The sequence below is a fragment of the Streptomyces sp. NPDC005808 genome (assembly GCF_042871385.1).
Lineage (GTDB): Bacteria > Actinomycetota > Actinomycetes > Streptomycetales > Streptomycetaceae > Streptomyces.
In genome coordinates this window covers 451,804-507,528 of record NZ_JBIAIK010000003.1, presented here as the reverse complement: position 1 = coordinate 507,528, position 55,725 = coordinate 451,804, and the positions used below count along the sequence as shown (strand labels likewise).

The 55,725-nt window shown below is 71.0% G+C and carries 53 protein-coding genes, 2 pseudogenes and 1 riboswitch (2 of these 56 cut by a window edge); of the genes and pseudogenes, 30 read left to right on the top strand and 25 right to left on the bottom strand.

Going from position 1 to position 55,725, the window contains the following annotated elements; all coding sequences use genetic code 11:
- The 3 genes in view from ACFYPC_RS09430 to ACFYPC_RS09420 are tightly spaced (at most 28 nt apart) and all read right to left on the bottom strand, a layout consistent with a single transcriptional unit that may run on beyond the window.
- A protein-coding gene (locus tag ACFYPC_RS09430; protein ID WP_388673034.1) for a bifunctional RNase H/acid phosphatase crosses the window boundary here: on the bottom strand, positions 1-1,109 show its 5' portion. 304 nt of this gene lie to the left of the window's left edge; the window shows 1,109 of its 1,413 coding nt (coding positions 1-1,109); the start codon lies at positions 1,107-1,109; its stop codon lies beyond the left edge, outside the window.
- A 28-nt stretch (positions 1,110-1,137) separates the two neighbouring features.
- A complete protein-coding gene (locus tag ACFYPC_RS09425) occupies positions 1,138-1,881 on the bottom strand; it encodes a zinc ribbon domain-containing protein (protein WP_388673408.1) in 744 nt (247 codons plus the stop codon).
- The gene (locus ACFYPC_RS09420) at positions 1,878-2,729 is read right to left on the bottom strand and encodes a Nif3-like dinuclear metal center hexameric protein (RefSeq protein ID WP_388673032.1); all 852 of its coding nucleotides are present in this window, start codon (positions 2,727-2,729) and stop codon (positions 1,878-1,880) included. Before ACFYPC_RS09420 ends, ACFYPC_RS09425 begins: the two co-directional genes overlap by 4 nt.
- Positions 2,730-2,974: 245 nt before the next feature.
- Between ACFYPC_RS09420 and ACFYPC_RS09415 the strand changes: the two genes are divergently transcribed.
- Positions 2,975-4,321, top strand: coding sequence for a hypothetical protein (locus ACFYPC_RS09415; protein WP_388673030.1), 1,347 nt, complete (start codon positions 2,975-2,977; stop codon positions 4,319-4,321).
- Positions 4,322-4,366: 45 nt separating this feature from the next.
- Positions 4,367-4,516, top strand: coding sequence for a hypothetical protein (locus tag ACFYPC_RS09410; protein WP_388673028.1), 150 nt, complete (start codon positions 4,367-4,369; stop codon positions 4,514-4,516).
- A 253-nt stretch (positions 4,517-4,769) separates the two neighbouring features.
- On the opposite strand, the gene ACFYPC_RS09405 is transcribed toward ACFYPC_RS09410, so the two are convergent.
- From ACFYPC_RS09405 to ACFYPC_RS09395, 3 genes are all read right to left on the bottom strand, one after another.
- The gene (locus tag ACFYPC_RS09405) at positions 4,770-5,717 is read right to left on the bottom strand and encodes a 3-oxoacyl-ACP reductase (protein ID WP_388673026.1); all 948 of its coding nucleotides are present in this window, start codon (positions 5,715-5,717) and stop codon (positions 4,770-4,772) included.
- A 24-nt stretch (positions 5,718-5,741) separates the two neighbouring features.
- Entirely contained in the window at positions 5,742-6,818 is a 1,077-nt protein-coding gene (locus tag ACFYPC_RS09400; RefSeq protein WP_388673024.1) for a Zn-dependent alcohol dehydrogenase, read from the bottom strand.
- A 106-nt stretch (positions 6,819-6,924) separates the two neighbouring features.
- Complete coding sequence (locus tag ACFYPC_RS09395) at positions 6,925-7,800, bottom strand: MaoC/PaaZ C-terminal domain-containing protein (protein ID WP_388673022.1); 876 nt, start codon at positions 7,798-7,800, stop codon at positions 6,925-6,927.
- A gap of 17 nt (positions 7,801-7,817) precedes the next feature.
- On the opposite strand from ACFYPC_RS09395, the gene ACFYPC_RS09390 reads away from it, so the two are divergent.
- From ACFYPC_RS09390 to ACFYPC_RS09355, 8 genes are all read left to right on the top strand, one after another.
- Positions 7,818-7,994, top strand: a complete 177-nt coding sequence (locus ACFYPC_RS09390; protein WP_388673020.1) for a hypothetical protein — start codon at positions 7,818-7,820, stop codon at positions 7,992-7,994.
- A gap of 436 nt (positions 7,995-8,430) precedes the next feature.
- Positions 8,431-10,170, top strand: a complete 1,740-nt coding sequence (locus tag ACFYPC_RS09385; protein WP_388673018.1) for an MFS transporter — start codon at positions 8,431-8,433, stop codon at positions 10,168-10,170.
- A gap of 98 nt (positions 10,171-10,268) precedes the next feature.
- Positions 10,269-10,919 carry a class I SAM-dependent methyltransferase gene (locus tag ACFYPC_RS09380; protein WP_388673016.1) on the top strand — a complete coding sequence of 217 codons (651 nt, stop codon included), beginning with the start codon at positions 10,269-10,271 and terminating at the stop codon, positions 10,917-10,919.
- A gap of 82 nt (positions 10,920-11,001) precedes the next feature.
- Complete coding sequence (locus tag ACFYPC_RS09375; protein ID WP_388673014.1) at positions 11,002-11,649, top strand: LysE family translocator; 648 nt, start codon at positions 11,002-11,004, stop codon at positions 11,647-11,649.
- Positions 11,650-11,749: 100 nt separating this feature from the next.
- A complete protein-coding gene (locus ACFYPC_RS09370) occupies positions 11,750-12,679 on the top strand; it encodes an N-acetylmuramoyl-L-alanine amidase (protein ID WP_388673012.1) in 930 nt (309 codons plus the stop codon).
- A 163-nt stretch (positions 12,680-12,842) separates the two neighbouring features.
- Positions 12,843-13,676 carry a hypothetical protein gene (locus ACFYPC_RS09365; protein ID WP_388673010.1) on the top strand — a complete coding sequence of 278 codons (834 nt, stop codon included), beginning with the start codon at positions 12,843-12,845 and terminating at the stop codon, positions 13,674-13,676.
- A gap of 121 nt (positions 13,677-13,797) precedes the next feature.
- A complete protein-coding gene (locus tag ACFYPC_RS09360; protein ID WP_388673008.1) occupies positions 13,798-14,808 on the top strand; it encodes an LLM class F420-dependent oxidoreductase in 1,011 nt (336 codons plus the stop codon).
- A 67-nt stretch (positions 14,809-14,875) separates the two neighbouring features.
- The gene (locus ACFYPC_RS09355; protein ID WP_388673006.1) at positions 14,876-15,166 is read left to right on the top strand and encodes a hypothetical protein; all 291 of its coding nucleotides are present in this window, start codon (positions 14,876-14,878) and stop codon (positions 15,164-15,166) included.
- Positions 15,167-15,314: 148 nt separating this feature from the next.
- On the opposite strand, the gene ACFYPC_RS09350 is transcribed toward ACFYPC_RS09355, so the two are convergent.
- Genes ACFYPC_RS09350 through ACFYPC_RS09340 form a run of 3 tightly spaced genes read right to left on the bottom strand, consistent with a single transcriptional unit; the run spans position 15,315 to position 18,720 of the window.
- The gene (locus ACFYPC_RS09350) at positions 15,315-16,385 is read right to left on the bottom strand and encodes a prenyltransferase (protein ID WP_388673004.1); all 1,071 of its coding nucleotides are present in this window, start codon (positions 16,383-16,385) and stop codon (positions 15,315-15,317) included.
- Entirely contained in the window at positions 16,382-17,164 is a 783-nt protein-coding gene (locus ACFYPC_RS09345; RefSeq protein ID WP_388673002.1) for a class I SAM-dependent methyltransferase, read from the bottom strand. The genes ACFYPC_RS09350 and ACFYPC_RS09345 overlap by 4 nt, the downstream gene beginning before the upstream one ends.
- Entirely contained in the window at positions 17,158-18,720 is a 1,563-nt protein-coding gene (locus ACFYPC_RS09340; RefSeq protein ID WP_388673000.1) for a glycosyltransferase, read from the bottom strand. The genes ACFYPC_RS09345 and ACFYPC_RS09340 overlap by 7 nt, the downstream gene beginning before the upstream one ends.
- Before the next feature lie 481 nt (positions 18,721-19,201).
- On the opposite strand from ACFYPC_RS09340, the pseudogene ACFYPC_RS09335 reads away from it, so the two are divergent.
- Positions 19,202-19,795, top strand: a pseudogene (locus tag ACFYPC_RS09335) (TetR family transcriptional regulator); the annotation flags it as partial.
- Positions 19,796-19,824: 29 nt separating this feature from the next.
- On the opposite strand, the gene ACFYPC_RS09330 reads toward ACFYPC_RS09335, so the two are convergent.
- Both ACFYPC_RS09330 and ACFYPC_RS09325 read right to left on the bottom strand, forming a co-directional pair.
- Positions 19,825-20,058, bottom strand: a complete 234-nt coding sequence (locus ACFYPC_RS09330) for a ferredoxin (RefSeq protein WP_388672998.1) — start codon at positions 20,056-20,058, stop codon at positions 19,825-19,827.
- Between the two features lie 2 nt (positions 20,059-20,060).
- Positions 20,061-21,521, bottom strand: a complete 1,461-nt coding sequence (locus ACFYPC_RS09325; protein ID WP_388672996.1) for an aldehyde dehydrogenase — start codon at positions 21,519-21,521, stop codon at positions 20,061-20,063.
- Between the two features lie 308 nt (positions 21,522-21,829).
- Between ACFYPC_RS09325 and ACFYPC_RS09320 the strand changes: the two genes are divergently transcribed.
- Entirely contained in the window at positions 21,830-22,855 is a 1,026-nt protein-coding gene (locus tag ACFYPC_RS09320; RefSeq protein ID WP_388672994.1) for an MBL fold metallo-hydrolase, read from the top strand.
- Positions 22,856-22,883: 28 nt separating this feature from the next.
- Here the strand turns inward: ACFYPC_RS09320 and ACFYPC_RS09315 are convergent, their stop codons facing one another.
- Positions 22,884-25,319: an ATP-binding protein gene (locus ACFYPC_RS09315; RefSeq protein WP_388672992.1), complete on the bottom strand. Its 2,436-nt coding sequence runs from the start codon at positions 25,317-25,319 to the stop codon at positions 22,884-22,886.
- Between the two features lie 409 nt (positions 25,320-25,728).
- Here ACFYPC_RS09315 and ACFYPC_RS09310 point away from each other — a divergent pair, with 409 nt between their 5' ends.
- Complete coding sequence (locus tag ACFYPC_RS09310) at positions 25,729-26,808, top strand: PP2C family protein-serine/threonine phosphatase (RefSeq protein ID WP_388672990.1); 1,080 nt, start codon at positions 25,729-25,731, stop codon at positions 26,806-26,808.
- A 79-nt stretch (positions 26,809-26,887) separates the two neighbouring features.
- Here ACFYPC_RS09310 and ACFYPC_RS09305 read toward each other — a convergent pair whose 3' ends face one another.
- On the bottom strand, positions 26,888-27,577 hold the full coding sequence (locus ACFYPC_RS09305; protein WP_388672988.1) for a phosphotransferase: 690 nt from the start codon (positions 27,575-27,577) through the stop codon (positions 26,888-26,890).
- 61 nt (positions 27,578-27,638) lie between these two features.
- Positions 27,639-27,794, top strand: a riboswitch (cobalamin riboswitch).
- A gap of 221 nt (positions 27,795-28,015) precedes the next feature.
- Between ACFYPC_RS09305 and ACFYPC_RS09300 the strand changes: the two genes are divergently transcribed.
- The 6 genes from ACFYPC_RS09300 (at position 28,016) to ACFYPC_RS09275 (ending at position 34,545) form a co-directional block, all read left to right on the top strand.
- Positions 28,016-29,305 (top strand): prenyltransferase/squalene oxidase repeat-containing protein, encoded by a 1,290-nt coding sequence (locus ACFYPC_RS09300; RefSeq protein WP_388672986.1) that lies wholly within the window; start codon positions 28,016-28,018, stop codon positions 29,303-29,305.
- Entirely contained in the window at positions 29,302-29,934 is a 633-nt protein-coding gene (locus tag ACFYPC_RS09295) for an SCO2322 family protein (RefSeq protein WP_388672984.1), read from the top strand. The genes ACFYPC_RS09300 and ACFYPC_RS09295 overlap by 4 nt, the downstream gene beginning before the upstream one ends.
- Positions 29,935-29,956: 22 nt before the next feature.
- Positions 29,957-31,183, top strand: a complete 1,227-nt coding sequence (locus ACFYPC_RS09290; RefSeq protein ID WP_388672982.1) for a CbiQ family ECF transporter T component — start codon at positions 29,957-29,959, stop codon at positions 31,181-31,183.
- Positions 31,180-32,847 (top strand): ABC transporter ATP-binding protein, encoded by a 1,668-nt coding sequence (locus ACFYPC_RS09285; protein WP_388672980.1) that lies wholly within the window; start codon positions 31,180-31,182, stop codon positions 32,845-32,847. The genes ACFYPC_RS09290 and ACFYPC_RS09285 overlap by 4 nt, the downstream gene beginning before the upstream one ends.
- On the top strand, positions 32,844-33,755 hold the full coding sequence (locus tag ACFYPC_RS09280) for an ECF transporter S component (protein WP_388672978.1): 912 nt from the start codon (positions 32,844-32,846) through the stop codon (positions 33,753-33,755). The genes ACFYPC_RS09285 and ACFYPC_RS09280 overlap by 4 nt, the downstream gene beginning before the upstream one ends.
- Before the next feature lie 376 nt (positions 33,756-34,131).
- Complete coding sequence (locus ACFYPC_RS09275; RefSeq protein WP_388672976.1) at positions 34,132-34,545, top strand: transglycosylase SLT domain-containing protein; 414 nt, start codon at positions 34,132-34,134, stop codon at positions 34,543-34,545.
- Positions 34,546-34,663: 118 nt separating this feature from the next.
- Here ACFYPC_RS09275 and ACFYPC_RS09270 read toward each other — a convergent pair whose 3' ends face one another.
- Positions 34,664-35,599 carry an SMP-30/gluconolactonase/LRE family protein gene (locus tag ACFYPC_RS09270; protein WP_388672974.1) on the bottom strand — a complete coding sequence of 312 codons (936 nt, stop codon included), beginning with the start codon at positions 35,597-35,599 and terminating at the stop codon, positions 34,664-34,666.
- A 330-nt stretch (positions 35,600-35,929) separates the two neighbouring features.
- Between ACFYPC_RS09270 and ACFYPC_RS09265 the strand changes: the two genes are divergently transcribed.
- Positions 35,930-36,445, top strand: coding sequence for a TetR/AcrR family transcriptional regulator (locus ACFYPC_RS09265; RefSeq protein ID WP_388673406.1), 516 nt, complete (start codon positions 35,930-35,932; stop codon positions 36,443-36,445).
- 80 nt (positions 36,446-36,525) lie between these two features.
- Here ACFYPC_RS09265 and ACFYPC_RS09260 read toward each other — a convergent pair whose 3' ends face one another.
- The gene (locus ACFYPC_RS09260) at positions 36,526-37,695 is read right to left on the bottom strand and encodes a steroid 3-ketoacyl-CoA thiolase (protein WP_388672972.1); all 1,170 of its coding nucleotides are present in this window, start codon (positions 37,693-37,695) and stop codon (positions 36,526-36,528) included.
- A gap of 333 nt (positions 37,696-38,028) precedes the next feature.
- On the opposite strand from ACFYPC_RS09260, the gene ACFYPC_RS09255 reads away from it, so the two are divergent.
- Positions 38,029-39,273: a cytochrome P450 gene (locus ACFYPC_RS09255; RefSeq protein WP_388672970.1), complete on the top strand. Its 1,245-nt coding sequence runs from the start codon at positions 38,029-38,031 to the stop codon at positions 39,271-39,273.
- Here the strand turns inward: ACFYPC_RS09255 and ACFYPC_RS09250 are convergent.
- Positions 39,260-40,396: a GlxA family transcriptional regulator gene (locus ACFYPC_RS09250; RefSeq protein WP_388672968.1), complete on the bottom strand. Its 1,137-nt coding sequence runs from the start codon at positions 40,394-40,396 to the stop codon at positions 39,260-39,262. The genes ACFYPC_RS09255 and ACFYPC_RS09250 overlap by 14 nt on opposite strands.
- A 74-nt stretch (positions 40,397-40,470) precedes the next feature.
- Between ACFYPC_RS09250 and ACFYPC_RS09245 the strand changes: the two genes are divergently transcribed.
- The gene (locus ACFYPC_RS09245; protein ID WP_388672966.1) at positions 40,471-41,061 is read left to right on the top strand and encodes a cysteine hydrolase family protein; all 591 of its coding nucleotides are present in this window, start codon (positions 40,471-40,473) and stop codon (positions 41,059-41,061) included.
- A 38-nt stretch (positions 41,062-41,099) separates the two neighbouring features.
- Here ACFYPC_RS09245 and ACFYPC_RS09240 read toward each other — a convergent pair whose 3' ends face one another.
- Positions 41,100-41,519 (bottom strand): hypothetical protein, encoded by a 420-nt coding sequence (locus tag ACFYPC_RS09240; protein ID WP_388672964.1) that lies wholly within the window; start codon positions 41,517-41,519, stop codon positions 41,100-41,102.
- Between the two features lie 203 nt (positions 41,520-41,722).
- Between ACFYPC_RS09240 and ACFYPC_RS09235 the strand changes: the two genes are divergently transcribed.
- Positions 41,723-42,610 (top strand): SAM-dependent methyltransferase, encoded by an 888-nt coding sequence (locus ACFYPC_RS09235; protein ID WP_388672963.1) that lies wholly within the window; start codon positions 41,723-41,725, stop codon positions 42,608-42,610.
- A gap of 17 nt (positions 42,611-42,627) precedes the next feature.
- On the opposite strand, the gene ACFYPC_RS09230 is transcribed toward ACFYPC_RS09235, so the two are convergent.
- A complete protein-coding gene (locus ACFYPC_RS09230; protein ID WP_388672961.1) occupies positions 42,628-42,891 on the bottom strand; it encodes a DUF397 domain-containing protein in 264 nt (87 codons plus the stop codon).
- Positions 42,851-43,699, bottom strand: coding sequence for a helix-turn-helix domain-containing protein (locus ACFYPC_RS09225; protein WP_388672959.1), 849 nt, complete (start codon positions 43,697-43,699; stop codon positions 42,851-42,853). The genes ACFYPC_RS09230 and ACFYPC_RS09225 overlap by 41 nt, the downstream gene beginning before the upstream one ends.
- An 87-nt stretch (positions 43,700-43,786) precedes the next feature.
- On the opposite strand from ACFYPC_RS09225, the gene ACFYPC_RS09220 reads away from it, so the two are divergent.
- The 3 genes from ACFYPC_RS09220 to ACFYPC_RS09210 all read left to right on the top strand — a co-directional run bounded on the left by ACFYPC_RS09220 (position 43,787) and on the right by ACFYPC_RS09210 (position 46,558).
- The gene (locus tag ACFYPC_RS09220; protein ID WP_388672957.1) at positions 43,787-44,194 is read left to right on the top strand and encodes an ATP-binding protein; all 408 of its coding nucleotides are present in this window, start codon (positions 43,787-43,789) and stop codon (positions 44,192-44,194) included.
- A 124-nt stretch (positions 44,195-44,318) separates the two neighbouring features.
- On the top strand, positions 44,319-45,518 hold the full coding sequence (locus ACFYPC_RS09215) for an NAD(P)/FAD-dependent oxidoreductase (protein WP_388672955.1): 1,200 nt from the start codon (positions 44,319-44,321) through the stop codon (positions 45,516-45,518).
- A gap of 143 nt (positions 45,519-45,661) precedes the next feature.
- A complete protein-coding gene (locus ACFYPC_RS09210) occupies positions 45,662-46,558 on the top strand; it encodes an RNA polymerase sigma-70 factor (RefSeq protein WP_388672953.1) in 897 nt (298 codons plus the stop codon).
- Between the two features lie 111 nt (positions 46,559-46,669).
- Here the strand turns inward: ACFYPC_RS09210 and ACFYPC_RS09205 are convergent, their stop codons facing one another.
- A complete protein-coding gene (locus tag ACFYPC_RS09205) occupies positions 46,670-48,100 on the bottom strand; it encodes a glycosyltransferase family 39 protein (RefSeq protein WP_388672951.1) in 1,431 nt (476 codons plus the stop codon).
- A gap of 193 nt (positions 48,101-48,293) precedes the next feature.
- On the opposite strand from ACFYPC_RS09205, the pseudogene ACFYPC_RS09200 reads away from it, so the two are divergent.
- Positions 48,294-48,470 (top strand): annotated as a pseudogene (locus ACFYPC_RS09200) (ATP-binding protein); the annotation flags it as partial.
- A gap of 103 nt (positions 48,471-48,573) precedes the next feature.
- On the opposite strand, the gene ACFYPC_RS09195 reads toward ACFYPC_RS09200, so the two are convergent.
- Positions 48,574-50,625, bottom strand: coding sequence for a bifunctional glycosyltransferase 87/phosphatase PAP2 family protein (locus ACFYPC_RS09195; protein WP_388672949.1), 2,052 nt, complete (start codon positions 50,623-50,625; stop codon positions 48,574-48,576).
- 360 nt (positions 50,626-50,985) lie between these two features.
- On the opposite strand from ACFYPC_RS09195, the gene ACFYPC_RS09190 reads away from it, so the two are divergent.
- Positions 50,986-51,657 carry an O-methyltransferase gene (locus tag ACFYPC_RS09190; protein ID WP_388672947.1) on the top strand — a complete coding sequence of 224 codons (672 nt, stop codon included), beginning with the start codon at positions 50,986-50,988 and terminating at the stop codon, positions 51,655-51,657.
- 9 nt (positions 51,658-51,666) lie between these two features.
- On the opposite strand, the gene ACFYPC_RS09185 is transcribed toward ACFYPC_RS09190, so the two are convergent.
- Entirely contained in the window at positions 51,667-52,062 is a 396-nt protein-coding gene (locus ACFYPC_RS09185; RefSeq protein WP_388672945.1) for a hypothetical protein, read from the bottom strand.
- 119 nt (positions 52,063-52,181) lie between these two features.
- On the opposite strand from ACFYPC_RS09185, the gene ACFYPC_RS09180 reads away from it, so the two are divergent.
- The gene (locus tag ACFYPC_RS09180) at positions 52,182-52,604 is read left to right on the top strand and encodes a DUF1992 domain-containing protein (RefSeq protein ID WP_388672943.1); all 423 of its coding nucleotides are present in this window, start codon (positions 52,182-52,184) and stop codon (positions 52,602-52,604) included.
- Between the two features lie 213 nt (positions 52,605-52,817).
- Here ACFYPC_RS09180 and ACFYPC_RS09175 read toward each other — a convergent pair whose 3' ends face one another.
- On the bottom strand, positions 52,818-53,399 hold the full coding sequence (locus ACFYPC_RS09175; RefSeq protein WP_388672941.1) for a hypothetical protein: 582 nt from the start codon (positions 53,397-53,399) through the stop codon (positions 52,818-52,820).
- 167 nt (positions 53,400-53,566) lie between these two features.
- Positions 53,567-54,268 (bottom strand): hypothetical protein, encoded by a 702-nt coding sequence (locus ACFYPC_RS09170; RefSeq protein ID WP_388672939.1) that lies wholly within the window; start codon positions 54,266-54,268, stop codon positions 53,567-53,569.
- A gap of 149 nt (positions 54,269-54,417) precedes the next feature.
- On the opposite strand from ACFYPC_RS09170, the gene ACFYPC_RS09165 reads away from it, so the two are divergent.
- Entirely contained in the window at positions 54,418-54,948 is a 531-nt protein-coding gene (locus ACFYPC_RS09165; protein ID WP_388672937.1) for a GNAT family N-acetyltransferase, read from the top strand.
- Between the two features lie 3 nt (positions 54,949-54,951).
- Here ACFYPC_RS09165 and ACFYPC_RS09160 read toward each other — a convergent pair whose 3' ends face one another.
- On the bottom strand, positions 54,952-55,725 hold the end of the coding sequence (locus ACFYPC_RS09160) for a DHA2 family efflux MFS transporter permease subunit (RefSeq protein WP_388672935.1). It continues 1,428 nt past the right edge of the window; the window shows 774 of its 2,202 coding nt (coding positions 1,429-2,202); the start codon falls outside the window, past its right edge — the gene reads right to left on this strand; its stop codon occupies positions 54,952-54,954.

Below are 55,725 nucleotides of genomic sequence, written 5' to 3'. Positions count from 1 at the left end.
TCGGGGTAGCGCTCCCGTACCTCGCCGAACGTCATGCCCTCCCACGCCCCGAAGTCCGTCTCGCGCAGGCCTTCTTCGATGACGACGTCGAGCCCGAGACGGGTGGCTACCGCCGCCGCGGTCTCGCGGGTGCGGGTGAGGGGGGATGCCACGATGGCCTGGATCGTGCCGCGTGCGGCCAGCGCGGTGGCGGCTCGCTCGGCCTGCTCCCGGCCCACGTCCGACAGGGACGGGTCCGTGCCGCCGCTGCCGGAGAAGCGCTTCTGGGGGGTGAGGGGGGTCTCGCCGTGGCGAAGGAGGACGAAGGTGGCGGGGGCGCCGAGGTCCGGGGGTGCGCCCCAGCCGACGGAGGGGGTTGCGGCGGCCACGTTCCGTGCGGCCCGCGCGTCTGATTCCGCCTTGGCGGCTGCGCCGCCCGTTGACGGGGAGCCGCCGGGAGTCTTCACAGTGCGGGCCGTCGGGGGCTGGTCGCGCAGTTCCCCGCGCCCCTCAACAGGCGCTCCCGAACCCGGCATTTCACCGGCTTCGCCACCGGATGACGCGGAGCCCCCGGCAGTCTTCACAGTGCGGGCCGGCGGGGGCTGGTCGCGCAGTTCCCCGCGCCCCTGACGGGGCGCTCCCGAACCCGGCGCGTCAGAAGGCGCCGCGCCCAACCTCGCGTCCAGCTCCGCCGTCGAAGTCGACGGCGACCACCGTTCGCCCCGCTTCCCCGCGTCCATCGCCTCGTTGGCGAGCCGGTCGGCGTGCTTGTTCTGCTCGCGCGGGATCCACTCGTACGTCACCTGGGACGGCGGGAAGATCCGTGCCGCCTCCGCCGCGAGGGGCACCATGTCAGGGTGTTTGATCTTCCAGCGGCCCGACATCTGCTCGACGACGAGCTTGGAGTCCATGCGGACCCGGACCGAGGCGGCGGGGTCCAGTTCGCGGGCCGCCTTGAGGCCGGCGATCAACCCCCGGTACTCCGCGACGTTGTTGGTGGCGATGCCGAGGTACCCGGCGGTCTCCGCGAGCGTCTCCCCGGTGGTCGCGTCGAGGACTACGGAGCCGTAGCCCGCGGGTCCCGGGTTGCCCCGGGAACCGCCGTCGGCCTCGACGATGAACTCCCGCACCGCACAAGCTCCTTACAGACGTACGGAATTACAGTCCGGACTCGGACGTGCGCACCAGGATGCGGCGGCAGTTCTCGCAGCGGAGCACGGTGTCCGGGGAGGCGGCCTTCACTTCGTTGACCTCGGTGATGTTGAGCTCCAGGCGGCAGCCCTCGCAGCGGCGCTGGAAGAGGCGGGCCGCACCGACGCCGCCCTGCTGCTGGCGCAGCTTGTCGTAGAGCTTGAGGAGGTCGGCGGGGACGGAGCCCGCGATGACCTCGCGCTCCTTGGTCGCCGTGGCCGCCTCGCTGTCGATCGACTCGAACGCGGCGTCCCGGCGCGCGGTCGCGTCGTCGATCTTCGACTGGACGGAGGCGACCCGCTCGGTCAGCTCGGCGGACCTCTCCTGCGCGGACTCGCGGCGCTCCATGATCTCCAGGACGACGTCTTCCAGGTCGCCCTGCCGCTTGGCGAGGGAGGTGATCTCGCGCTGGAGGTTCTCCAGGTCCTTGGGCGAGGACACGGCGCCGGAGTCAAGGCGCTTCTGGTCGCGGACGGCGCGCTGGCGCACCTGGTCGACGTCCTGCTCCGCCTTGGTCTGCTCGCGGGCGCAGTCACTGTCCTCGGTCTGCGCGGCGACGAGCAGGTCGCGCAACTGGATGAGGTCCTTGTTCAGCGACTCGATCTCGGCGTGCTCGGGCAGTGACCTGCGCTTGTGCGCGAGTTGCTGAAGGCGGGCGTCGAGGGACTGGACGTCGAGGAGTCGGATCTGGTCGGCGGGCGCGGCGTTCAGTTGGGGGCTCCTGATGTATCGGTGGTCGAGGCCGCGTGGGCGGTCCAGGGGTCGGTGACCGTCTTGGAGACGTGGACTCGGAGTCCCCATCCCTTCCGGTCGGAGATCTCGTCGAGCTGGGCGGCGGCCAGCTCGCACCAGGGCCACTCGGTGGCCCAGTGCGCCGCGTCGAGCAGCGCGAGAGGACTGTGGGCGCGGGCCTCGCTCACCGGGTGGTGGCGCAGGTCCGCGGTGAGGAAGGCGTCGACACCTGCGGCGCGTACGTCGTCGAAGAGGCTGTCGCCGGAACCGCCGCTGACCGCGACGGTCCGCACCAGCGCCTCGGGGTCTCCCGCGACGCGGATGCCCTGCGCGGTGGCGGGCAGCCGCTCGGCGGCGCGCGCGGCGAACTCGCGGACGGTCAGCGGGTGGTCCAGCTCACAGACGCGGCCGAGGCCCCGCCGACCGTCCGGGTCGGTCGGGTCCGGCACGAGGGGGCGTACGACCCGGAGGTCGAGCGCGCCGGCGAGTGCGTCCGAGACTCCCGGATCGGCGCGGTCGGCGTTCGTGTGGGCGACGTGCAGCGCGATGTCGTGCTTGATCAGGGTGTGCACCACGCGGCCCTTGAAGGTGTCGGCCGCGACCGTCGTCGTACCGCGAAGGTAGAGCGGGTGGTGGGTGACCAGCAGGCCGGCGCCCAGCTTCAGCGCCTCGTCGACGACGTCCTGGACGGGGTCGACGGCGAACAGGACGCGCGTGACCTCCTGGTCGGGGTCGCCGCAGACGGTGCCGACCGCGTCCCATCCCTCGGCCCGCTCCGGAGGCCAGAGGGCGTCGAGCGCGGCGATGACTTCAGACAGACGGGGCACGAAGAAAGGCTACCTGGCTCAAGCCGGTCCCCCACCGGCCGCGGGCTCACTCCGCCGGGACCCCCGGCGACGGACGCGCCGCGGTCACCCCGCCCCCGCCACCCGACGCCCGTCCCGTTCAGCACATCCGCCCCCGTTTCCTCAGGCGAATCTCGACATAGCCACCCTTATGTGTGAAGCGTCCGCCCGCCGGTCCCACGCCCGTGCGTACGAAAACTAGCTTCGTGGCCGGAGGTGACCGAACGATGACGGCCTGTGCCACCGAACCCGGGAACGACGCGGCTGAGAACGAGCTAGCCGCCCGCCCCGCCTGCGTGATCACCGCGGACGGAACATACGCGGCACGCCTCGCCCTCGACGGCGAGTCCTGGTATCCGGAGCGCTGGACTCTGGACGGCCCCGAGCCGTACGCCGTACCGCTGCCGTCCCACCAGCCGGAGGAGCCCGGCACCGAGGTGCTGCCGCTGACCGACGGACGGGTGCTGATCCACCGCGAGACGGACCGGCGGCACGTGTTCTCGCTGCTCTATCCGACCGGACCCGGCACCGGTGAGCTGCCGCTGGGCGCGGTGGAGTGTCCGGACGAGGGGACCCGGCTGCGGCTGCTGCCGCCCGCGCCGGACGGGGCTCACGCGTACGCCCTCGCCGTGAGCCGGGGGTCAACGGCGGTGTGGCAGGTAGCGGGCGGCGCCTTCGGGCCCGAGCATCTGGCGGAGGTGCCGGGCCGCTGCTCGGGCGGGGTGTGGCTGGACGGCACGGGACGCCTGCTGGCCCTGGACCGTTTGCAGGACGGCCACACCAAGACGGTCGTCGTCGATCTGGAGCGCGGCGGCGAGGTGTCCCCGCTGCTGCAGATCGCCGAGAACAGCAATGACCGGCTGCTCCTCGCGGACCCCGACAGCGGACTGCTCCTCATCCGCTCCGACGCCCCGTCGCCGGGCCACGACCGGCTCGGCTGGGGTGTCCTCGGCAGCACCCTGCCGATCCGGTTCCCGGAGAGCCTCCATCTGACCGACTGCGCGCTGACTCCGTTCGCGATCCAGCCCGGCCAGGTGCTGATGCCGGAGAACTGCGCGGTCGCCCTGCGCATCGACGGCCCGACCGGCACCTGGGTGGGCCTGTGGCGCCCCTCGGAACGGCAGGTCCGCCATCTCCCGGCGCCCGCGGGGTGGTTGACGGGAGCGGGCCTGTGGAACAGCGAGGGGGTGCTCCAACTTCCGTACGCGACGGGGGCGGTGGCGTACGGGGTGACGAGGGTGAGGGCGCCGGCGGCGGAGCAGGAGGAGACCACGCCGGCTCCCCCGGAGCGGACCACGCCGGCTCCCCCGGAGCGGACCGCCGCCCCCCGCCCGATCCCGCTCCAACAAGCGCCTCTGAACGGACGGAAGGTGTCAGCCCGTCCGGCACTTGAGGACAAGACCGTCCGGGCCTCAGGGGAGGACAAGGCCGTCCGGGCCTCAGGGGCCGTCCGGGCCTCAGGGGGGTCTGGGGGCACAGCCCCGAGGGAAGGGAAGGGCAGGGGCGGAGGGGGCGAAAAAAGCACGCCCGCCGAAAGCGCACCCGCCGAAACCCCCGCCCTGACCGCCGGTTAGAATCCCCCGGCACAAGAAGGATCTTGTCTACGGGGTGAACACAAGATGAGCGACACCAGCACCATGGAAAACCCGAGCACTGACACCCGGACCGAGGGCCGCGGCAAGCACCGCGGCCCGGTCTCCGGCGGGGACGCGGACGCGACCCCGCAGGGCCGCCACCGCAAGCCGTCCGACCAGGGCAACCCGGCCTGACGACAGATCGCAGGCGCAGTTGCGGTCGCAGTCGCAGTCGCGGTCGCGGTCGCAGTTGCGGTCGCAGTCTCAGTCTCAGTCTCAGTCAGAACCGGCAACACCACGGCCCCGCCCGCTGCACAGCGAGCGGGGCCGTTCCGTGGGCGAGCGGCCTCCCGTAAGAGTGGACCAATGGCCGCCTGCGTCCGGGAGGGCTGGTGGACCAATGGCCGCCTGCGTCCGGGGAGGGCTGGTGGACCGATGGCCGCCTGCGTCAGGACGGCTGTCCGCGCCTGAGCCCCAGCACCTCCGCCGCCGCGAACGTCTCCCCCGTCGGCCGCTCGGCGTAGTGCGGACTGAGCAGTGCGTCCAGTTCGTCGTAGGTGAAGGTTTCCTGTCTGCTGTCGAACTTGGCGGACACCCGTGGGCGTTCGACGATCGCGACCATGCCGCCGTGCACGACGAGAAGCTGACCGTTGATGTGCGCGGCGGCGGGCGAGGCCAAGTAGCCGACGAGCGGCGCGACATGCTCGGGAGCGAGCGGATCCAGGCCGTCCACGGGCTCGGCGAATCCGGCGAAGACGTCCTGGGTCATACGGGTCCGCGCGCGCGGGCAGATCGCGTTCACCGTGACGCCGTACTTCGCGAGAGCCAGTGCCGTGGAGGTGGTCAGCCCGACGATTCCGCCTTTGGCCGACGCGTAGTTGGGCTGTCCCGCCGAGCCGGCGAGGAACGCCTCCGACGAGGTGTTCACGATCCGCCCGTACACCGGGCCGTCCGCCGCCTTGGACCGAGCCCGCCAGTGCGCGGAGGCGAAGTGGGTGGTGTTGAAGTGGCCTTTCAGGTGCACCCTGATGACCGAGTCCCACTCGTCCTCCGTCATCGAGAAGACCATCCGGTCGCGCAGGATGCCCGCATTGTTGACCAGGATGTCGAGCTTCCCGAACTCTGCGACCGTCAACTCGACCAGGGCGCGGGCCTGTTCATGGTCGGCGACATCACCGGTGTGGGCGACGGCCCGGCCGCCCTCGGCACGGATCTCGGCGGCGACCTCCTCGGCGGGGGCGGCCGACGCCTCACCGGAACCGTCCCGACCGGGCCGGCCGTAGTCGTTGACGACGACGGCCGCGCCGAGACGGCCGAGTTCGAGCGACTCCGCACGTCCGAGTCCTCGCCCCGCGCCGGTGACGATCGCGGCCAGCCCCTCAAGTGGCAGTGACATCAAGGTCCTCAACTGTGTTTGGGGTCAGATCTCGATGCACGTGCGCAGTGCCGTGCCCGTCCGCATCTGGTCCAGCGCCTCGTTGATCTCGGCGAGCGGTACCCGGTGGGTGATCAGGCCCGCCAGGTCGATGCGGCCGGCGCGCCACAGGGCGACGGTCCGCTCGTAGGAACGCAGGACGTCTCCGCCGCCGTACATCGAGGGCAGGATCCGCTTCTCGTCGAAGAACAGCTCGAACATGTTGAGCTGGAGGAAGTCGTCCATGGCGCCCGCGCCGACGATGACGAGGGTGCCGCCGCGCCGGGTGTTCTCATACGCGGTGCGGGCGGTGGCGGAGCGGCCGACGACCTCGAAGACGTAGTCGAAGCCCTCGCCGGCGGTGACCCGCTGCTTGGCGTCCGGGAGTTCGTCCGGGGAGACGGCCTGGGTGGCGCCGAACCTCAGCGCGGCCTCGCGGCGGGAGGCGACCGGATCGACGGCGACGATCTCGGCGGCGCCCTTGAGCCGCGCGCCCTGGATGGCGGAGATGCCGACGCCGCCGCAGCCGATGACGGCGACCGACGAACCCGCCTCCAGGTCAGCGGTGTTGAGGGCGGCCCCGAGTCCGGTGGTGACTCCGCAGCCGATGAGGGCGGCGATGTCGAAGGGCACGTCGTCGGGGATCGGCACGGCGCAACCGGCGTCGACGACGACCTCCTCGGCGAAGGTGCCGGTGCCGGCGAAGCCGAACACATCCCCGGCCGGGCGGCGGAAGTTGGGGGTGCCCGCGTTCATGAATCCGGCCAGACACAGTTCGGTCTGGCCGCGCTTGCAGGCGGAGCAGACACCGCAGGCCGGCAGCCAGCAGACGACGACCCGGTCGCCGGCTTTGACGTCGGTGACGCCCTCGCCGACCTCAACGACCTCACCGGCGCCCTCGTGCCCGGGCACGAACGGCGCGGGCTGCGGCAGTACGCCGCTCATCGCCGACAGGTCCGAGTGGCACAGCCCCGTGGCCCGTACCCGGATCCGCACCCTGCCGGGCCCGAAGCCCACCGCCTCGATGTCGTCGTGGACTTCCAGCTTGTCCTGGCCTATCTCGTGCTGTACGGCTGCGCGCATGGTGCGGCTCCCCTCAGGAAGGACGTCGGGACGGACATCGGGACGGACCTCGGAAAGGACGTCGGAAAGGACGTCGGAAAGGACGTCACGGAGGTACGTACGACATTCAGGCGTGCTCCACGATCGTGTCGGCGAGGACCGGAGCGTCGTGCCGCTCCGCCACGGTCACCGCCACCTGGATCCCGCCGGGGCGCCGCCACATCCGGATGCGCAGGGTCTCGCCGGGGTGGACGACACCGGCGAAGCGGGCGGTGTACGAGCGGACGCGGGCCACGTCTCCGCCGAGCACCGTGTCGACGACCGCCTTGAGCGTCATCCCGTACGTGCACAGCCCGTGCAGGATCGGCCGCTCGAACCCGGCGACCTTGGCGAACTCGGGGTCGGCATGCAGGGGGTTCCAGTCGCCGGAGAGCCGGTAGAGCAGTGCCTGGTCCTCGCGGACGGGGCGGTCGACTTCCTTGTCCGATGGGCCGGTCGGGGCTTCGAGGCGGGCGGAGGGGCCCCGGTCGCCGCCCCAGCCGCCTTCGCCGCGTACGAAGATCTGGGCGTCGTTCGTCCACAACGGTCCCTCGGCGTCGGTGACTTCGGTGCGCATGACGAGGATCGCGGCCTTGCCCTTGTCGTACACCGCGGCGATCCGCGAGGTGGCCGTCGCCCTGCCCTCGACCGGGATCGGGCGGTGTAGCGTCAGGCTCTGGCCGCCGTGCAGGACGCGGGCGAGGTCGACCTCGACGCCGGGCATGGAGAGGCCGCCGGTCACGCCCGGACGGCCCGCGCCCGCGACGGTGGCGAAGCTGGGCAGGACGTGCAACCTGGACTCCAGCGTGTAGCGCAACTCGTCCGGGTCGGTCGCGGGGCTCTCCTTGTCGGGGTTCGCGCCCGCGCCGAGGCCGAGGTGGTAGAGCTGGACGTCCTTGTGACCCCAGACGATCTCTCCGGACCGGGGCTCGGCGGCGAGGGCCTTGGCGGCGTCAATGGGCATGAGGCTCCTGGTCGCTCGTGATCGCGGCAATCGGTCGTCATCGTCGCCGTTTGCCGTCGCTCGTGATCGCCGGCAAACGCTCGTATTCATCGCTTGCCGTCGCTCGCGATCGCCGGCAAACGCTCGTGATCGGTCGTCGTTCCCGTGACCGGTCGGTTTTTCTGGTGATCGTCTCCGGTCGGTTTTTCTGGTGATCGTCTGTGGAAAACCTCGGTACGGCCGTCCGCACCGTCGGCCGTACCGAGGTCACTCCTGGGCCCTGGAACCCGCCTCTTCTAGAACGCGTTCCAGTCCGGCGACCCCTTGTATAGCCCAGCACCCGGAAGTTGTGAAGGCTCCTGACACCATGTCAGATAGGGCCGAGATCGACGAGCCGTGCCATTTGTCCCGCCCGATTCCGTACACCTTCCCGTCCGTCACGGTGAGCCCCGCCCGGGCAACCCGGCCTGCCACTGACTCCAGGTCAGATCTTCATGCGTAGGTCAAGAATCCGTTAGTGGGCCGAAGTATCGGAATAGTTGCCCGGGCACACTGGGTTCACCTTGCACGTATCCCGTACGTATCCCGTAGGTATCCCGCACGGATCGCCCACCCCCGTCGTTCCCTCTTCCGGCCTGGAGGCCTCACGTAATGACGCACACGACGACCGAACAGCCCATCCGGAGGCCTAGCGGCGCGATCGTGCCGGTGCTGGCCTTCGCGGGCATCGTGGTCGCGGTGATGCAGACCCTGCTGGTGCCGGTCATCAAGGACCTGCCGGAGCTGCTCGGCACCGCGCCCAGCAACGCCACCTGGGTGCTGACCTCGACCTTGCTCGCGGGCGCCGTCGCCACGCCGATCATGGGCCGGCTCGGTGACCTGTTCGGCAAGCGGCGCATGCTGCTCCTGAGCCTGTCCGTGATGGTCGTTGGCTCGCTGATCGCCGGTTTCACCAGCCAGCTCCTTGTGATGATCGTCGGCCGTTCCCTGCAGGGCTTCGCCATGGGTGCGATCCCGCTGGGCATCGGCCTGATGCGCGACATGCTGCCCCGCGAGAAGCTCGGCAAGGCGATGGCCCTGATGAGTTCCTCGATCGGTGTCGGCGGCGGGCTCGCGCTGCCGGTCGCGGCCCTGGTCGCGCAGCACGCCGACTGGCACGCCCTCTTCTTCCTGGCCGCAGGGCTGGGCGTCCTCTCCATCGTCCTCACCCTGGTCGCCGTACCGGAGTCCCCGATGCGCGCGAAGGGCACCTTCGACGTCCTCGGCGCGGCAGGCCTCTCCGCGGGCCTCATCCTCTTCCTGCTGCCGATCACCAAGGGCAGCGACTGGGGCTGGACCTCGGTCACCACGCTCGGTCTGTTCGCGGCGGCGGCCGTCGTCCTGCTCCTGTGGGGCGTGATGGAGCTGCGCGTGAAGGCCCCGCTGGTGGACCTGCGCACCACCGCCCGTCGCGCGGTGCTGTTCACCAACCTCGCCTCGATCATGGTCGGCGTCGCCTTCTACGCCGTCTCGCTCGTCCTGCCGCAGCTCCTCCAGCTGCCGAAGTCCACCGGCTACGGCCTCGGCCAGTCGATGGTCGTCGCGGGTCTGTGCGTGGCGCCGCTCGGCCTGACGATGATGTTCACGGCGCCGGTGTACGCCAGGATCTCCGCGAAGTACGGCCCCAAGGTCACCCTGATCCTCGGCATGCTGATCATCGCGATCGGCTACGGCGCGGGCCTCGGCCTCATGAGCGCCGCCTGGCAGACCATCATCATCGCGGTGGTCCTGGGCGCCGGCATCGGCCTCGCGTACTCCTCGCTCCCCGCGCTGATCGTCGGCGCCGTCCCCGCCTCGGAGACCGGCGCGGCGAACGGCCTCAACACCCTGATGCGTTCGATCGGCACCTCGGTGTCGAGCGCCGTCATCGGCATGGTGCTCGCGAACACCGCCGACAACGTCGGGGGCGTCGCCGTCCCCACCATGCACGGCTTCCGGGTCTCCTTCCTGATCGCCACGGGCGCGGTGGCCGTCGGCCTGCTGATGGCCCTCTTCCTGCCCCGCGGGCGCCCGGCGACCGCACCGCAGCTGCGCGCCAGCAGCGAGGAGGACGCCGCCCTCGATCGGGCGCAGGACCTGCTCGGCGGCTTCCGCGGCCGGGTCCTCGACGCCGGCGGCGACCCCGTGGCCCGCGCCAAGGTCACCCTCATCGACCGGCGCGGCCGCCAGGCGGGCGCCACACTCTCCGCCGAGGACGGCAGCTACGCGCTCGCCGTACCCGCCGAGGGCCCGTACGTCCTGGCCGCCAGGGCGACCGGCCACGGCCCGCTCGCCTCGTCGGCGACACACGCCGGGGACGACCGCACGGTCGACGTGGACCTGGCCCTGCCGGGGGAGACCGTCCGGGCCTGACCTGTCGTACACCGTCGTGCTCACCCCCGTAGCCCCAGGCGCCGGGGGTGTGGTGCACCATGGGGCGCCCACACCTACGTACAAGCTGGAGGAACCCCATGTCCGCGGCACCCAAGCCGGAGATTGTCGCCGCTTTCGAGGCCGCCAAGGGGTTCATGCCCACGGGTGAGGGACTCGCGCTGTACGAGGCCGCCGTCGAGGCGGGCCGGCTGGGGCTGCCGCTCCTGGAGGTCGGCACGTACTGCGGCCGCTCCACGATCCTGCTCGCCGACGCGGCGCGCCAGGCCGGAGTCACGGCGATCACGGTCGACCACCACCGGGGCAGCGAGGAGCAGCAGCCGGGCTGGGAGTACCACGACCCGTCGACGGTCGACCCGGAACTCGGCCTCATGGACACCCTCCCCACCTTCCGCCGCACCCTCCACAGGGCGGGCCTGGAAGACCACGTGGTCGCGATCGTCGGCCGCTCGCCGCAGATCGCCGCGTTCTGGAAGTCCCCCCTCGGCCTGGTCTTCATCGACGGCGGTCACACCGACGAACACGCCTCCGGCGACTACGAGGGCTGGGCGCCGCACGTCGCCGAGGGCGGCCTGCTGCTGATCCACGATGTGTTCCCGGACCCGGCGGACGAGTTCACGGGGCAGGCTCCGTACCGCGTCTACCTGCGGGCCCTGGAGTCCGGCGCGTTCACCGAGGTCTCGGTGACGGACTCGCTTCGGGTGCTGCGGCGTACGGGGCCCGGGATCTGAGGCAGGGCGCCGCCGCCGCGAACCCGCCGGCCACGCCGCCCGGCAGAAAATGCCTGGAGGGGGTCGCGGCCTCCGTGCTCCCATGGGCCGCATGATGTCTGCCGACCGACTGCTGGCCTTCGCCGCCATGTCGTTGCTGCTGATCGTGATACCCGGCCCCAGCGTGCTGTTCGTGATCGGGCGGGCGCTGGCGCAGGGGCGCCGTGCCGCGCTGACGACGGTCGTGGGGAACACGTTCGGCGCGTACACGCTCGTCGTGGCGGTGGCTCTCGGGGTCGGGGCCGTGGTGGAGCGCTCGGTCCTCGTGTTCACGGCGTTGAAGCTGGTGGGCGCCGCCTACCTGGTGTATCTCGGCGTGAAGGCGGTGCGCCGACGCCGTTCGCTGCAGGCCGCGTTCACCGGTGACGGAGCCGCGCACGGCGGACTGCGGACGCTGTGGGAAGGGTTCGCGGTCGGGGTGGCCAACCCGAAAACCATCGTGTTCTTCGCCGCCGTACTGCCTCAGTTCGTCGACCGGAGCCAGGGGCACGTCACGGCTCAGATGCTGCTGCTCGGTCTGGTCTTCAACCTCATCGCGGTGGTGTGCGACAGCGCCTGGGGGCTGGTCGCGGCCACCACGCGCGACTGGTTCGCCGGTTCGCCGCGGCGGCTCTCCCTGATCGGCGGAGTGGGCGGGCTCACGATGATCGGCCTCGGCGTGACGGTCGCGGCGACGGGCCGCAAGGAGTAGTTCCACCCAGCGCGGGAAAAGGAGTAGCTCCGCCGAGCGGACAGCGACGCTCCCGGCACCCTGCGGACTGCCTGGCGCGCCGCCCCGTAGGGTGACACCCGTGTCGTATTTGGGCCCTGACTTCGATCCTCCCCAGCCGCGCCGTTCCCGGCGCGGGCCGTTGACCGTGGCGGTCGCCGCGCTGGTGCCGGGTGCACTGGCCGGGTGGCTGGTGTGGCAGGCGGTGGGCGACGACTCCGGGGACGCGCGGCAGCAGGCGCGGGGTACCGCCCCCTCCGCGGCCGGGTCCGCCGAGGCGCCGAGCACCGACGACGGCAAGGAGACGAGCCCCTCGCCGTCCGCGCCCGCCGCCGCGACCCCCCTCAAGGGCAAGGTCGTCGTCATCGACCCGGGGCACAACCCCGGCAACTTCCAGCACACGGCCGAGATCAACCGCAAGGTGGACATCGGCACGAACTCGAAGGAATGCGATACGACGGGTACGGCGACCAACGCGGGTTACCCGGAGGCGCAGTTCACGCTCGACGTCGCGCGGCGGCTGCGTACGATCCTGCAACAGCAGGGCGCCACGGTGAAGTTCACCCAGGACGGGGACCGTTCCTGGGGTCCGTGCATCGACGAGCGGGCCGAGATCGGCAACGCGGCGCACGCCGACGCGGCCGTCTCGATCCACGCGGACGGCGCGGGCGCCGGCCGGCGCGGTTTCCACGTGATCCTTCCCGGACCGGTCCACGACGGTGCCGCCGACACCCGCCCGATCGTCGCCCCGTCCCGCGAACTCGGCGAGCGCATCGCGGGCGACTTCGCCCGTGAGACCGGCACCGCGCCCTCCAACTACATCGGCGACGGCACCGGTCTCGACGTCCGGACGGACCTCGGCGGTCTCAATCTGTCAACGGTTCCCAAGGTGTTCATCGAGTGCGGCAACATGCGTGACAGCAAGGACGCAGCACTGCTGACCAGCGGCGCCTGGCGGCAGCGGGCGGCACATGGGATCTCTGAGGGAATCGTGAGTTTCCTGCGCGGGTGACGATCAGTGCGCTCGACCCGGCGGACACCCTGGTGGGACGGGAGATAGTGTCGTCCCTACGATGAGGGGCCACCCCCGCGCTTCACACCACGGCCTTACGGGGACAAGGTGACAGCGACGCCTCCCGACCGACGACGAGACGACCTGCGAAGGACCGACTGAAGTGAATATCCGCTCCCTCACTCGAGGCGACGGCGTGGTGATCGGAGCAGCGGTGTTGCTGTTCATCGCCTCGTTCTTCGCCATCTACTCCGCTGATGGTGCCGAAGGCGTCGACCTCCCCAGTGCCTGGGGAAGCGCGCCCCTGCTCATGAGCGTCTTCCTGGCCGGCATCATCGGCGCCGCGCTGATCGTCGTCACCCACGGTCTGCCGCAGGTGCCCAAGGTCGCCGGCCTCGACCTCGGCCAGTTCGGCGTCGCCTTCACGGTCTTCGCCGCCTGGAGCGCGCTCGGGAACGTCTTCGACCCGGCGGGCGGTTACAACAACCTGGGCGGCCTCACCGGCAGTGGCCCCGACGCGGGTACCGGCGCCATTCTCGGCCTCGTCGCGACCCTGATCCTCGCCGGCGGCGCCATCGCCACGCCCCTCGTCCCGGCCCTGAAGGCACCTCTGCTCCCCGCCCCCAAGCCGGCCGCCCCCCAGCCCTACGGCGGCCAGCCCCAGGGCGGATACGGCTACCCGGGCGCCCAGCAGCCCGGCCAGCCCTACGGCGCGCAGCCGCAGACGGGTCAGCCGTTCGGCGTGCAGCCCAGCCAGCCGCAGCAGGCGCCGGCCCCGCAGGTGCAGCAGCCGGCCGGGGACTTCTCCCCGTTCTGGTTCGCCGTGCCGGTGCCGCGTCCGCTGTACGCGGAGGACGGTTCGCCGACGCCGATCGCCGAACTGGCGCCCGGTACCTGGTACCTGGCCGTCGAGCAGCGCGGCCCGAGCCTGGTGGCGCAGACGCAGGACGGCCGTCGTGGTGTTCTGCAGGACACGTCCGGGATCCAGCGCGGCTGACGCGCAGCACGGCCCCGCACGGCCCCGCACGGCCCCTCGCCCTTCCGGGCGGGGGGCCGTTGTCGTACGCTCACCCGGCCGACAGCTGACACATCGTCAGAACAACGCGCCTGGAGGGCACATGCGACTCGGTCTGGCACTCGGCTACTGGGGCCGAGGCCCCTCCGCCGACCACATACCGCTCGCGCAGGAGGCGGAACGCCTCGGCTACCACTCCGTGTGGACGGCCGAGTCCTGGGGGTCCGACGCCTTCACCCCGCTGACCTGGATCGCCGCGCAGACCTCCCGCATCCGGCTCGGCACGGCCGTGGCGCAGATGGCCGCCCGCTCCCCCACCACCACCGCGATGCACGCGCTCACGCTCGACCATCTCTCGGGCGGGCGCATGATGCTCGGCCTCGGGCTTTCGGGGCCGCAGGTCGTCGAGGGCTGGTACGGGCGCCCCTTCCCGAAGTCGCCGCTGACCGCGACCCGGGAGTACGTCGATGTCGTACGCCAAGTCCTCAGGCGCGAGGCGCCCGTCGAGCTGGACGGACGTTTCCACTCCCACCCGTACCGCGGCGCCGACGGCACCGGCCTCGGCAAGGCGCTCAAGTCCATCACGCATCCCCTGCGGGCCGAACTGCCCCTCCTGCTCGGCGCCGAGGGTCCGAGGAACATCGCGCAGACGACTCGCATCGCGGACGGCTGGCTGCCGCTGTACTGGTCGCCGACCCGCCCGCAGGCGTACGAGGCCTCGCTGACCGATCTCCGTGACGGCTTCCTCATCGCCCCGATGGCCCGCGCCCACGTCTGCGACGACCTCGCCGAAGGACTGCTGCCAGTCAAGGCCATGCTCGGCTTCTACATCGGCGGAATGGGACACATGGCACGCAACTTCCACGCCGATCTGATGGCACGGATGGGCTTCGAGGCGGAGGCCCGGCGCGTCCAGGAGCTGTTCCTCGCGGGGCGCCGCGAGGAGGCCGTACTCGCCGTACCCGATGCCTTCGCCGACGAGATCTCCCTGGTCGGCCCGCGTGAGCGCATCGCCGAACGCCTGGAGTTGTGGCGCAAGGGCCCGGTGACCGACCTGCTCGTCCTCTCCCCCGACCCGCACACACTCCGCGTACTCGCCGAGCTGAACTCCTAGCCAGGACCTGTGCGGCCGAGCGACCCCGATCGGGTTTCATGCACCGTTCTCGGGCAACACGGGGGTCATGTCCCCCTATCGCAACGGTTCCAACCAGGCGGGGAGGGTCATCGCGATCGTCGCGGACGTGATGGCGCTCATCCTCGGTCTCTGGATCCTGATGTACCTACTGGACGCGAACCGCGCCAACGACCTGGTGCAGTTCATCCACGACGTGGCCGCCTGGCTGGCGGGCTGGTCACGTGACCTGTTCACCTTCGACGAGGAGTGGGCGCGCGTCGTCGCGGGCTACGGCCTCGCAGCCGTCGTGTACCTGTTCATCGGCCACGCCATCGCCAACCGTATGCACCGGCACTGAGGACCTGCGCGTCTGCCAACCGAATGCTCCGGTACTGAGAAACTGCGCGTCTGCCAACCGAATGCGCCGGTACTGAGAAACTGCGCGCCCGCCAACCGTATGCGTCGGCAGTGAGAATCTGCGTGTCCTGAGACTCCGGCTGAGTCTGCTATCGGCAGCAGTCGGGGTCCAGGCCTGCCGGGAGGCGTTCGCCGCTGAAGACGGCGCAGGTGGGCTCGTCGCCGCCCAGTGCGGCGACGGCCAGCAGCAGCGACCCGGCTGTCCAGCTGGTGAGTTCCTCGGGCCAGACGGCCTGGTCCTCGTAGACGTAGCCGGTCCAGTACAGGCCGGTCTTCGGGTCGCGCAGGTGCTGGATCGACTGGAGGATCTCCAGGGCGCGGTCCGATTCACCCACGGCCCAGAGCGCCAGAGCCAGTTCGGCCGATTCACCGCCGGTCACCCACGGGTTGGGCACCACACAGCGGACGCCGACCCCGGGGACCACGAAGCGGTCCCAGCCCTCCTCGATACGGGACTTGGCCTCGGCCCCGGTCAAAGCACCGCCGAGCACCGGGTAGTACCAGTCCATCGAGTAGCGGTCCTTGTCCAGGAACCGCTCGGGGTGTGCGCTGATCGCGTGCCGCAGCGCGCCCACCGCCAACTCCCAGTCGGGCTGCGGCTCTTCACGCTGCTCGGCGATGGCGAGTGCGCAGCGCAACGCGTGGTGGATCGACGAACTCCCGGTCAGCAGCGCGTCGTCGACGGCCCGTCCGTCCTCCTCGCGCTTCCAGCCGATCTGCCCGCCGGGCTGCTGGAGCCGCAGTACGAACTCCATCGCCGCGTAGACGGTCGGCCACATCCGGTCCAGGAACGCGTCGTCGCCCGTCGCGAGATAGTGGTGCCAGACGCCCACCGCGATGTAGGCGCAGAAGTTGGTCTCCAGGCCGCGGTCGGTGACGTCCGCGAAGTCCCCGTCGGCGTAGGCCGCGTACCACGACCCGTCCTGGTTCTGATGGCGCGCGAGCCACTCGTAGGCGTGCTCCGCCGCCTCGTGCTCCCCCGCCGCGTCCAGCGCCATGGCCGCCTCGGTGTGGTCCCACGGGTCCAGGTGATGCCCGCGGAACCACGGGATGGCACCGTCCGGGCGCTGCACCGCGAGGATCCCGCGCACGGTGGCGGCAGCCTCCTCTGCGGTGAGGACCCCGGGCAGGACGAGGTGTTCTGTCCGGGGAGTCGTCACCGGCCGGCCACCTCGGCGGACTCGACCGACTCCGCGGACTCGACCGACTCGGCGGACTCGACGGGCAGGTGCGGCTTGGTCGCGTACGCCACGAAGCTCTTGCCGATCAGCGGGTTCAGCGCGTTCTCCGCGACCCGGGTGGCGAGCGGTTTCTTCATGATGTCCCAGACCAGGAGCTTGTGGTACGCCCGCACGGGCAGCGCCTTCTCGTTGTCGACGCCGAACGCGCACTTCAGCCACCAGTAGGGCGAGTGCAGGGCGTGCGCGTGGTGGGTGCCGTACGGCCTGAGCCCGGCTTCCCTGATCTTGGCAAGGAGTTCGTCCGCCTTGTAGATGCGGATGTGGCCGCCCTCGACCTCGTGGTAGGCGTCGGACAGCGTCCAGCAGACCTTCTCCGGCCCGTACCGCGGGACGGTGATCGCGATGCGGCCGCCCGGCCTGAGCACCCGGACCATCTCGGCGAGTACGCCCTTGTCGTCCGGGATGTGCTCCATGACCTCGGAGATGATCACGACGTCGAAGGACTCGTCGGGGAAGGGAAGCGCCAGGGCGTTGCCCTCCATGGCTGTCGCGGTGGCCCCGGCGGGCGCCTCGCCCGCCTCCTCCATCGCCGCGAACCACTTGGCGACCTCGCGGATCTCCTCGCCGTTCTGGTCCAGCGCGACCACCCGGGCACCGCGCCGGTAACACTCGAACGCGTGCCGGCCGGCACCGCATCCGAGGTCCAGTACGCGGTCGCCCGGGGCGAGCGGGAACCGGGAGAAGTCGACGGTCAGCACGTGGCCCTGCTTTCGCGGTCGGGGGTGGGGGGTGCGGGGGTGCCTGTCGCGGGGGCGGTGCCTGCCCCGGGGACGGGGTCGGTGCCCGCCGCGGGGGCGGGGTCGGTACCCGCCGCGGGCGCGGGGTCGGTACCCGCCGCGGGGGCGGGGTCGGTACCCGCCGCGGGCGCGGGGTCTGTTGCGGCCGCGGAGCGGCCGGGGGGCTCGGCCGCGGAGCGGTGAGGGCTTGGCGCGGAGCGGCTGGGGGAAGGGCCCGCGAGGCGGGTCATTGCCTCGCGGTAGTGGGTCACCGTGCCCTCGGCGGCGCGGGCCCAGGTGAAGCGGGCCAGCACGCGCGCGCGTCCGGCGGAGCCGAGTCTGGCCCGGAGTTCGGGGTTGCCAAGGACCCGGCTCAGTGCAGCGGCCAGCGCACCCGAGTCACCAGGGGGCACGGCGAGGCAGGTCTCCCCGTCGGGCCCCGCGACCTCCGGGATCGCACCGCCGGTGGTGGCCACGAGCGGTGTCCCCGTCGCCATCGCCTCGGCGGCGGGCAGCGAGAACCCCTCGTACAGGGAGGGGACGCAGGCGACCTCGGCCGACCGCACGAGGTCGACGAGTTCGGCGTCGGAGATCCCCTTGACGAACTCGACGGCGCCTTCGAGGCCGTACCGCTCGATGGCCTGGGCGACGGGCCCGTCCTCGGCACGCCTGCCCACGACGACGAGGTGCGCGCCGGGGTGCTCGGTGCGTACCTTCGCGAGCGCCTCGACGAGGAAGACGAGCCCCTTGAGCGGCACGTCCGCGCTGGACGTGGTGACGATCCGGCCCGGCACCTGCCGCACCGCGGGATCCGGCGAGAAGAGGTCGGTGTCCGCGCCGATGTGGACGACGTGGATGCGGTCGTCGCGTACGCCGAGGTGGTCGACGATCTCCTGGCGTGACGTACCGGAGACGGTGAGCACGGACGGCAGGCGGCGCGCGACCCGCTTCTGCATACGGGTGAAGGCGTACCAGCGGCGCACGGACATCCGTCGCTTCCAGCCCTCGGCGGCGTCGATCTCCAACTGCCGGTCGACGGTGATGGGGTGGTGGATGGTGGTGACCAGCGGGGCGCCGACATCCCCCAACAGCCCGTACCCCAGCGTCTGGTTGTCGTGGATGACGTCGAACTCACCGCGCCGGGCCCGCAGATGGTGGCGGGCGCGCAGCGAGAAGGTCAGCGGCTCGGGAAAGCCGCCGGTCCACATCGTGCCGACCTCCAGCGCGTCGACCCAGTCCCGGTACTCACCGCGCTTGGGGGTGCGAAAAGGGTCCGGCTGGCGGTAAAGATCGAGGCTGGGCAGCTCTGTGAGGCTCAGGGCGGGAAGGCCTTCGTCCAGCACCGGATAGGGCTGGGAGCCGATGACCTCGACATGGTGTCCGAGTCGGGCGAGCTCGCGCGAGAGGTGTCGTACGTACACACCCTGGCCGCCGCAGAACGGGTTCCCCTTGTAGGTGAGAAGCGCGATGCGCAACGGTCGTTCGCCGTCGGCGGCCGCGCCCTCGCCGGGGCCCGCCTCCATGGCCTCAGCGGTCACTCTCGGCCCCCTTCTCCCTGCACATTCCCGCGAGATTACGCCGGGACGCTAATCTAGAACAAGTTTCAGACTTGATCGTTCAAGGAGCCTTGAATCTACCGGCAGGTAGCCCCGCTGTGAGCGGCGGATCAGGTGATTCACGCCACGACCGCGTGGCGTGGTCGCCCGGTCCGCGCGATGGTCGTGAGCCTTGCCGCGCCGACTCGTCACTCCTCTCGCTGATGTCACGGAATGTCACGGAACGGGACCCATGCCTGCGGAAGCCAAGGCGGACACGAACAGCACGCGAACAGACTCGCGACCGGACTCGCGAACAGGCTCGCGAACAGGCTCACGACCGGACTCGCGAACCGAGTCGGGACCCGAGTCGCGAACCGAGTCGGGAACGGACTCGCGACCAGAGTCGCGACGGGAATCGCATCCGGAGTCGCACCCCGCCGCGCAGCACCCGCCTCGCCCCCTCTCGTACTCCACCGGGCTCCCCGCCTCTGCTCCGCTCACCGAGCGGCAGGAGGCGCGCCGCCGCCGGATCCTGCACGCGAGCGCGCAGCTGGCCAGCCGGGGCGGTTTCGACGCGGTGCAGATGCGCGAGGTCGCGGAGTCCTCGCAGGTCGCCCTGGGCACGCTCTACCGCTACTTCCCGTCGAAGGTCCATCTGCTGGTCGCCACGATGCAGGACCAGTTGGAGCACATGCACGGCACCCTGCGGAAGAAGCCGCCGGCCGGGGACACGGCGGCCGAGCGCGTCGCGGAGACCCTGATGCGGGCCTTCCGCGCCCTGCAGCGCGAGCCGCACCTCGCCGACGCCATGGTCCGCGCGCTCACCTTCGCCGACCGCAGCGTCAGCCCCGAGGTCGACCAGGTCTCCCGTATGACCACGGTGATCATCCTCGACGCGATAGGCCTCGACGACCCCACCCCCGCCCAGCTCTCCGCGGTCCGGGTCATCGAGCACACCTGGCACTCGGCCCTCATCACCTGGCTTTCCGGCCGCGCCTCGATCGCCCAGGTGAAGATCGACATCGAGACGGTCTGCCGGCTGATCGACCTGACGGACCCAGGTGAGCAACGCTGACGGACCCAGGTGAGCAACGCCGACGGGTGCTACTCCTCGGGCGGGAACACCGGCTCCCCGCTCCCCAGCAGCGTGATCGTGATCGCCTCCACCGGGCACCCCTCCGCCGCCTCCAGGATCTTCTCGTTGGCGTCGGGCTCCGGGTCGGCCGGGTGGGACTGCCTGCCGGTGTCGAGGCGGAAGGCGTCCGGGGCGAGGTGCACGCACTGGGCGGAGCCGATGCAGACGGAGCGGTCGACCCCGACCTGCCAGCGGTCGCCCATCCCTAGGCCTCCCAGCCGGCCGGCAGGTGGATCATCTTGTGCTCCAGGAACTCGCCGTAGCCCTCGGGGCCGAACTCCCGCCCCAGGCCCGAGTTCTTGTAACCGCCGAAGGGGCCGAGCATGTCGAGGCTGAAGGTGTTGACGGAGTAGGTGCCGGTGCGGACCTGGCGTGCGACGTCGATGCCGTGCGCGACGTCCGCCGTCCAGACGCTGCCGCTCAGCCCGTAGTCGGAGTCGTTGGCGATCTTCAGCGCCTCGGCCTCGTCGCCGTAGGGGAGCAGACAGATCACCGGGCCGAAGATCTCCTCGCGGGCGATCCGCATGGAGTTGTCGACGTCGCCGAAGAGGGTCGGCTCGACGTACCAGCCGTGGTCCCGGCCGGGCGGACGGCCGCCGCCGCCGGTGAGGATTTTGGCGCCCTCCTCCTGGCCGATGCGGATGTAGTCGAGGCTGCGCTGCTGCTGCCGCCTGGCGACCAGCGGGCCGACCTGGGTCGCCGGGTCCAGTGGGTCGCCGACGACCAGCGCACTCGCGGCCGTCGCGAAGGCGTCCGCGAACTCGTCGTAGCGCGAGCGCGGCACGAGGATGCGGGTCTGGGCGACGCACGCCTGGCCGTTGTTCATCCAGGCCGCCGAGACGATGCCGGGTACGGATGTTGCGATGTCCGCGTCCGGCAGGACCACCGCGGCCGACTTGCCGCCCAACTCCAGTGTCACGCGGGTGAGATTGCGGGCGGCGACCTCCATCACCCGCCGGCCCGCCTCGACGGACCCGGTGAAGGACACCTTGTCGATCCCGGGGTGGCCGACCAGGTACTCGCTCACCTCGCGGTCCGCGGGGAGGATCGACAGCACGCCCTCCGGCAGCCCGGCGTCCTTCGCGATCTCCCCCAACAGGTAGGCGTCCAGAGGCGATTCGGGCGACGGCTTCAGTACGACGGTGCAGCCGGTCAGCAGCGCGGGCGCGAGCTTGGCGGCGGCCACGAACTGCGGCACGTTCCACGGCACCACGGCCGCCACCACCCCCACCGGCTCGCGCCGGACGAGGATCTTCCCGAGGACTCCGTCGCGTGTCTCCTCGTACGTGAAGCCGCGGGCGACCGTGATGGCCGCGTCCCACACCATCATCGCGCCGAGGGCCTGCGCGAGGATGCTCCAGGAGTACGGGGAGCCGTTCTCGGAGGAGATGACGCGGGCGATCTCCTCGTGCCGTACGGCGATCCCGTCCTTGATCCGGTTCACCACCTCGATCCGCTCGTCGAGGCTCATCCGCGGCCAAGGCCCCTCGTCGAAGGCCTGCCGCGCGACGGCGACGGCCCGGTCGACGTCCGCCGTCGAGGCGTGCGGCACCCGCCCGATGACCTCCTCCGTGTGCGGCGAGATCACCTCGATGACGTCCCTGCCCAGGGGGTCCGTCAACTCCCCGCCTATGAACAGCTGTCCGTGTTCCGTGAGTTCGGTCATGGCCGACTGCCTCCCCGGGGACATTCTCTGACGATGCATCAGATGACTAGAACTGATACCAGTTCCGGAGAGTGGAGTCCACGGGTCGAGCTCTTCGCGCTCCGAGGGCTCTTCGCACTCCCGGGCTCTTCGGGCCGTCCGCACTCCCGGGCTCTTCGACTCGGTCCTCGACTCTTCGGGCTCTCCGGGCTCTCCGGGCTCTCCCGAGGGTCCGGAGGGTCCGGGCAGACAGTCGTCTCGGGCTCCCATTGGAACTGGTTCTAGTTATAGTTGGCCGGTACCCGGGACGCGGCGATTGGTGGAAGCCCATGACGCAGGTGACCGATCACAGCGGCGGCGTACGGTCGATCCGGGTCCCCATCCCGGACAACCCCCTCGGCCACACGCTTGTGTACGTCCTCGACACCGATCGCGGCGCCGTCCTGATCGACACCGGCTGGGACGACCCCACGTCCTGGGACGCCCTCGCCGAGGGGCTCACCGCCTGCGGCACCTCCGTCGCCGAGGTGCACGGCGTGGTCATCACCCACCATCACCCCGACCACCACGGCCTGTCGGGCAAGGTGCGGGAGGTGTCCGGGGCGTGGCTCGCCATGCACGCGGCGGACGCCTCGGTCGTACGGCGCACCCGGGAGAACCGGCCCGAGCGGTGGTACGCGTACATGACGGCGAAACTGACCGCCGCCGGCGCGCCCGAGGAGCACCTGGCACCCCTGCGCAGGGCGCGCGCCGACGCCCTGCCCGGCCTCTCCCCCGCGCTCCCCGACCGTGAGATCGTCCCCGGCGAACTCCTCGAACTGCCCGGCCGCCGCCTCCGCGCGATCTGGACCCCTGGCCACACTCCCGGTCACGTCTGCCTCCACCTGGAGGAGGCCCACCCCGCCCAACTCCCGGGCAACGGCCGCCTGTTCTCCGGCGATCACCTGCTGCCGGAGATCACTCCGCACATCGGCCTGTACGAGGATCCGGACGACGCCACCGTCGCCGATCCTCTCGGCGACTACCTCGACTCTTTGGAGCGCGTCGGACGCCTGGCTCCGGCGGAGGTCCTGCCTGCCCACCAGCATGCGTTCGCCGACGCCCCCGCCCGGGTACGGGAGTTGCTCGACCACCACGAGGACCGCCTGACCGGCCTCAGCAAGCTCCTCGCGACTCCGCTCACGCCCTGGCAGCTCGCCGAACGCATGGAATGGAACCGGCCCTGGGACCAAATCCCTTACGGTTCCCGGAACATCGCCGTCTCGGAGGCGGAGGCCCATGTGCGGCGGCTGGTGAAACTGGGGCGGGCGGAGGCGGTGACGGGGACCGATCCGGTGACGTACGTGGCTGTCTAGGGCAACCGGGACTCCGCAGTCGGCACCGTCAACGGCCGTGGACCGCGTAGTCGAGCCCCTCCTCGTACCGCATGGTGCGCCCCTCCTCGTACGCCTTCTTGTACGCCGTTTCGCCGATCTCGTCGCGGACCCGCAGTTCGTGCGAGCGGCGGGTGGCGATGAGGTCGGGTGAGTCCATCTGAGCGCGGCCGGTGAGATCCCAGACACGGGTGGCAATGCCGAGGAGTCGGGCGGCGCGGGGGCCGTCGCCGGCCGCGACGACGGCGGCGGCGAGGACGTCCAGGGCGACGGCGGCCCCGACGGTGTTGTGCATCAGGACGTGCCCGGCCAGCGCCGTGCGGGCGTTGCGGACCGCCGCGCGGACGTCGCCGGTCGCCAGGTCCGCGTGCGCGACGATTCCGTCGGCGAAGGCGCCGGCCCAGGACTCGCCGCATTCCGCACTGGCCTCGCGCGCCTCGTCGGCCACCGTGCGCGCGCGTTCGTAGTCGCCGGCCAGCAGGTGCGTGAAGGAGAGCGCGACGCGGACCTGGAGCTGCGCGGCCCCGAACGCGTCCGCCCCGATGGGCAGTCGGGGAGTCGAGGACAGGACCTCGACCGCTTCCGACAGGCGTCCGCTCAGGGCGCCTTGACCGCCCGTCAGATACGCGGCGGCGACCATCGCCACCGGGTCGCCCTGCTCCCGAGCCGCGTCCGCGCAGCGCACCGCCCAGCCGGCCGCGGCCTTCAGATCGCCCTGGAAGATGGCGACCGCGCCGCGCACCCACAGAGCGCGGGTGCGGTCCGGGCCGGGAGCCGGGTCGGTGGCGAGCGCCAGGTCCAGGCAGTGCTGGGCGTCGCGCAGATAGCCGCAGTGCCGCCAGAGGAAGCCGACGTCGGCCGCCATTTCGAGCGCGACGCGGCTGTCGGGTTCGGTGAGCGCGCAGTCCACGGCGGCGCGCAGGTTGGCGTGTTCGGTGAGGACGCGCTCGCACCAGGCAACCTGGCGTCCGGTGTTCCACTCGGCGCAGCCCTCGCGGGCCAGCCGCCGGTAGTAGTCACGGTGGCGCAGGCGTACGGCACGCTCCTCGCCCAGGGCGCGCAGCCAGTCGGCGCCGAACTCCCGCACCGTGTCGAGGAACTGGAAGCGGGCCGGGTCGGTGCGGTGGCGTCGCACGATGGACTGCTCGACGAGCCGGGCGAGCAGCGCCGCGATCCGCCGTGCGGGCAGCGGGCCGCCCGCACAGACCTCCTCGGCCGCGCCCAGACAGAAGCCGTCGGTGAACACCGAGAGGCGGGCCCACAGCAGCCGTTCCAGCGGTTCGCACAGCTCGTGGCTCCAGCCGATGGCCGTACGGAGGGTGTGGTGACGGAGTGGGGCTTCGGGGGACGGCCCTTCGCCGTTCCCGCCTCGCGGGCCCTCGCCCCGCGGCCCTTCACCGTTCCCGCCTCGCGGCCCTTCGCCCCGCGGCCCTTCGCCCCGCGGCCCTTCGCCTCGCAGCCCTTCGCCTCGCAGCCCTTCGCCTCGCGGCCCTTCGCCTCGCGGGACGAGCACGTCGAGGCGGGATGCCAGATGTTCACCGAGGCGGCCGTGCAGTTCGGCCAGGGAGAGTTCCGCGAGCCGGACGGCCGCGAGTTCGATGGCGAGCGGGATGCCGTCGAGGTGGCGGCAGACGGCTTCCACCGCGGGCCGGTTGGTGTCGTCGAGGGTGAATCCGGTGGCGGCCGCGCGTTCGGCGAACAGAGCCACCGCCTCGTCGGCGACCGGCAGCGGATCCACCTGGAGCACCCGTTCACCCGGCAGGCCGAGCTGCTCCCGGCTGGTGACGAGGATGCGCAGCCCCGGCAGGCCGGGCAGCAGGGTCTCGGCGAGCGCCACGCAGTCCGCGAGGACGTGTTCGCAGGAGTCGAGGATCAGCAACAGCCGCTTGCCCTTGGCCCATTCGGCCACTACCTCGACAACCGGGCCCGTCGACTGGTCCGCGAGCCGCAGCGCCTCCACGACGGCCAGGCCCACCAGCCCCGCGGTGTGCAGCGCGGAGAGCTCTGCCAGCCAGACGCCGTCGGGGTACGCGTCTCGCACCCGGGCAGCGGCCCGCGACGCGAGCCGCGTCTTGCCGACCCCGCCGACACCGACAAGGCTCACCAGCCGGCCGACACCGATCCCCGGGTTCAACTCCTCGTCCAGCCAGGCGAGTTCCTCGGTCCGCCCGACAAAGCTCCGTGTCTCCGGCGGCAGATTTCCGGGACGATGGGGATGGCCGGGACGCCCGAGCTGCGATGCGCCGGGACGCCCGGTCTGCGCTTCGCCGGTCTGCCCGGGATCGGAACCGCCGTGCCGCCCGGCGTCGGGACCGCCGAGCCGCCCGGCATCGGGACCGCCAGGACTACCGGCATCGAAACCGCCGTGCCGCCCGGCCCAGGCGGCCCGGTCGCCGCTCTTGCTCTCGCCCTTCTCGGGCTCATTACTCGCCGGGCTCGCGCTCATGGCTCATGCCGTCTCGTCTCGTCGGACACACCGATGTTCGTCTCGTCGGACACATCGACCAGTCTGACCCGATCACACCCACCCGTTACCGATGTCCGACAACTCGGACAGAAACACGACGGAACTCCATCACTTCCGGAGACCTTTCGACAAGATGCGATCAACTCCCCGTTGGTGGCGGTGGGAAGGCCGATATTCGGTGATTGTCGGGTGAGTGATGGACGGACGAGAGGGAGCTGGGGAACGGATGGCCGCCACAGGCGGAGGCGGTGGGGGCATCGAGAGGCGGCCCGGGGGCGCCGAGAGGCTGACGCGACGGCCGCCGGCCCAGCACATCGAGAGACCCGCGCGATTGTTGACGCCCCCGCCCGGCGTCGGAAAACGCCCTCGGCGACCAAGGCCGGCGCCGGTGCCGGTGCCGGTGCCGGTGCCGCTCAGGGCGGAGTGGCGGACCCGCCGTCAGCTGCTCACCCCGCTGGCCGCCTGTCTGCTGATCGCCCTGCCGGACCTGCTCGTCTCCCGGGTACCGCCGCTCACCACGCTGTTGCTGATCGGACCGCTGCTGGCGTGCGTCAGGCTCGGGGTGCGGCACACCGTGGTGGTCTGCTGCTGGTCGGCTGCGCTGGGCCTGGCGATGGGCATCGGCGACGGCGCGGTGCCGGGCTTCGAGTTCGGCCTGCGGTGGACCGGGCTGCTGCTCGGCTGCGCGCTCACCGTGTACGCGGCCCGGCAGCGCGAGCGCCTCGCCATGACACTGGCCGAGGCCCGCGAGGTGGCCCGGATCACCCAGGAGGCGATTCTGCGGCCCATCTCCCGCACTCTGGACGGCACTCAGGTCTGTACCCGCTACCACAGCGCCGCCCGCGAATCGACCGTCGGCGGCGATCTGTACGACGTCGCGGTGACGCCGTACGGGCTGCGTGTCCTCATCGGTGACGTACGCGGCCACGGCCTCGACGCCGTCCGGCTGACCGCCGACACGATCGCGGCCTTCCGTGAACTCGCCTACACCGCACCCACCTTGACCGTTCTGGCCGGTGCCCTCGACACGCGGCTCGCCCCGGAGCTGGCCCCCGAGGACTTCGTCACCGCCGTGTTCGCCGAGTTCGCGCCCGGCGAGGTGCGGATCGTCAACTGCGGCCATCCGCCGCCCCTGCGCGCCGGCCACCGGGTCGAGTTCCTCGAACCCGTCGTCCCCACACCGCCGTTGGGGCTGCGCCCGGAACCGCGCCAGTACCGCGTACGCCTCCAGCCCGGCGACCGCCTGCTGCTCTACACCGACGGCCTGACCGAGGCCCGCGACACGGAAGGCAACCCTTTCCCCCTTCTCGGCGAAGCGGCACTGGCCCTGCGCGACCCCCTCCCCGACGAGGCCCTCAACACCCTCTACACCCGCCTGACCGCCCACACCGGCACCGCCCCCACCGACGACCTGGCTCTGGTCCTGTTGCAGCCCACCGCAGCGACGATCCCGGCATGCGCGCTCTGAGGTTCAAGGTGAGCGCCAAGGCGCGCTCTGAGGTTCAAGGGTGAGCGTCAAGGCGCGCTCTGAGGCTCAAGGATGAGCGTCAAGGACGAGCGGATCCCGAAGAGGGCGGCAGCAGCGTACGGACCAGTTCCTCGGCCTCGCCCAGGATCTGGACCTCGGTCTCACTCATCGTCGGATTGACCGCCCGTCGCTGCCTCGCCTCCCGGAGGCCGGCCTCGGTCACGCCGGGTGGGCCGTCGCCGAGCATCGCGGCCAGCGTCTCGCGGGCCACCTGAGCGTGCGCTCCGCCGGCGACGGCGGCCTGGGCGAGGATCACGGCGGACATACCCCAGTCGAGTCCGGGCAGGCCCTCCTCGGCGTTGGCCCAGTCGATGACCTTGGGGCCTTCGGAGGTGAGCATCACGTTGTCGGGGTGCAGGTCCAGGTGCAGGACGCGGATGGCGGGGTCGGCGGAGAGTCTGGCGGGCACGGCGTGCAGGGCGCGGAGCAGCCGGGCGAGCGTGACACCGGCCTCCTGGGGGCCGAACTCCCCCGCGACGAACGCCTCCAGCATGGTCGGCCCGGACAGCCGCTCCATCACCAGGTCGCTGCGGGTCGCCAACCGCACGGCCGGCGCCGGAAAGCCGTGGCCTCGTACGTGTGCCATCACCGAGGCTTCGGCGGTGGCGTCTCCCCGTCCCCCGCGGATCCGGCGCAGTACCCACGCCTCGTCCAACTCGTAGACGTCCGCCGAACGCCCCGAGCCGAGCAGTCTCCCCGTTGTCCTCATGGGCCGAACCTACCGGGGGCTCACAGGCGGCCCTCAGCGGCCGGCCAATGGGCCGGTAGAGTGAACCAGTCGTCATCACGCCCGTACGGGGGGAAGCCGGTGCAAATCCGGCGCTGACCCGCAACCGTGAGCCACTTGAACAGCCTGAACTGCTTGAACTGCTTGAACTGCTTGAACAGGTGGTGAGCCGGATTGCCCCGTCCGGAGCGTGACCGGCTCGCGCCATCGGCGGTCCGCCGGTGGCCGGCACCGTCGAGGCATACGGGGCCGGAGCCGCCCGGATACCAGTGTGCCCGGTGCTGCCCGGCTCCCCCACAGGGGAGAGTCATGATCGTTCGCCGCAGCGCAGCCGTTCACGCAGCGGTACAAGGAGCGGTTCACGGAGCGGTTCAGGCAGCGGTACACGCAGCGGTTCACGTCACGAGGCCGGCCGCGCTGTTGGCCGCGATCGCCGTGGCCGGTACCGCCTTCGCGCCGACCGCCGCCGCCGCCGCTGCCGCTACCGCCGCCGCTTCAGACGCTTCCCCCTCTCCTTCCCCCGCACTTCCCTCGGGTCTGTACGGCTCCGCCGACCCCACCTACGACGGCGTCTGGCGCCAGTCGCTCGCGCTGCTCGCCCAGCACACGGTGGGCGTGACGCCCGCGGCCAAGGCCGTCGACTGGCTGGCGGGGCAGCAGTGCGCGGACGGGTCCTTCGCTCCGTACCGCGCCGACGCCACCGCGAAGTGCGACGCCAAGACGATGGTCGACACCAACAGCACCGCGGCCGCCGTGCAGGCCCTCGCGGCCCTCGGCCGGCACGACTCCGCGGCGGGCAAGGCCGTCGCATGGCTGAAGTCCGTACAGAACAAGGACGGCGGGTGGGGATACGTGGCAGGCGGGGCGAGCGACGCGAACTCCACGTCCGTGGTGGCCGGGGCGCTGGCCGCGACGGGCGAGAAGCCCGCGGACGTGACCTCCCAGGGTGGGAAGTCTCCGTACGACGCCCTTGCGGAGCTGGCGATCCCCTGCGACGCGGACGGCGGCGGCGCCTTCGCCTACCAGCCGGACAAGAAGGGGAAGCTCGTGGCGAACGCGGACGCCACCGCGGCGGCCGTGACCGGAGCGCTCGGCAGGGGCTTCGCCGGCGCCGAGGTGCAGCCGACGAGCGACGGCGTCTCCTGCGAGGCCGCCGACGACGCCGACGGCGCCGACCCCGAGCGTGCCGCGCAGAACGGCGCCGCATACCTCGTGGAGTCCCTCGCCAAGGACAAGTACCTCAAGTCGGCGCTGCCCGGAGCCGAGGACCAGCCCGACTACGGCAACACCGCGGACGCGGCCGTGGCGCTGGCCACCGCCGGCCACCGCGACGACGCGGCGGACACGGTGCGCTGGTTGGAGGCGCACGCCGCACAGTGGGCCGGGCAGAGCGGACCGGCCGCGTACGCGCAGCTGATCCTCGCCGCGCACGCGAACGCGTTCGACCCGCGCGACTTCGGCGGCCGGGACCTCGTCAAGGAGCTGGGCGCGACGGGCCCGCCGGCGCAGGCGGCGGCGTCCGACTCCGGTGCCGCCAAGCCGCAGTCGCAGTCGCAGTCGCAGTCGCAGTCGCAGTCGCAGTCGCAGTCGCAGTCGCAGGATGGTGACGACGGCGGCCTCGGCGTCTGGTGGATCGTCGGCGTCGGTCTCGTCGCCGGTATCGGTATCGGCTTCCTGATCAGCGGCCGCAACAAGAGGCAGAGGCTGTGAGCCGACGTCGTACGACTCCCCTGGTCCTGGCCGGGCTCCTGCTCGTCCTGGGGCTCGGTTCGGCGGGGCAGGCCCACGCGGTCGGCTACCGCTACTGGTCCTTCTGGGACCTGACCGGCGGCCAGTGGACGTACGCGACACAGGGCCCGTCGACCGCCCGCCCGTCCGACGGCGACGTCCAGGGTTTCCGCTTCGCGGTGAGCGAGGACTCCCAGCACGCGACGAAGCCCCGCGGCGCCACCGGCTTCGCGTCCATCTGCGCCAGGACACCCGCCCAGCAGGGCAAGAAGCGCGTGGCCCTCGTCATCGACTTCGGTACGTCCACGGACGCGCCGTCCGGCGAGACCCCACCGTCCCCGCGCACGGCCTGCGCCCGCGTCCCCTCCGACGCGACCTCCGCCGAAGCCCTGGCCTCGGTCGCCGAACCCCTCCGCTACGACACCAACGCCCTCCTCTGCGCCATAGCGGCCTACCCCCGGACGGGCTGCGGCGAGCCGGTCTCCACCGCCTCCCGCCCCCAGCCCGATGCAATCGGCTCCGGCCCGTCAGTAGGCCTGCTCGCCGGAGCAGCAGCCGTCGCCGCCCTGGCCGGCGCGGCGATCTGGCAAGCACGACGCCGCAGGAGCTGACGTGAGGAGGGGTGAGACTGCTGTGGGCGATCGTCCCGCGCGGCGGAACCGGCGGGCGCGGCCACCAGCACCGGGTGCCGGCCCACGCGAGGCCCGCTCCAGGCGCCGTACCCCCACGCCGGAGGCCACCCGCACCAACGCCACCCACCCCGCCGCCTGGTGGATCTGGGCCCTGGGCCTGGGAACAGCCGCCTCCCGCACCACGAACCCGCTCCTCCTCACCCTCCTCGTCGGCGTAGCCGGATACGTCGTGGCGGCACGGCGGAGCGATGCCCCCTGGGCCCGCTCGTACGGCGCGTTCCTCAAGCTCGGCATCGCCGTCCTCGGCATCCGCCTCGCGTTCGCCGTCGTCCTCGGCTCCCCCATCCCCGGCACGCATGTCGTCGTCACGCTCCCCGAACTCCCCCTCCCTCACTGGGCCCAGGGCATCCGCATCGGCGGCCGGGTCACCGCCGAGGGCCTGGTCTTCGCGCTGTACGACGGCCTGAAACTGGCCACGCTCCTCATCTGTGTAGGCGCGGCGAACGCCCTGGCGAACCCGGCACGTCTGCTGAAGTCGCTGCCGGGCGCCCTGTACGAGGCGGGCGTGGCCGTCGTCGTCGCGCTGACCTTCGCGCCGAACCTGATCGCGGACGCCCAGCGGCTGCGCGCCGCCCGCCGCCTGCGGGGCCGCGCGGACCGGGGCCTGCGCGGTCTGCTGCACGTCGGACTCCCTGTCCTGGAGGGCGCGTTGGAGCGCTCGGTCGCGCTGGCCGCGGCGATGGACGCGCGCGGGTACGGCCGTACCGCCGAGGTACCGCCCGCCGTCCGCCGCACCACGGCCGCACTCACGCTGGGCGGCCTGCTCGGCGTCTGCGCGGGAACGTACGGACTGCTGACCGCGGAAGGCGGCACCTACGGTCTGCCCGTGCTGCTCGCCGGGCTGGCCGCGGCGCTCGGCGGCCTGCGGCTGGGCGGCCGACGTTCGCTGCGGACGCGGTACCGGCCGGACGCGTGGGGTGTACGGGCGTGGCTGGTCGCGGGTTCCGGCGCCGCCGTCGCCGCCTCGCTGGTCGTCTCCGCCTCGCAGGACCCGCAGGCGCTGCGCCCGGGCGTCGTACCCCTGGTGGCCCCCGCTCTCCCGCTCTGGCCGGCGGCGGCGATCCTGCTGGGCCTCCTGCCCGCCTTCATCACCCCTGCCCCTACCCCCATCCCCACCCCGATTCCGACCCCGATTCCGACCCCGACGCGCAGGGAGCAGTCCTCATGATCCGCTTCGAGGATGTCTCCGTGACGTACGACGGGGCGGCCGAACCCACCGTCCAGGGCGTGGACTTCGAGGTCCCCGAGGGTGAACTCGTCCTGCTGGTCGGCCCTTCCGGGGTCGGCAAGTCGACGATCCTGGGTGCCGTCAGCGGGCTCGTCCCGCACTTCACAGGCGGCACCCTGCGCGGCCGGGTCACGGTCGCGGGCCGGGACACCCGCACGCACAAGCCCCGCGAACTCGCCGACGTGGTGGGCACGGTGGGCCAGGACCCGCTGTCCCACTTCGTCACGGACACGGTCGAGGACGAACTCGCGTACGGCATGGAGTCGTTGGGTCTTCCCCCGGACGTGATGCGCCGTCGCGTGGAGGAGACCCTCGACCTCCTGGGCCTCGCCGACCTCCGTGACCGTCCGATCGCGACGCTCTCCGGCGGCCAGCAGCAGCGCGTCGCCATCGGCTCGGTACTGACCCCGCACCCGAAGGTCCTGGTCCTCGACGAGCCCACGTCGGCCCTGGACCCCGCCGCCGCGGAGGAGGTCCTCGCCGTGCTGCAACGCCTCGTGCACGACCTCGGCACCACGGTTCTCCTGGCCGAGCACCGCCTCGAACGCGTCATCCAGTACGCCGACCAGGTCGTCCTCCTCCGCTCCCCGGGAGCCGCTCCGCTGCTCGGCCCGCCGTCCGAGGTGATGGCGGTCTCGCCGGTGTATCCACCGGTCGTCGGCCTGGGCCGGCTGGCCGGCTGGACCCCGCTGCCCCTGACGGTGCGCGACGCACGCCGAAGGGCGGGCGAACTGCGCGAACGGCTCACAGCACCGCCGCCCCCATCACCCCTACAGGCGTCCACTCCCATCGCCTCGCCACCGCGCCCCACCCGCTTCCTCCGCAAGCACACCTCGCCGACCCCAACGCCCCAGCAGCCGGCCGCAGTCGAGGCCCTCACCGTCCGGCGCGGTCGCGTCGAGGCGCTCCGCCGGGTCGATCTCAGCGCCGCCCCCGGCGAGACGATCGCACTGATGGGACGCAACGGCGCCGGGAAGTCCACGCTGCTCGCGGCGCTGGTCGGGCTGGTCGAACCGGCGGCCGGATCCGTGCGGGTCGGCGGAGCGGTCCCGCATCGCACCGCCCCGCGTGACCTCGTACGCCGCGTGGGCCTCGTACCGCAGGAACCACGGGATCTGCTGTACGCCGACACGGTGGCCGCCGAGTGTGCGGCGGCCGACTCGGACGCGGGCGCCGAGCCCGGTGGCTGCCGGGCGCTGGTGTCCGAGCTGCTGCCGGGCATCGGCGACGGCACCCACCCGCGTGATCTGTCGGAGGGCCAGCGGCTGGCGCTCGCGCTGGCCGTCGTCCTGACGGCCCGACCCCCGCTACTGCTCCTCGACGAGCCGACCCGCGGTCTCGACTACGCGGCGAAGGCCCGCCTGGTCACGCTGCTGCGCGCACTGGCCGCCGAGGGCCACACCATCATCCTGGCCACCCACGACGTGGAGCTCGCGGCCGAGCTGGCCCACCGTGTGGTCATCCTCGCGGACGGCGAGGTCGTCGCCGACGGCCCCACGGCCGAGGTGGTCGTCGCGTCCCCGTCCTTCGCCCCGCAGGTCACGAAGGTGCTGGCGCCGCAGCCGTGGCTGACCGTCGCCCAGGTGAGGGAGGCGCTCGGATGACCGCCCACCAGCCGGAGAAGCCCGGCACCCCGTGGGCCGAGCCGGGCCAGGTGCCCCAGCACCGAACCCAGGGCCGGAGCCAACACCCCCACCCACCCCAGCGGCAGGCGCGGGCCATCCACCTCGGCCCCCGCTCCGTCCTGGCCCTCACCCTCACGAGTGCCACCGGCGTCGCCGCCTTCGGCTGGCCCCTCTTCGCCGACCCGACCTCCCAGGCGAGCGCCCACGCGCAGGACGCGCCCTGGCTCTTCGCTGGCCTCCTGGTCCTGCTGGTCGGAGTCGTCGCCGCGACGATCTCGGAGTCCGGGCTCGGCCCCAAAGCCGTGGCGATGCTCGGGGTGCTGGCCGCGACCGGCGCCGCGCTGCGGCCGATCGGGGCCGGGACGGCCGGGATCGAGCCGATGTTCTTTCTGATGGTGCTGAGCGGGCGGGTGCTCGGGCCGGGGTTCGGGTTCGTGCTCGGGTCCGTGACGATGTTCGCGTCGGCGCTGCTCACGGGCGGGGTGGGGCCCTGGATGCCGTTCCAGATGCTGGCCATGGGCTGGTTCACGATGGGCGCCGGGCTGCTGCCGGGTCCTGACCGGCTGCGCGGGCGGGCCGAGCTTGCGCTGCTCGCCGCGTACGGGTTCCTCGCGGCCTTCGCGTACGGCACCGTCATGAACCTCGCCGGCTGGCCCTTCATGGACGCGCAGGCCTCGAACGTGGCCTTCGACCCGCAGAGCGCCCTCTCCGCCAACCTGGCCCGCTTCCTCGCGTACTGCATGGCCACCTCGCTCGGCTGGGACCTGGGCCGTGCCGTCGTCACCGTCGCGCTGACCCTCACGCTCGGCGCGACTCTCCTCAAGGCGCTGCGCCGGGCCACGCGGCGGGCCGCTTTCGAGACCCCCGTCACGTTCGAACCCAGGTGATCGGTGGCGCCCGTCACACCCTCCGACAGCACCCCGTGCACAGCCGCACGCCGTCCGTCACCTGTGGGGTGAGCCGTCCCACAGGACCTTGGTCACATACGAAGCGCGGTCGTAGTCCAAAGCGATGACATGTACGCGTCCGCAACCCCTCTGACCTGGGGTTTGAGAGCCACATCACACAAGGCACTTTCTACTCGCATGCGACCACCACTAGTAAAAGGGGTCATTGCGGACGGGCGTCCGGCCTGTTTCTCTGGAGCAGTCGCCAGGCGCCGACGAGCCCACCCGGGCCTCGGCGCCGACGCATTCCCACCACGCACCGCGTGGCTCCGGCGTGCGTACGACGACTCCTTGTCCCCGAAGAAAAAGGTTCTCCGTGTCCGTCTCCGTCATCCGTCGCATCGCTTCCCCGAAGAAGGCCCTCACCGCCGTCGCCCTGGCCGCCGCCACGACCGGCATGGTGCTGACCGCCGCTCCGGCGCAGGCTGCGACAACCTCGGCCTCCTCCGCCAAGACGATCGCGCACAAGATGATCCCGGACGCCGCGCAGTACAACGCGTTCAGCAAGATCGTCGAGCACGAGAGTGGCTGGGACGTCGACGCCACCAACTCCTCCTCCGGCGCCTACGGCCTGGTCCAGGCCCTGCCTGGCTCCAAGATGGCCTCCGCGGGCTCCGACTGGAAGACCAACCCCGAGACCCAGATCGAGTGGGGCCTCAACTACATGAACGACCGCTACGGCAGCCCGGTCGGCGCCTGGAACTTCTGGCAGGCCAACGGCTGGTACTGAGCCGGCACCACACACGCGAAAAGCGGTGGCCCCGACCCCCGGGGCCACCCCACACACGCGAAAGACGGCGGCCCCGATCCCCGGGGCCGCCGCTTTCATGTACTCAGGAAGGGCCCCGTCAGTGCGAGATCTGCGCCTCCAGCAGGTTCGGGTCCGTCGCCGTGAAGTACGCCCCGCTGGTGATGTACGCGGTGTTCGCCCGTACCGCGACCGAGGTCGGATTGGACAGTCCGTCGGCGCTGGTGAGCACCGTCGTGTGGGTACCGTCGGGCTTCACCAGGTAGACCTCGCTCGCGACGTTGACCGCCGCCAGAATGGTGTCGCCGTTGCCGGTGAACGCGAAGTCGTCCATGCCGGACAGCCCGGTCGCCTCGGTCGTGAAGGTGCCCGCACTGCCGTCGGCGCGGATGGGGACCCGGGTCAGGGTGCCCTGGTCGGTGTTGCCGACCCACACGGCGCCGTTGTGCACCTTGATGCCGTTGGAGGCGACCCCGGCGGCACCCGGATCGAACTGCTCACCCGAGGCCCAGAGGTCGACCGCGTCGGTCTTCAGCGAGATCCGCCAGACCCCGCCCTTCTTGGAGTCGGTGGCGTACAGGGTGCCCGTCTTCTGGTCGAGCGCGAGCCCGTTGAGGGCGCCGACGTCGGGCAGGGAGGCGATCAGCTCAGGCGTACCGCCCGGCCGCAGCCGGTAGATGCCGGAGTTCGCACCGGCGTTGTAGTTGACGTAAAGGGTGCCGTCGGAGGTGCGGACGATGCCCGACGCCGACGCCGCCCCCGTGGTGGGCGCGGGCAGCGTCGCCAGGACCGTGACCGTGCCGTCCTTGTCGACGTGCGCGATCTGCCGGGCCTTGGCGAAGGTGACGTCTGCGGAACCGTTCGGCTCCACGGTGATGTTCTCGGGCTGCTGCTTGGTGGCGACGTCGAAGTGTGCGACCACCGTCGGGTGGGTCAGCGGTGCGGTGACCGCGAACGCGGGGGCTACCGCGAGCGTCGTCGCCATTCCGGCCGCCAGGATGGTGGTCAGCAGGGACACAGCTCGGTAGGAACGCATAAGAACCTCCACTGAAGGGCATTGCGGCCCACGGCCAGGAACGCTCCCGCCGGGGCGGCGCCCATGCTCACACCTGAAGCTGTCACCGGCCTGAGAAGATCGTGGGACTCCGTGACATCATGAGCAAACGGAACCTCGTTCCGCCAACGCGCGACAGCGGGAGACAGCGAAGGGAACGGCGGCACCGTGAACGACAGCGAAGGGAACGGCGGGACCGTAGGCGATCGCGAGGGGAGCGGCGGCACCGTAGGCGACCGCGAAGCGGGACCGGGCCCTGCGCACGCCACGGCCCCGTCCAAGCGCAAGGACGCCCGGCGCAACAAGGAGACCCTGCTCGACGCGGCCGCCGCGGTCTTCGTCACCTCAGGCGTGGAAGCACCGGTACGAGACATCGCGGCCGAGGCCGGCGTCGGGGTGGGTACGATCTACCGGCACTTCCCGACCCGGGCGGACCTCATCATCGCCGTCTACCGGCACCAGGTCGAAGCCTGCGCCGAGGCCGGTCCCGCGCTGCTGGCGGCCGGCCCGACTCCGCATGCCGCACTGAGCCAGTGGATCAACCTCTTCGTCGACTTCCTGGTCACCAAACACGGACTCGCCGCCGCGCTGCAGTCCGACAACGCCGGCTTCGAAACCCTGCACGCCTACTTCCTCGACCGCCTCCTGCCCGTCTGCACCCAACTCCTCGACGCGGCAGCTGCTTCCGGCGAGATCCGCCCCGACATCCAGGCCTACGAACTCATGCGAGGCGTCGGCAACCTCTGCGTCGGCACCCACAACGACCCGCGCTACGACGCCCGCCGACTGGTCGAGCTCCTCATCGCGGGACTGCGGCTGCCGAGCTGACCAGCAGCCAGGCGCCCTATGCAGCCGCCCGCTCGACACCGGGACGGCTGGCGTACGTAGACCCTCCCGCGGCCAGACGCCTACAGCCGCTGAATGATCGTCCCGGTAGCCAGTCCCCCGCCCGCGCACATCGTCACCAGCGCGAACTCCCTGTCCCTGCGCTCCAGTTCGTGCAGGGCCGTGGTGATCAGCCGCGCTCCCGTCGCCCCCACCGGGTGCCCGAGGGCGATTCCGCCGCCGTTGACGTTGACCTTCTCCAGGTCCTGTTCGAAGACCTGGGCCCAGCTCAACACCACTGACGCGAAGGCCTCGTTGATCTCGACGAGGTCGATGTCCTTCAGGGACATGCCGGCCTTTCCGAGCACCGCGCGCGTCGCGTCGATCGGTCCGTCGAGGTGGAAGTGCGGGTCGGCGCCGACGAGGGCCTGGGCGACGATCCGGGCACGCGGGCGCAGTTTCAGCGCGCGGGCCATCCGCTTGGAGGCCCACATGATCGCGGCGGCGCCGTCGGAGATCTGGGAGGAGTTGCCGGCGGTGTGGACGGCTGTGGGCATGACCGGCTTCAGCTTGGCCAGTGCCTCCATGGACGTGTCGCGCAGACCCTCGTCGCGGTCGACGAGCCGCCACATGCCCTGCCCCGCCCGCTGCTCCTCCTCCGTCGTCGGCACCTGCACGGCGAAGGTCTCTCGCTTGAAGCGTTCCTCGGACCAGGCGTTTGCGGCGCGCTCCTGCGAGATCAGCCCGAGCGAGTCGACGTTCTCGCGGTTCAGACCGCGATTGCGCGCGATGCGCTCCGCCGCCTCGAACTGGTTGGGCAGGTCCACGTTCCACTCGTCGGGGAACGGCTTGCCCGGCCCGTGCTTGGACCCGGATCCCAGCGGCACCCGCGACATGGCTTCGACGCCGCAGGAGATCCCGACGTCGATGACGCCCGCGGCGACCATGTTGGCGACCATGTGCGAGGCCTGCTGCGAGGAGCCGCACTGGCAGTCGACCGTCGTCGCGGCGGTCTCGTACGGCAGGCCCATGGTGAGCCAGGCGACACGGGCGGGGTTCATGGACTGTTCGCCGGCGTGGGTCACCGTGCCGCCGACGATCTGCTCGACACAGTCGGCCTGGATCGCGGTGCGGCCCAGGAGTTCACGGTAGGTCTCGCCCAGCAGGTAGGCGGGGTGCAGATTGGCGAGCGCGCCACCGCGCTTGCCTATGGGGGTGCGTACGGCTTCGACGATGACGGGTTCCGCGACCATGGGGGCTCGTCCTCTCCTTGGGCCTGTCCACCCGCGCGGCGCGGGCGTCCCGGCCACCCGCCGCGCCGAACTAGTACGCGTTCTAGTTCTGTCTGCAGTCTGCTGAGCAAACCCCCGGCGCCGCAAGGGTCGTGCAGCCGTGGAAGTCGCGTTCCGTACGAATCGCGCACACGATTCGGGCTGCCGTGCCCCTTGCGAGTTGTAGAACCCGTTACTACCTTCACGGCAGTTTCCCGGCCTCTGATGGTCCGTCAGAACAGTGATCTCTGATGGCCCGTCAAATCAGGGGGCACCGAGAAGACCAGAAGGCCGTCTGAACGGCGGGAGTTGCCGATGCCCTGTCCAGCGCTGCCCGAAGGGTTCGATTTCACCGACCCCGATCTGCTGCACCACCGCGTGCCCCTCCCGGAGTTCGCCGAGCTGCGCGTGACCGAGCCGGTCCACTGGATCCCCCAACGCCCGGGCCTCGCGGGCTTCGAGGACGACGGCTACTGGGCCGTGGCGCGGCACGCGGACGTCAAGTACGTCTCCACGCACCCCGAGCTCTTCTCCTCGTTCCTCAACACCGCCGTCATCCGCTTCAACGAGCACATGCAGCGCGAGACGATAGAGGTCCAGCGGCTGATCATGCTCAACATGGACCCGCCCGAGCACACCCGCGTCCGCCAGATCGTGCAGCGCGGCTTCACCCCGCGCGCGATCCGCTCACTGGAGAACGCCCTGCGCACCAGGGCCGGTTCGATAGTCGAGAGCGCACTTGCGGGCGCAGGCCCCGACGGCGCATTCGACTTCGTCACCCAGGTCGCCAGCGAACTCCCCCTCCAGGCCATCGCCGAGCTCATCGGCGTCCCGCAGAACGACCGGGCCAAGATCTTCGACTGGTCCAACAAGATGGTGGCGTACGACGATCCGGAGTACGCGATCACCGAGGAGGTCGGCGCCGAGTCGGCCACCGAACTCATCTCGTACGCCATGAACCTCGCCGCCGACCGCAAGCAGTGCCCGGCCAAGGACATCGTCAGCACGCTGGTCGCGGCGGAGGACGAAGGCAACCTGGCCTCCGACGAATTCGGCTTCTTCGTCCTGCTGTTGGCCGTCGCGGGCAACGAGACGACCCGCAACGCCATCACCCACGGCATGCACGCCTTCCTCACCCACCCCGACCAGTGGGACCTCTACAAGCGTGAACGCCCGAAGACCACCGCCGAGGAGATCGTCCGCTGGGCGACCCCCGTCGTCTCCTTCCAGCGCACCGCGACCCAGGATACCGAACTGGGCGGGCAGCAGATCAGGAAGGGCCAGCGCGTCGGCATCTTCTACTCCTCCGCCAACAACGACCCCGAGGTATTCGACGGGCCAGACCTCTTCGACATCACCCGCGACCCCAACCCCCACCTCGGCTTCGGCGGCGGAGGCCCGCACTTCTGCCTCGGCAAGTCCCTGGCCACCCTCGAAATCGACCTCATCTTCAACGCCATCGCCGACGCCATGCCGAACCTCCGCCTCGCCGGCGACCCCCGCCGCCTCCGCTCCGCCTGGCTGAACGGAGTCAAGGAACTCCAGGTCAGCCACAGCTAACGCCACATCCACGCTCGGGCCGACGACCTCCCGGCACCGTCGGCCCGTCCGGCGTGGGAGGCAGGGGCACCCACCCATCCCTACGCCCGCCCCTGCCTCCCCCGCCTGCCGTACCTGCCGTGCCTCCCCCGCCTCCCGTGCCTGCCACAGCTCCTCCCGCGAACGCCGCACGGTACGCGCGCGGGCTCGTCGCGAGCCGCGCCGCGAAGTGCTGCCGCATGGTGACCTCGCTCCCGAAACCCGCCCGGCGGGCGACCTCGGGCATGGCCAGGCCGGTCCCCTCCAGCAACCGCTGCGCGGCGGCGACCCGCTGATCCAGCAACCACCGCACCGGAGTCGACCCGGTGGCCGCCACGAAGTGCCGCGCGAACGACCGCGGTGACATCCCGGCGCGCGCGGCGAGCCGGGGCACGGTGAGCGGCTCGTGGAGATGCCCGAGCGCGTACTCCCGTACGGCGGCCAGCGCGTCCGCGTCCGGGTCGGCCGGTGCGACCGGATGCTCGATGAACTGCGCCTGGGTGCCGGTCCGGAACGGCGCCGTCACCATCGAACGGGCCACCGCAGCCGCGGCCTGCGCACCATGAGCGGTACGGATGAGATGCAGGCACAGGTCGATCCCGGCGGCCGTCCCCGCGGCCGTCCAGATGTTGCCGTCCTCGACGAACAACGCGTCCGGCTCGACCCGCACCCCCGGATGCAATTCCCGCAGCTGGTCGATCAGATTCCAGTGCGTCAGCGCGCGCCGGCCCTCCAGCAGCCCCGCCTGCGCCAGCGTGAAGGCACCGCCGCACAGCGCCGCGATGGTCGTCCCCCGGGCGTGGGCACGCCGCAGCGCCTCCAGTACGGGTCCGGGTGCGGGCGTCACGTGATCATCGAGGCCCGGCACCACGATCAGCTCGGCCCGAGGCAGCCACGCCAGCGTCCGGTCCGGGGTGACCGCGAGCCCGCCGCGCATCGCCACGGGCGCGGGCTCTGCGGCGACCCGCCGCAGGTCGAAGGCGGGTGCGCCACGGTCGGTACGGTCCACACCCCACACCTCGGTGATCACGCTGACGTCGAAGGCCCGGACGCCGGGAAAGGCGAGGAGGGCGATGCGATGAGCCTGTGTCGTCGACTGAGTCACCCTGGCAGTAAACCATCGAACGCTGGCTTCCTGCCTCCTGGCCCGAATATGCGGACGGCGGCACGATGGTCAGCATGGAGATCACAGAGAACGCGGCGCTGGTAGTGGTGGACGTACAGCAGGGCTTCGACGACCTGGCGTCCTGGGGCCCACGCAACAACCCCGCCGCCGACGAGAACATCGCCGCCCTCCTCGCCGCCTGGCAGGACACCGGCCGCCCGGTCGTCTTCGTACGGCACGACTCGGTCAAGCCCGATTCACCGCTGCGGCCAGGACAGCCGGGCAACGACCTCAAGGAGTACGTCGAGCAGCGGCGCGGACTGGGCAAGGGCCCGGAACTGTTCATCACCAAGACCGTGAACTCGGCGTTCTACGGCACCCCCGACCTGGACGCCTGGCTCAAGGCCGAGGGCATCACCCAGATCGCCGTCGCCGGTATCCAGACCAACATGTGCGCGGAGACGACCGCCCGCATGGGCGGCAACCTCGGCTACGACGTCCTGTTCGCCTACGACGCCACCTACACCTTCGACCAGACGGGCCCGTTCGGCTGGTCCCTGACCGCCGACGAGCTGTCCCGAGCGACTGCCGTGACCCTGCACGGCGGGGGCTTCGCCCGGGTGGTCACGGCGGAGGAGCTGGTGTCCGCGGTCCGGTCCGTCTGAAGCGGGTTGCCGAAGGCCGCCCAAGCTGGGGCAACGGGTCAAGCGCGAAGGTTCAGGCGCCGTTCGAGGTGGCTGCGCAGCCGAGCAGATGCTCCACGGAGAGCACCGAGCTGTCTCACCTCTTCCGCCGCAAGTTCCGTCCGCCCTGCCAGCGCGAGCACGGCGGCGTAGGGCCGCTCGCCCTCGGAGAGCTTGGCCGCCGCGGCATCCCGGACGGCTCGCAGCACCGTGTGGTCCGCGCGGGGATGTTCCGCCAGGAGGCGAAGGAGCCTGTTGTCGTTCCAGGAACTGTCTCGAGCCGTGCTCAGTTCCAGGAGAGTCTCGGGCGCCGTATGGGGATTGGCGGCCAGCGCATGCCAGACAAAGGGGTACGGACATCGCGCCAGCGGATGGAGGACGGAGCTGTCCTGCTCGGCGCGCGCCAGTTCGAGGTAGTCGGCAGGCGTGTGCACGGACATGGCCCCTCGGGATCGTGGGCGACCATCCTGTCATCGGGGCCTGGTCACCCCTGTGCGCGGGGTGTCTGACCTGTGCGCGGGGTGTCTGAATTGGCCCTGAGATCACTTATGGGACAGCACTTTGGAGTGCGGAATCTTATCGAATTCACAACGGCCGTAGCTACTGTTTTACTCCAGCAACCCCCCACACAGGAGAGACGGCCATGAGTGAGCCCGAGCGTTCTCCCATTGTCGACGAACTCGGCTGGACCGCACTGGTGGTCGCCGCGGCGCGGTCCATCGAGACGCACCACGTCGACGGTCTGATCAGCGACCCCTACGCGGAGCGCTTCGTGAAGGCCGCCGACGCCACACACCAGCTTCCCCTGCGCATCGAAGACGTTGAGCAAGGCGACGACGATCCCGTCTGGGGACGTGGCGGAAGGTACTTCGGACTGCGCTGCCGAGCGTTCGACGATTTCCTTCTCAAGGCTAATCACGACGGAATTCAACAGGTGGTGCTATTGGGCGCAGGGCTGGACATGAGGGTCGCCAGGCTCGACTGGAAGCCGGGCACCACTCTCCACGAAATCGACCGGCCCGCCGTACACCGCTTCAAGCAAAGCGTTCTCGCGGAGACCGAAGCATCCTCGTTTGTTGATCACCACTACGTGCCCGCAGACCTGGAAGAAGCCTGGGACGACGCCCTGCTGACGGCAGGTTTCGACCGCACCAGGAAAACCGTGTGGTCCATCGAAGGCGTCGTCCCGTACCTGTCCGCGGACACCGAGACGCGCATGTTCGCGGCGATCAACGCGGCATCGGCTCCAGGGAGTCGGATCGGCTACGAGATCCTTGTCGACCAGGAAACGGAAGAGCTGCGCGCCAGCGAGATCTACGCCGAGACCAAAGAGAAAATGGGCGTACACCTCAGCTCACTGTTCAGCTCCGACGCCCGCCCCGACTCCGCGGAAGCACTGCGCCGGTCCGGGTGGGAGCTGTCCAGCCACCCCGTTTCCCATTTCACCGAGAAATACGGCAGGGGGCCGGAGCCCGACGTCCATGACGCCATTGAGAAATCCCGATGGATCATGGGTGAGAAGACCCGGTAAGCCCTGTCCCCGGGGGGCTAGAGCTGGGTGACGAAGGCGGTGAAGGCGGCCGGAGTGAGCGCGAGCGCGGGGCCGTCGGGGACTTTGGAGTCCCGAACGGCGATGGCGGCGCAGGGGGTTGGGGCGATCTCGACGCAGGAGGCGTCACAGTCACCGCTGTACGTCGACTTGCGCCAGGCGAGGGGGCCGAGTGGGGCGCACTCGACGCAATTGCCGCCCTGGTCACCGCTGTAGCTGGACTTACGCCACTGGATCCACGTCGGCATCGCGTTGTTTTCCATAGCGTTCCTCCATCACACGCCGGATCAGCTCCGCGGAATCCCTAAGGGAGAGCGCGGCGGCCTGAAGATGATCATAACGGAGCGAACAGTCCTTGACGGTGTCCGGGTTGGCGGTCGGATGCCCGCTTCCGTAGCCCTCGGTGTAGACGATGGTCGGGTCGCTGGAGAAGCGATAGACGTCGAACGAACCCTGCAGTCCCGCGTGTGCTCCGGCTGAGAACGGCAAGATCTGGATGTTGATCCGGGGGTTGTTCTCGAAACCCAACAGGTGCGCCAGTTGACCCCTCATGGCCACCAGACCGCCCATCTCCTGGTACAGCGCGGCCTCGCTGAGGACCGCCCAGAAGACGGGGGGCTCCGCCTTCCCGAAGATGCTCTGGCGGGCCAGTCGAACAGCGGTGCGGTCGTCAAGGTTGTTCTGGTCCAACGTGCCGAGCACGGCACGCGCGTATGCCTGGGACTGGAGAAGACCGTGGATCATGTGCGTTTCGAAGGAACAGATCTCGACGGCCCGCGCCTGCAACTCCGCAACCCGCTGAAACCACCCCGGCAACTGACTCCGCAACACCAGCCCCACCAACCGCGACAACAACCCCCCGGTCCCCAGCGCCGCGTCCGCCCGCTCGCTGAACACATCCGTCGGCAACTTCCGTGCCGTCTCGATCTGTCCCACCAGCGAGCCGGTGTAGTTGACGATGTCTCCGAACTGCTTCTGTGTCAGCCCCGCGGCCTCCCGGTGCCGCCGCAGCTCGAAGCCGTAGTAGTCGAGCGGCGAGGCGCTCGGGTCGAGGATGCTGATGTTGGTCACGGACAGCCCCTGTCTGCCAACTCGGCCCGCGAGTCAGTTGTGTTCAGTCGGTAGCTCAGCGTAGCCAGTGGCCGTCAGGCTCGTCCTGTGAACGAACTCATTCCTCCCCCGCCCGTCCGGTACGGCATGCGCTTCACGGTCGGCGAACACTCGGCCGGTCACGTCCGGCGGATCGTCCGCGCCTACCTCCGCTACTGGGAGATGCCGGAACTGACCGACCCCGTGGGCCTGGCGGTCACCGAACTACTGGCCAACGTCCTGCGGCATGTCCCGGACCGGCGCTGCGAGTTGCTGGTCCTGCGGCAACCGGACGGCGTACGCGTCGAGGTGTCGGACGGTTCGGCCCGTCTCCCGAAGGTCTCCGCACCCGACAGCGAGTCGGAGGGCGGCCGGGGGCTCGTCCTGGTCGAGGCGATGGCCGACGAGTGGGGGGTGGAGCCGACCGGCGACGGCAAGACGGTGTGGTTCGAGTGCGCGGCGGCCAGGACCCACTGACGCTACGCGACCGAAGAGCCCCATGGAGTGATCTGGCTCACACGTTGTCACAACAACCGGTCAGGCGGTGTCTTCATGCCGAACCCCTTGAAACGAAGGAACGAAGGAACGAAGGAGAGACACCATGGCCGAGAACACCAAGGTGGTCGTCATCGGCGGCGGATACGCCGGCGTCATGGCGGCCAATCGTCTGACGCGGCGCGACGACGTGACAGTGACTCTGATCAACCCGCGCCCGGCCTTCGTCGAACGGATCCGCCTGCACCAGCTGGTGGGCGGATCCCACGAGGCGGTCGTCGACTTCCGGAAGGTCCTGGCCGACGGCGTCCGGCTGGTGGTCGACAGCGTGACCCGGATCGACGCGGCCGGGCGCACTGTGGCGTTGGCGTCGGGCGGCACGGTCGGCTACGACTACCTGATCTACGCGGTGGGCAGTGGCAGCGCCGACCCGCGCGTGCCCGGAGCGGCGGAGTTCGCGTACCCGATCGCTGCTCTGGAGGAGGCGGAACGGCTTCGGCCGGTTCTGGACGCCGCGTCCGCGAGGGCCGTGGTGACGGTGGTCGGGGCGGGTCCGACGGGCATCGAGACGGCCGCCGAACTGGCGGAGTCGGGCCGCACGGTGACCCTGGTCTGCGGCGAGGTGCTCGGCCCGTATCTGCACCCCCGGGGTCGACGCTCGGTCGCCGGGCGGCTGGCCAAGCTCGGTGTGACCGTGGTCGAAGGCGCCGCAGCGAAGGTGACGGCCGTGACGCGCGACGCCGTACGTCTCGGTGACGGCCGCGAGCTGCCGAGCGAGGTGACCATCTGGACCGCCGGGTTCGGCGTGCCGGACCTGGCCGCCCGCAGCGACCTGAGCACCGACGCCCTGGGCCGCCTGCTCACGGACGAGACGTTGACGAGCGTGGACGACGTACGCATCGTCGCGGCCGGGGATTCGGCGGCGCCCTCCGGCCTGCCGTACCGGATGAGTTGCCAGGCAGCGGTTCAACTGGGCCCGCAGGCAGCGGAGACGGTGCTCAGCCGGATCGCCGGTGAGCAACCCGCGCCCGTAGACGTGGGGTTCGTCAGCCAGTGCATCAGCCTGGGCCGTCGCGCCGGCATCCTTCAGCTCGCCGCCAGGGATGACACCGCCAACAGGTACTACCTCGCCGGCCGCACGGGCGCGAAGATCAAGGAGGTCATCTGCAAGAGCATCGTCTGGCAGCTGGCGTACGAGGCACGCAAGCCCGGTGCGCACACCTGGTGGATGAAGGACGGCAAGCGCCCGGAACTGCTGCGGGCCAAGCGCGCCGAGACCCCGGCCGCCGCCGAACGGGCAGCCTGAGGCCACCACGCAGGACACCGTAATCAGCCGCACAGGGCCCAACGCCCGCACGAGGCAAGGATTGTCCCCATGAACCTCAGCCTCGCCTTGAGCCCTTCCCCGGCCGACGAAGATGAACGGCTACCCACGAAAGGGGTCAAGACATGAGCGACGAGGCCACTGACCCGGCGACCGACACCTTCGTCGCCCACCGCAACCTGCTCTTCACCGTCGCCTACGAGATGCTCGGATCGGCGACCGATGCCGAGGACGTCCTCCAGGAGACCTGGCTGCGGTGGGTGAAGGTCGACCTGGAGGAGGTGCGCGACCAGCGCGCCTACCTGGTCCGGATCACCACCCGGCAGGCGCTCAACCGGCTGCGCACGATGAACCGCCGCAAGGAGGCGTACGTCGGCCCCTGGCTGCCCGAACCGCTGCTCACCGCGCCGGACGTGGCCGAGGACGTCGAGCTCGCCGAGAGTGTGTCGATGGCGCTGATGCTCGTCCTCGAAACGCTGTCGCCCACCGAGCGTGCCGTGTTCGTGCTGCGCGAGGTCTTCGATTTCAGCTACGAGGAGATCGCGGCCGCCGTCGACAAGAGCGCCGCGGCCGTCCGCCAGATCGCCCACCGCGCGCGTCTGCACGTCGACGCTCGGCGCCCTCGCGAGGTGGTCTCCGCGAGCAGGACCCGGGCGGCTCTGGAGTCGTTCCAGCGCGCGCTGGAGACCGGGAACCCGCAGGACCTCCTCGACGTGCTCGCCCCGGAGGTCGTCCTGGTGAGCGACGGCGGCGGTATCAAGCAGGCCGCGCTGCGGCCGATCACCGGCGCCGACAAGGTGGTCCGCTTCATGATCGGCGGTCTCGGCAAGCACGAACACGCGGTCAGCAGCACTGCGACCATGGTCAACGGCCACCCGGCACTCCTCGTACACGTGGACGGCGAGATCGACGGCATCATGGCGATCCGCGTCGAGAACACCCGCGTCACCGGCCTCTACTACGTCCGAAACCCGGAAAAACTGACCCGCGTCGCATCCGAGACCACGCTCACCCTGCGCTGAACACCGACGGCTCAACAGCTTTCACAGCAGCCCGAGATCGCGCGCCCGCGGCGAGGCGATCTCGGCGCCGGCGCCACTGCGCGCGCCGTCGTAACTGCTGCCGCCTCGTCATCACCGCACGCAGTGCCCTGGTCGGGCGTAGACGACGATCTGCGCGCCCAACACCTCGGTGCGCTCGCAGACTTCGAAGTACGCCTTGAGTGTCTGCCGCTTGGCCACCTCCTGTGCGAAGGGGTCGAGCGGCTGCCCTGCGGGATCGGTCAGCGCGATGACGCGGTCCGTGGTCAGGAGGCGGCGCCGGATCGTCTCGGCGGAGACTTCGGTCCCCTGGAGGGTGTTCGAGGCCGCCGGGGACTCGGAGAGGGCAAGGTCGTCCAGGCGCCCGTACACGGACGGGTACGACAGCAGCCACTCGCGGCGCCGGGCAGGCATGAACAGGACGCTGTCGCCCTCTCGCGCGGACTTCTCAACGACGTGTACGACCGCGACGACGTCGTCCTTACGGCTCTCGGGCGAGCGCACCATCAGCGACCACGGCAACAGGACCGCGACGGCCGCCCCGGCCAGCAGACAGACGGTCAGGACACGGGCGGCGGGGGCGAGCCGGTGCCGTTGGCCGACGGCCCACCCCAGCGCGGCCCCGGCCGGCAACGCCAGTCCCGTGAAGCTGTACAGCACATACCGGTCGACATACCACGGCTTGACGAGCGAGATCCCCATCAGCAGCCCGACCGGGGCGATCAGCAGGGGAAGCGACAACCGCGCCAGAGCGACGGCCTCGGCCGAGGCCGCGGACCCGCGCAGGAGGAGCCGGCAGAGCAGCACGCCCACGCCCGAGATCACCAGGAACTGCAACCACGCGCTCAGGCTGGGGCGTCCGAGCCAGCCGAGTTGCTGTTCCGCCTGCGCCGCGCTCGCCACCGCCAGGGGCAGCAGGCTCACCGACACACAGGCCGCCGCGATCCCCCAGCTCCGCCAGACGTGCCGAGGCCCGCGTGACCACCACAACGTCACCCCGTGCGCCACCAGTGCCAGGGCCGCGAACTCGTGCAGCCAGCAGGCGAGGCCGAGCGTGAGTGCGTACGCCGTCCACCACCGGCCGCGGAACTCTGCCATGCCACGCACGAAGAAGTACGTCGCCCAGGTGACGCAGGCGGTGACCAGCGCGTACGAGCGGCCCTCCTGCGCGTACTGCTGTGTGACCGGCAACACCACCAGAACGAGCCCAGCGATTGTGCCTGTCCGGCGTCCTGCCAGCCTTGCGCCGATCGCCCCGACTCCCGCCGCCGCCAAGGCAGTCGCCATCGTCGAGGGCAGCCGCAGGGCCAGGAGGCCGCCGTCCCACGCGGCGAACACGGCGTGCATGAGGAGGTAGTACACGCCGTGCACGGCGTCGATGTGACCCAGCAGCCCCCACAGTTCGCCCAGTGACCGATGAGCCACCTGGTAGGTGACCGACTCATCGCGCCACATGCTGTTCTGCCGGTCGATCCCCCACAGCCCAAGGGCCAGCGCTGCCGCGGCCGGGACGGTCGCCGGCACTGCCCGCCTCGTCCTGCCCCACCGCCGGGCCGCCCCGGGCACGGCGGGCCGGAAGCCGCCGTCGCACGGAGGTGTCTCTGCGGTGTCCAAATGCTGAGAGATGGTGTCCTCCGGAGATGTGGGGGCGGGCAGGTCGAGGCATGCTGATCTTTGCAACACATGAGCCCGGCGCTCGCTCCTTGATTCGCACGCCCTGCTGGAACTGGGGCAGCGTCGCCGGGCCCGCACTCTGACGCTGGACGCGTATGAGGCACTCGGCGGGGTTCAGGGAGCGGTGGCCCACCCGGCCGCGGAGGTCTTCGCCAGCTCCACCGAGGCGCAGACAGAGCTCGCCCGTGCGATGCTGCTGCGGCTGATCACCCCGGGCCAGGAAGCACCGGACGCTCTTGTCGTCCTCGTAGAGAACGCAGTAGCTGACCTGCGCCCCCGACCCGGCCGCCGACGTCGTACAGCGCGCCCGGGGAACGGACCGGTCAGCCCTCTGCGTACGAACGCTCCCCGGTCTGCGCCGTTCGCCTGTCGGCCAGGTGATCGTCCTCGATGGCGATGGCCCCGGCGGCCGCACGCGGCCCCGACAGCACATACACCAGCCCGAATCCCGCACCGATCACGACCGCCCCGCCCACCGCGTCCAGCACCCAGTGGTTGCCGGTGGCCACGATCGCGGACAGGGTGAACAGCGGATGCAGCAGGCCCAGCGCCTTCATCCACCACTTCGGGGCCATGACGGCGATGATGATGCCGCACCACAGGGCCCAGCCGAAGTGCAGCGAGGGCATCGCCGCGTACTGGTTGGTGACGGCGGTCAGGGCGCCGAAGTCGGGCTTGGCGAGGTCCTGCGTGCCGTGCACCGTGTCGATGAAGCCGAGGCCCGGCATCAGACGGGGCGGCGCCAGGGGGTACAGCCAGAAGCCGAGCAGGGCGAGCAGGGTGCCGAGTCCCAGGGTGGAACGGGCCCAGCGGTAGTCGACCGGCCGGCGGACGTACAGGACCCCCAGGACAGTCAGCGGCACCACGAAGTGGAACGACGTGTAGTAGAAGTTGAAGAAGTCCACGAGCCACGGGATCCCCGCGACCGCGTGGTTGACGGTGTGCTCGACGTCGATGAAGAGCGCCTTCTCCAGCGAGTAGATCTGGTGGCCGTGTTCCTCGGCGGCGGGGCGCCCGCCGGCCGCCGCGAGCCGTACGGAGGAGTAGGCGGCGTAGAACACCCTGATGAGGAGCAGTTCGAGCAGCAGACTGGGCCGGGTGAGGGCTCTGCGCCAGAACTTGACCAGCGGCACTCGGTCGAACCTGGCGGGACGGGCGGGCGCGTACTGCGTGGAGAGGGGTGTCCTGAAGTACGGCGACTTCAGTGGAAGGAACGGCACGGCGCACGCGGCGGCGAGGACCGCGAGCAGTACCACGTTCTCGCGCAGCGGGGCCAGCGCCGACGTGTTCGGCACCAGCATCTTCGCGGGCAGCGTCATGACGAGGATGACGACGACGGGCCACATGTAGCGGTCCGAGGTCTTCTTGCCGACCCGCCCCACCACCGCGAGCAGCAGCCACAGCAGCTGGTGCTGCCAGGCGGTGGGCGACACCACGACCGCGGCGCAGCCGGTGATCGCGACGGCGAGCAGCAGCTGTCCCTCGCGTGCGTAGCGCACTGCGCGGCGCAGACCCACGGTGACGACGACCGTGCCGAGGAGCAGAAAGAGGGTGATCTCCAGGGGGCCGGACAGCCCGAGCCGCAGCAGCGCGCCGTGCAGCGACTGGTTGGCGAGGTCGTCCGCCTTGCCGCCGAGGCCGACGCCCGCCATGTGGTGCACCCAGTAGGTGTACGAGTCCTGGGCCATCGCGGCCCACGCGACCAGGGTGAGAGCGGCGAAGGTGGCTCCGGTGGACACGGCGGCGTGTCTGCGGCCGGTGAACCAGAGCAGCGGCGCGAAGAGCAGCACGGCGGGCTGGAGGGCGGCGGCGAGGCCGATCAGGACGCCGCTGGCCCGCTGCCCGCGTACGGCGAAGCAGCCGAGCAGGACGAGCAGCACCGGGATGATGCTGGTCTGGCCGAGATAGAGGGTGTTGCGCACCGGCAGCGACAGCATCAGCAGGCTGATCGTGACGGGCGCGGCGAGCAGCGACGCCCGCCGGGTCACGGGCTTGGGCAGGGCGCGCGCCGCGACCAGGCCGAGCGCGACGACCAGCAGCAGGGTGCCGAAGGTCCAGCCCCAGCCGAGGGCCTGTTCCGCCGAACGGGTGAGAGGTTTGAGGACGAGCCCCCCGAAGGGGGTGCCGGTGAACTGGGTCGAGTCGTACAGCGACCCCTTCACATGCAGCACGCCGTTCGTGCCGACCCAGGTCTCCAGATCCGTCAGCCGGTCCCCTTTCGGAGTGCTCAGGACCACGGCGAGCTGCCGCACCGCGAGGACCGCGGCGATCACCCACAGCCCGATGCGGACAGCCCTCAGCCGTACCTTCGCCCGCTCGGCCGCCCCCGCCCCGAAGGCATTACCCGCTCTTGTGCCGCGCTCCACATTCGCCACGCCGCGCCGGCCCTCCCGCCCCGCTCGTCCCGCGCGTCCCGCGCGCGGGTTCCTGTCCCGGTCCCCATGAGGCTCGCACCGCCTCCGGTGAGAGACGCAGGCAACCCCCTCTTCACCTGACGTCCTTCCATCTTTTGTCCGGATGACGATAGTGGGCGAACGGTTGAGTCCCGCCCCGGGTCCACGACGCAGATCACAGAGAGCCGCCCGACACCGCCTGGGCCTGGCTCGAAACCGCTGCCACCCGACCGGGTTCCGGGCGTGAACACAGGGAAACCCGCTGGCAACCCCCGGCTTCCGCGACTAGATTTCCCCTGAACTAGTTAGCACATCTAACTAGGCATACGAAAGGCATGGTGCATGACCGAGTCGCAGCTCTGGAACGACGTCGACGACTACTTCACCACCCTCCTCGCCCCCGCCGACGAGACCCTGACCGCCGCACTCCGCGACAGCGACGCGGCCGGACTGCCCCCCATCAACGTCGCCCCCAACCAGGGCAAGCTGCTGCAGCTCCTCGCCCAGATCCAGGGCGCCCGCCGCATCCTGGAGATCGGCACCCTCGGCGGCTACAGCACGATCTGGCTGGGCCGCGCCCTCCCGGCCGACGGCCGCCTGATCACCTTCGAGTACGACCCCGCACACGCCGAGGTCGCCCGCGGCAACCTCGCCCGCGCGGGCCTCGACAAGATCGCCGAGGTACGGGTCGGGCCCGCCCTGGAGTCGCTCCCGAAGCTGGCCGAGGAGAACCCGGAGCCGTTCGACCTCGTCTTCATCGACGCGGACAAAGTGAACAACCCGCACTACGTCGAGTGGGCCCTCAAGCTCACCCGGCCGGGCAGCCTGATCGTCGTCGACAACGTCGTCCGGGGTGGCGCGGTCACCGACGCCGCGAGCACCGACCCGAGCGTGCGGGGCACCCGGGCCGCGCTCGAACTGATCGCCGAGCACCCGAAGTTGAGCGGTACGGCGATCCAGACGGTCGGGAGCAAGGGGTACGACGGGTTCGCGCTGGCGCGGGTACTGGCCTGAAAGAACCGGTCACACCTCGTGGTAGAAGCCCACGTTCACGCTGTACGGGCCGGTGCGGTCCAGGATGACGATCTCGCCGGAGCTGCCCGCGGGGAGCCTGGCCGTACCGCCGTACGGGAGGGGCTGGGTCACCTGGCCGGCCAAGGTCAGCCGTACCTCGGAGGAAGGCTCGGGCTGGGAGCCCTGCAGCCAGGTGACCTGCCAGGATCCGTCCGGGCCGCACAGGAACTCCAGATGCACCCTGGACACGAACAGCCAGTCGTCCGGGGTCACGAGACGGCACACGGCCTGGTCCCGGCCCACCCGCAGCAGGGCACCGGGGTCGCTCGGCGCGTCTGCCATCAGCATCCCGGCCGTCGCACCCGCGTCCGCCCCGGTGACCGATGCCATGGTGAGTTCGAGCACGTGCGCTCCTTCGGTTCCCGCCGGTCCAATTGTCCACCTACGGAGCGTGCTTGACGCGCCGCCGCCGAATGATAGTTGGCCCCGTCGCCCCTGCGTGCGGCCTCCTGCACAATGGACTCATGACCGAGCGCAAGCCACCCGGTGTCAGCTTCGAGACGTGGGTCGACAGGCAGATCCGTGAAGCGGAGGCGCGCGGGGAGTTCGCGGACCTCCCCGGTGCGGGCAAGCCGATGCCCGAGATCACGGACACCTCGTACGACGAAATGTGGTGGATCAAGCGGAAGATGGTCCGCGAGGGCCTGTCCGTGCTGCCTCCCACGCTGGCTCTGCGCAAGGAGGCGGAGGACGCGCTCGCGGCGGCTTCAGCGGCGCCTTCGGAGCGGGTCGTGCGCCGCGTCGTCGAGGACATCAACGCGAAAATCCGCGAGGTCATGTTCAAGCCGCCGCCCGGCCCTCCTCTCGGACTCAAGCCGTACGACGTCGAGGAGATCGTCCGGGAGTGGCGCGAGCGCCGGGAAGGTCCGGCCGCCGCCGCCCGGTGACGACTGAGGCCGCGCCCCGGGACATGGTCCGGGGCGCGGCCTCGCTGGTGCGGGTGTTCGGCTGTGCGTCGGGGCGTCGCTCGGGTCGCGTACGCCTGTTGTTCGCGTGGGGCAGGTGCGTCCCATGCATCGCGTACGTCGCGTACGTCGCGTGCGTCGCGTGCGTCGCGTACGCCTGTTTCCGCCGGCGTCCGCTGCGTGCGTGGCCGGGCGTCAGAAGCGGAGCAGGCGTTCCGTCACCTCGCGGTAGTCCCGCAGGGTGATCCGAAGCTGCTCGGTGTCGGCGCCGTTGCCGGTCTTCTCGTCTGCCTTCTTCTCGCCGGTCTTCTGCTGCCAGGACGTACGCAGCGTGCTGCGCCGCCGGGTGACGGCGTCCGAGAGCCGTGCGGCGAGTTCCTCCAGAACCTGGTCGGCCTCCGCCACGGAGTCCCGGGGCCCGTCGACGAACCCACCGACCGCGTGCCGCAGTCGCAGTTCGAACTTGTCGCACTCGTCCTGCGGGAGCAGCCGGATGTCCCGATCGTGATCCTGGTCCGGGAGCTGCCGGGTTTCGTGCGCCGTGGGCCGTGCGTGGGCGCCGCCCGTAGCCGTGGCGCCCCTGCTGTCGCGGGACGCGCTCTCGCCGGTCTCGCGGTCGAGGGCATCGGCGCCCTCGCGGGAGCCCGTGCCGGGGCCTGCCACCGGGCGGACCGGGTCCGTCCGGCGTGCGCTCGTGTCCTCACCCAGCGGGTACTTCTCGCCCGCCGGGACCTCCCGGGCCGGAACGTCCCGGGCCGGAGCCGTTTCGCCGGACACCGGGGGAACGCGGCCCTTCATCGGATCCGAACGAGTCGGATCCGGACGACTCGGGTCCGAACGTGCCGCCTCCGAACGTGCCGCGTCCGAACGAGTCGCGTCCGAGAGTGGCTCGTCGCGGCGGGTCGGGTCCGTGGTGCCGTCGTCTGGGATGTCCTTCACGTTTCTCAACTCCCCTTCGCCTGATGCTTGTTGAACGACCAGGGCAGGTGGAATCGCCCCTCGTGGGCGGAGCCCTCGGGGCGGGTGTCTATGGCCCGGCTCCGGCCGATGGACGAGTTCTCGTCCGTGTCCGTCCGGTGACGGCGGGTGTCCTTGCCGCTGGGGGTCACCAGTTCGTCGAAGAGGACGCGAGCCTCGATCATGGCCTCGCGCAGCTCTTCGGTACTGCCCTGACCGTCGGGGACACGGGCCTGCGCGGCGCGGTGCACCCGGCGGTACCCGTGGACGTGGGGACCGTGGTGGACGGAAAGTGCCGCGTACTGCTCGTCGTACTGGCCGCCGTCGGGGAACCCCCGGGCGCCGGCCACTTCGCCGAGCAGCTGGTCGACCTCGGCCACGGCTTCCCGCGGCGACTCGACGAAGCGTTCCTGGGCTGCCGCCCAGCGGGCCGCGTACTGCTCGCGGGCCGCGGGCTCGAGCGCCCGCTCCCGCAGCGAACCGTGTCGGCTCACGCGTTCCGCGAGGTCCTGCTCCGCGGCCTTCACGTCACCGTTGTGCCGGGCGACAGCCCGGTCGTATTCGGGCCCGAAGCGCCGCTGCAGGCTGCGCCCGCCCTGCGGCCTTCGAGCGAGCAGGGTCACGGCGGCCGCGACAACGAGAACGGCCGCCACGATCACGATCAGAGCGATGATCACGCCTGTGGACATGGGTGCCTTCCAAGGTATTCCCGGCCCAAGGCCGAGCCGGTTCCCCAACCGGGTTGCCCGCACAGCGCCTCTCAAACAGTGCGCGCCGCAGGGCCGCCCGCCGAAAATTCCTGGCCCGCCGGGCACGACACCCCGCGACAATGACCGCCATGACCGCGCCCCGTACGACGCCTTCCTGGACCGTCGCCCCCGAACCCTTCGACTCCCCGGCCGCCGCCGCGCTCTGGCGGGCGTACTACACGGAGGTCAGCGACCGCTGGTACCTGCTGCACGAAGGGCACCCGACGGATCCCGAGGAGCTGGAGCGGGAGGTCGCCGCCGACACCGGGGACTGTTTCGTGCCGCCGGGCGGGGTGCTGCTGGTCGCACGGTACGGCGGAGAGCCCGGCGGCACCGCGGGCGTGCGGATGCTCGACGCGGACACCGGTGAACTGAAGCGGGTCTTCGTGCGCGAGGACCTGCGCGGCAAGGGCGGCGCCCCCGTGCTCCTCACTGCGGCCGAGGAGGCGGCGCGCGGGCTCGGCGCCGAGCGGCTGATCCTCGACACCCGCGGTGACCTGGTGGAGGCGCGTGCGCTGTACGCACGGCACGGTTACGTGGAGACCGCGGCGCACAACGACGACGTCTACGCCGAGCACTGGTTCCAGAAGCGGTTGGGTGTGTCTGTGTCGGGCGAGTGAGGGTCAGGTGGTGCGGCGGGGCACCGTGCCGTTGTGGGGGCGTTCCGCGTCGGAGCCGCACAGCTCCGCGTTCAACTCCTTGACCAGGCCTGCAAGATCGGCCGGGCGTTCCGGGCCCCACCAGTCGCCGAGCAGCTCGGCCAGGGACTCCTCACGTGCCTGGGACAGCTTCCCGGCGGCCTCCCGGCCCTCGTCCGTCAGCACGAGGTCGAGTCCCTCGCGGACGGCGAGCCGGCGCTCCTCGATCTGCCGGGCCGCGGCCATCACGACATGCAGCGGTACGGCGCTGCCCTCGGCCAGTTGGGCGGGCTCGGCCCACCCGTACTTCCTGATCCGCAGCAGCAGCCAGCTCGCGGCCGGCAGCAGGTCGTACCCGGCCCGCGCGGTGATCTTCTCGTAGATCTCCCGCCGCCCCTCACGGGTGCCGAGCACGGACAGCGCCCGGCACACCTCGTCGTACGACGAACGGTGCACCGGGTTGCTCGCGAGCGTCTGGGTGGCGTCCGGCGCCGTGACCGACCCGCGCAGCTTGTCCTCGCGCAGGAACCAGGCCAGTACGAAGCCCACCAGGGCGACCGGGGCGGCGTAAAGGAAGACATCGGTGATGGAGGAGGCGTACGCGTGCACGACGGGGGGTCGCAGCGCGGACGGCAACTCGGCGATGCCCTGCGGGTCGGCCTTGAGCGAGTTCACGCTGATGCCCGTCGGAAGCTGCTGACCGCTCAGCGCGCTCGTCAGCTTCTCCCCGAGGCGGCTCGCGAAGATCGAGCCGAAGAT

Coding starts and splice junctions, on each gene's coding strand:
- ACFYPC_RS09415 (WP_388673030.1), top strand. CDS start 2,975: ATGACGGCCTGTGCCACCGAACCCGGGAACGACGCGGCTGAGAACGAG.
- ACFYPC_RS09410 (WP_388673028.1), top strand. CDS start 4,367: ATGAGCGACACCAGCACCATGGAAAACCCGAGCACTGACACCCGGACC.
- ACFYPC_RS09405 (WP_388673026.1), bottom strand. CDS start 5,717: ATGTCACTGCCACTTGAGGGGCTGGCCGCGATCGTCACCGGCGCGGGG.
- ACFYPC_RS09400 (WP_388673024.1), bottom strand. CDS start 6,818: ATGCGCGCAGCCGTACAGCACGAGATAGGCCAGGACAAGCTGGAAGTC.
- ACFYPC_RS09395 (WP_388673022.1), bottom strand. CDS start 7,800: ATGCCCATTGACGCCGCCAAGGCCCTCGCCGCCGAGCCCCGGTCCGGA.
- ACFYPC_RS09385 (WP_388673018.1), top strand. CDS start 8,431: ATGACGCACACGACGACCGAACAGCCCATCCGGAGGCCTAGCGGCGCG.
- ACFYPC_RS09380 (WP_388673016.1), top strand. CDS start 10,269: ATGTCCGCGGCACCCAAGCCGGAGATTGTCGCCGCTTTCGAGGCCGCC.
- ACFYPC_RS09375 (WP_388673014.1), top strand. CDS start 11,002: ATGGGCCGCATGATGTCTGCCGACCGACTGCTGGCCTTCGCCGCCATG.
- ACFYPC_RS09360 (WP_388673008.1), top strand. CDS start 13,798: ATGCGACTCGGTCTGGCACTCGGCTACTGGGGCCGAGGCCCCTCCGCC.
- ACFYPC_RS09355 (WP_388673006.1), top strand. CDS start 14,876: ATGTCCCCCTATCGCAACGGTTCCAACCAGGCGGGGAGGGTCATCGCG.
- ACFYPC_RS09330 (WP_388672998.1), bottom strand. CDS start 20,058: ATGGGCGACCGCTGGCAGGTCGGGGTCGACCGCTCCGTCTGCATCGGC.
- ACFYPC_RS09325 (WP_388672996.1), bottom strand. CDS start 21,521: ATGACCGAACTCACGGAACACGGACAGCTGTTCATAGGCGGGGAGTTG.
- ACFYPC_RS09320 (WP_388672994.1), top strand. CDS start 21,830: ATGACGCAGGTGACCGATCACAGCGGCGGCGTACGGTCGATCCGGGTC.
- ACFYPC_RS09315 (WP_388672992.1), bottom strand. CDS start 25,319: ATGAGCGCGAGCCCGGCGAGTAATGAGCCCGAGAAGGGCGAGAGCAAG.
- ACFYPC_RS09305 (WP_388672988.1), bottom strand. CDS start 27,577: ATGAGGACAACGGGGAGACTGCTCGGCTCGGGGCGTTCGGCGGACGTC.
- ACFYPC_RS09285 (WP_388672980.1), top strand. CDS start 31,180: ATGATCCGCTTCGAGGATGTCTCCGTGACGTACGACGGGGCGGCCGAA.
- ACFYPC_RS09280 (WP_388672978.1), top strand. CDS start 32,844: ATGACCGCCCACCAGCCGGAGAAGCCCGGCACCCCGTGGGCCGAGCCG.
- ACFYPC_RS09270 (WP_388672974.1), bottom strand. CDS start 35,599: ATGCGTTCCTACCGAGCTGTGTCCCTGCTGACCACCATCCTGGCGGCC.
- ACFYPC_RS09260 (WP_388672972.1), bottom strand. CDS start 37,695: ATGGTCGCGGAACCCGTCATCGTCGAAGCCGTACGCACCCCCATAGGC.
- ACFYPC_RS09255 (WP_388672970.1), top strand. CDS start 38,029: ATGCCCTGTCCAGCGCTGCCCGAAGGGTTCGATTTCACCGACCCCGAT.
- ACFYPC_RS09245 (WP_388672966.1), top strand. CDS start 40,471: ATGGAGATCACAGAGAACGCGGCGCTGGTAGTGGTGGACGTACAGCAG.
- ACFYPC_RS09240 (WP_388672964.1), bottom strand. CDS start 41,519: ATGTCCGTGCACACGCCTGCCGACTACCTCGAACTGGCGCGCGCCGAG.
- ACFYPC_RS09235 (WP_388672963.1), top strand. CDS start 41,723: ATGAGTGAGCCCGAGCGTTCTCCCATTGTCGACGAACTCGGCTGGACC.
- ACFYPC_RS09230 (WP_388672961.1), bottom strand. CDS start 42,891: ATGGAAAACAACGCGATGCCGACGTGGATCCAGTGGCGTAAGTCCAGC.
- ACFYPC_RS09215 (WP_388672955.1), top strand. CDS start 44,319: ATGGCCGAGAACACCAAGGTGGTCGTCATCGGCGGCGGATACGCCGGC.
- ACFYPC_RS09210 (WP_388672953.1), top strand. CDS start 45,662: ATGAGCGACGAGGCCACTGACCCGGCGACCGACACCTTCGTCGCCCAC.
- ACFYPC_RS09190 (WP_388672947.1), top strand. CDS start 50,986: ATGACCGAGTCGCAGCTCTGGAACGACGTCGACGACTACTTCACCACC.
- ACFYPC_RS09180 (WP_388672943.1), top strand. CDS start 52,182: ATGACCGAGCGCAAGCCACCCGGTGTCAGCTTCGAGACGTGGGTCGAC.
- ACFYPC_RS09170 (WP_388672939.1), bottom strand. CDS start 54,268: ATGTCCACAGGCGTGATCATCGCTCTGATCGTGATCGTGGCGGCCGTT.
- ACFYPC_RS09165 (WP_388672937.1), top strand. CDS start 54,418: ATGACCGCGCCCCGTACGACGCCTTCCTGGACCGTCGCCCCCGAACCC.